Genomic DNA, 56,548 nt, shown 5'->3' with positions numbered 1-56,548 from the left:
AAACCAAAAAAATGATTATCGATATTTTAAAAACGGATCAAGGAAAGAATGCCATTCAGGATGTGCTGAAGGATGAGAAAATGAAGCAGGCCCTTATCCTTGATGAAACGGTTGTCAAGCAAACCATTCAGGATACTATGACCTCTGAGGAGGGGCAAAAATTCTGGGAAAAGCTGTTTAAAGACCCACAGTTCTCCGCATCCTTTGCAAAAAGTGTACAAAAAGAGCAAGGAGACCTCATGAAGGTTCTTCTAAAGGATCCTCAATACCAAGCTGGAGTTATTGAAATTTTGAAAAACCCAGAGGTAGAGAAACAAATGCTCGAGGTGATGAAGAGTAAGGAATACCGTCTTCATTTACAGCAAATGTTGAATGAAACTGCCGAGAACCCGCTCTTCCAAACAAAAATGATTGATGTTATTAGTAAAGCTATTGAGAAAGCAAATAAGAAGTCATAATAAAGAAAAAGCCGATCCGTCAAGTTGACAATCGACTTTTTCAACAATGTGAAACCTCTTCATAAGAAGAGGTTATTTCTGTTTAACTTCAATTGCCTCGATAACTGTTTCAGCAATCTCATTATAGATTTGCCCGATTTGATGCGCTTCATCATATACAGATGGTGCAAAATCAGCCTCATTCCAATCAGGCTGCTGAAGCGGAATTTGACCAAGTAAAATCGTTTGTAAATCCTCAGCAAGCTTTTTTCCTCCGCCTTGCCCAAAGACATATTCCTTCTCTCCAGTTACCTTGCTTTCAAAGTAAGACATATTCTCGATAACTCCAACTATTTCATGCTCTGTCCGCAATGCCATCGCACCAGCACGCGCAGCAACAAAAGCGGCTGTTGGATGCGGTGTTGTCACGATAATTTCTTTGCAAGAAGGAAGCATGGAATGGACATCTAAAGCAACATCCCCCGTTCCTGGCGGCAAATCTAGCACAAGGTAATCCAACTCACCCCATTCTACTTCCGAGAAGAAATGGTTTAACATTTTGCCAAGCATTGGCCCCCGCCAAATAACAGGTGCATTATCCTCTACAAAAAAGCCCATCGAGATGACCTTTACCCCAAATCGCTCAACTGGGACAATGCGCTCATCGCGCACAACTGGACGTTTTGTAATACCCATCATGTCCGGTACGCTAAATCCATAAATATCCGCGTCAACAATTCCCACTTTCTTTCCAAGGCGTGCTAGCGCAACTGCAAGGTTTACAGAAACAGTAGACTTACCGACACCGCCTTTGCCGCTTGCAACTGCGAGAAATACGGTTTTTGAATTTGGAGATAGCAATGTATCCGGTGCGTTTTCCTCTGCTACACCGAACTTAGCCAGCTCCTCATCAGTAAGCTCAGTAAAACGAAGACCTACTGTAGCTGCCCCTAAATCCTTTACAATTTTTACAATGGCACCCTGCAACTGCATCTGCTCTGGAGTGCCTATTTGAGCAATTGCAATTTTCAAGCTTACATGTGCTTTCTCTGACTTTAAACTGATTTCTTGAATGGCGCCTGTCTCTTCAAATGTTTTATGTAGAAATGGGTCTTGCAATCCGTTCAGTGCTTGTATGATTTGCTCTTTTGTTATCATATTTGTCCACCGCCTGTAAGAAATAGTGCGTTTTCATTTTTAGTATATCACACTTTCATTTTTAACAAGTAAAGAAAACTCACCGACTGGCGAGCCCTGCTCTTGGGCGAAGACAGAGGCGTAGTTGCACTTATACTTTATTCCTAAAATTTCTCACTACGTCGAATTGGCTGCCAGCTAGAAATCTATACTTTCTTAAAGTGTAAAGAAAACTCGCCGACTGGCGGGCCCTGCCCTTAGACGAAGATAGAGGTGTAGTTGCACTTACACTATACTTCTAAGGTATGAAAAAAACCTCCTGCTTTTAGTCAGGAGGATTTCCTTTCTCAGTAAAATACCGCAGTACACCCCTGTACACAGCAGCTGCGATCTTTTTTTGATATGCTTCAGATTTCAAAAGCTGTCTCTCGTCCACATTAGACAAGAATCCCGCTTCTACAAGCACACCTGGTACCTTAGCATGCTTAAGAAGATATACATGATTAATAATTTTAGCTAATCGATTTGTATTTTCTAAGCTATTTCGAAGCTCTGCCTGAACAAATTTGGCAGCTCGTTCATTTTCTATTAGCGAACGGCTATAAAAAGTTTGTGCACCTCGCGAGCTGGGGATCGGAATGGCATTTAAATGAATACTAACAAAGAAGTCCGCATCGGAATTATTGACAATTTCAACCCGCCTGCGTAAATCCTCGACTTTCCTTCTGCTATATCCCTTTGTATCCTCATCAGCCAAATCTTCATCCTCGGTGCGCGTCATAATCACAAGGGCTCCTTGCTCCTGTAAGTAATCTTGCACTTTTTTCGCAATCTTAAGCGTAACTTCTTTTTCTATAATCTCATCGCCGCCGACTGCTCCGCCATCAGGTCCTCCATGTCCCGCATCCAACACTATAATTTTCCCTGAAAGAGGTAAATTCCATGCTTTCCATGACTTTGTAATCTGGAATTCATACCGTACGAGAAAAAAAAGTACAATGGCTGCTAAAGCGAAGGAAATCAATTTAATTTTCCTCATAATTCCCCCTCCTGCTAGTCCTCTACTTACTTATATGGGACAAGGAGAGAGAATATGAGTAGTTAACGTAAACGAAGACGATATCTTCGTTCTCCTTTTTCGTAGCCTTCCTTCCACCAGGAAGAGATGAAACTTTCACATACTTCGTGCAGCTTTTGCCGGTATTCCTTCGGCAGCTCAGCCAACGGAACTGTCGACAAAAAGTGAAACAGCATTTCCGCTAGGCTTTTTTCCTCAAATATAGATCGTTTTCTCACCTGCGGTAACGGTTCTCCGTAATAGCCAAACTTGCTGTAACGGGCACCGAGCAGATAGGACTCAACTGCCAGCTCAATACAATACTCTTCACAATGTCGTGTAAACTGAGATGTCTTTGTATACTCATAAAAATATTGCTTTATATCGCTTCGAAGAGAGGCTAGCGAGATCTCACGCAGCAGCCTCCGTTCATATTTCAATTGCTTTTCACGTCGTTTATCTTTTAGGGTAGTAATGACATTCAAGCTTATGCACCTCCCTATTCCGTAGTCTAAACGTACAGAAAAGGAACATGCCCATTAAAATATTCCAACTAGGGAAGAGAATAAGAAACGCAGACAAGGTACTTCTGTTTGTCTGCAAAAGGTGTCTCACATCAAGCTGCCCCCCGCTTAAACGTTCCTTACAAGTAAATAGATAAAGTAAGGTGCTCCCAAAATGGAGACGACGATGCCGACGGGTAGTTCCATTGGAGCCATGATAACGCGTCCTAATGTGTCTGTGGATAAAAGCGCCAATGACAGCGGTCAATGGTAATACTTTTATATGTCGTGCTCCAACTAATCGTCTAGAAATATGTGGTCAAGCATTTTTTCTCCAATAAAAAAGACCCCCAACCAAAATGGTTGAGAGCCTTCCAAACGCCAAAAATTAACGTTTTGAGAACTGAGGTGCACGACGAGCGCCTTTAAGACCGTATTTCTTACGCTCTTTCATACGCGCATCACGAGTTAATAGACCCGCACGTTTTAAAGTTAAGCGGTATTCAGGATCCGCTTTTAGTAATGCTCTTGCGATACCGTGACGGATTGCACCAGCTTGACCAGTGTAGCCGCCGCCGCCAACGTTAACAAGAACATCGTAGCTGCCTAAAGTTTCAGTTGCAACTAGAGGTTGCTTTACAACTTCACGCAATGCAGCGAATGGAATATAGTTTTCAAATTCACGACCGTTGATAATAACGCGTCCTTCGCCAGGAACGAGACGGACACGCGCTACTGAACTCTTACGACGTCCAGTACCATAGTATTGTACCTGTGCCAAAGTAAACCCTCCTTTTAATAATTATCCGCGAAGTTCGTAAACTTCTGGTTTTTGTGCTTGATGTGGATGCTCAGCACCAGCATATACGTTTAATTTCTTAACCATTTGACGGCCAAGACGGTTTTTAGGAAGCATACCTTTAACCGCAAGCTCGATCATTTGTACAGGGTAGTTTGTACGCATTTCTAGAGCTGTTCTTTGTTTTAATCCGCCTGGATGCATGCTGTGACGATAGTAAATCTTATCGTTCAATTTGTTACCTGTTAAATGAATTTTTTCAGCGTTGATTACGATTACGTGATCGCCAGTATCAACATTTGGTGTGTAAGTTGGTTTGTTTTTCCCGCGCAAAATAGAAGCTACTTCGCTTGCAAGACGACCTAAAGTTTTACCTTCAGCATCAACAACATACCATTTACGCTCAACTTCGTTAGCCTTTGCCATGAAAGTCGTACGCATGTGTTTCCCTCCTGTTCAATCTCAATAATGAAATTCTTGTTTGTTTATTCTAACACGATGAAGTTCCGGGGCTTTATCGTGGTTTTAGAAACAATACCATATGTTATATTATCGTTTTGGCAAACTAATGTCAAGAAAATGTTACACCAGGATTAGTTGTTATAGCCTTTATATTTTCCGCCAATTTATTCCTGAGAAAAATTTTCTAGTAATTAACCTGCCATAAATATAGCCCATGACCAGGTGCTGTCTTCCCGGCAGAGCGTCTATCCATCTGCTTTAGGATGCTCGGAATCTCATCTGCATGCAGCTTTCCTTGTCCTACATCAAGCAATGTGCCGACCATAATACGTACCATATTATACAAAAAGCCGTTACCTATAAAGCGAAATATAATTTCCTCGCCTTGCTGCTGTACATCAATCTCATAGATTGTCCGCACCTTATCCTCTATCTCCGTTTTAGCTGAGCAAAAGGAGGTAAAGTCATGTGTCCCCTTTAAATGCTGAATAGCCGCCTCTATCGCCTCTATATTCAAGCTGTACGGATAGAAATGCGCATAATGTCTAAGAAATACATTTTTCCCTCTTCCCAGCATAACTCGATAGCGGTATTCCTTGCTCACCACATCATAACGAGCATGAAACTTTGGGGACACAGCTTCCGCATGGTGTACTGCAATATCTTCGGGCAATTGTGTATTTAACGCAGCAATCCAGCGCTCCTGAGCGATCTCAAGAGGAGTATCAAAATGAATAACCTGTCCTTGTGCATGAACGCCTGCGTCCGTCCTTCCTGATGCATAAATACGAACCTCCTCGCCTTTATGCATCCTCTTCAACACGGCCTCTATCTCCTGCTGCACTGTACGCTTTCCTGGTTGAATTTGGTAGCCAAAAAAGCCCGTACCATCATAGGAAATAATACACTTCATTCTTTTCATAACCACTCTCCATTATGAACGAATCCAAACTAAAATAAACGCTGTTAAAAGTAGGCTTCCAAATGCTGCACTGTCTCGGACATGCCAAAGAAGCTGACGGAATTTTGTTCTGCCCCCGCCTCCCTGGTATCCTCTCGCTTCCATCGCAATTGCCAAATCCTCAGCCCTTTTAAATGCGCTAATAAATAAAGGAACAAGCAATGCTACCATAGCGCGCAGCCGCTCCTTAATGGGTCCTCCTGCGAAATCTACACCTCTTGATGCCTGCGCCTTCATAATTTTCTCCGTCTCTTCCAGCAACGTTGGGATGAAGCGTAAAGAGATGGACATCATAAGCGCGATTTCATGAGCGGGCAGACCGATCCTTTTAAATGGTGAAAGCAATGACTCTAGTCCATCTGTAATCTCAATAGGTGTTGTCGTTAATGTTAATAGTGTTGTCAGCAGGATAATTACAAGAAAACGAATCGACATATAAGTTCCTTGCTGTAATCCCTTTTGATGGACAGATATGGGACCAAACTCAAACAAAAGGGCCCCTTCCTTCGTTGTGAATACATGGAGAAGAAAGGTGAATAGAAAAATCCACAGCATTGGTTTTAGCCCCCTCAAGATGTAACGAAAAGGGACTCCTGAAAAAACTACAGGCAATACAGAATATAACAGCAATAAACCATAGGAAGCAGAGTTATTAGCAAGAAACACAAGAAACACATAGAAAAACACGATAGAGAGCTTCGCACGCGGATCGAGACGGTGAATAAGGGAATTCCCTGGTATATACTTTCCAATCATCAATTGCTGCATTACCGCTTCTCTCCCTTCCGTATCAATTGCAGCAGCTCATAAGTTAGCTTCTCTGCTGTCAGCGTAGACTCGGGTAGAAGCACACCACATGTTTCTTCAAGCAGCTTTTTGTATTGAAGCGACAACGGAAGAGAGACACCGATTCCTTCTAGTTCGCTCGCATGCGAAAATACTTCTGTCGGCTCCCCCTGCAAAAATACAGTCCCTTTATGCATCACAATGACCTGATCAGCATAACGAGCGGCATCATCCATATTATGTGTCACCAGAATGACCGTGAGGCCTTTTGCCTTATGAAGTCCATAAAACATATCCATCAATTCTCGTTGTCCTCTTGGATCGAGTCCAGCTGTCGGTTCATCCAGCACAAGTACTTCAGGTTCCATTGCTAAGACACCAGCAATCGCCACTCGCCGCATTTGGCCTCCGCTTAATTCAAATGGTGATTTCCCTAAAAATTCCTCAGAAAGTCCAACCAATTGAATCACATCTCTTGCTTTTCTCTTTGCTTGTTCTTCTGTTGCACCAAAATTTACTGGTCCAAAACAAATATCTTTCTCTACTGTTTCTTCAAAAAGTTGATGTTCTGGAAATTGAAACACAACACCTACCTTTTTGCGAAGCGGTTTAAGCTTTTTCTCTTTTTTATGGGATGAAATGACTTGTTCCCCAACTCGAACTTCCCCGTTAGTTGGCTGCAGCAAACCATTCAAATGCTGAATAAATGTAGATTTTCCTGAACCCGTATGTCCGATAACAGCATAATAATGCCCACTCTTTAAGCAAATATCAACATCGTAAATTGCAAGTCGTTCAAACGGAGTGTTTCGTTGGTAACGATGCTCTACTTTTTGAAATATAATGTCCAAAGCTCATTCACCAAACTTTCCATTGTAAGATGCATGGATTGTAGCGGAACAGCGCTTTTTTGCAGAGCTTCTGTTAAATTCACAGAAAATGGAGTATCTAAACCGATCTTCCGCAACTCATCACCATATTGAAATACCTGTTCCGGCTTCCCTTCTCGTAAAATACTTCCCTCATGGAGAACAATCACTCTATCCGATTGTGCAGCCTCCTCTAGGTCATGTGTAATTGAAAGGACAGTAGCCCCTTTTGTTCGCACAAGTTCCCGTACCGTTTCTAATACTTCTCTTCTCCCTTTTGGATCCAACATCGAGGTAGCCTCATCCAAAATAAGAATAGATGGCTCAAGGGCTAAAATACTAGCAATGGCAACACGTTGTTTTTGACCTCCCGATAAGGAATGTGGCTCTTGATTCTCATATTCCTTCATGCCAACAAGCTGGAGTACATACTCAAGACGTTTAGCCATCTCATCCCGAGTCATCCCAATATTCTCAAGACCAAATACAATGTCATCCTTAACGGTTGTACCAACAAATTGATTATCAGGACTTTGGAATACCATGCCAATTCTCTTTCTCACATCCCAAATTGTCTCCTCTGACAATACAATTCCACCATCTACTATAATAGTTCCTTCACTTGGCAAGAGCAGCCCGTTTAACAACTTTGCCAAAGTCGATTTTCCGGAACCATTCTGACCGATAATACTAACCCATTCCCCTTTTTGGATAGAAAAAGAAATATCATGCAAAGTATACGAATGGGCATGAGGATATTGAAACTTTAACATATCGACACGAAGTTTCTCCATAACTGCACACCCCCAGACAACATTTCCTAAGAAATAATCCATTTCGACATTCAGAAGATACAAAAAAAGGGCCGTGATCAGTTGATCCTGCCCTTTTACTGTTATTATACTAACTCGATGATTACCATTGGAGCACCGTCACCACGGCGTGGTCCGATCTTAGCGATACGAGTGTATCCACCTTGACGCTCTGTGTAACGTGGTGCGATATCAACGAATAGCTTTTGAAGTGCATCTTGGTTTGTTTCAGCATTAGCTACTTCGTTACGGATGTATGATGCTGCTTGACGGCGAGCATGAAGATCTCCGCGTTTTCCTAAAGTAATCATTTTTTCTACTACGGAACGAAGCTCTTTCGCACGTGTTTCAGTAGTTTGAATACGCTCGTTAATGATTAAATCAGTCGTTAAGTCACGTAACATCGCTTTACGCTGGGCACTTGTGCGGCCTAATTTTCTGTATCCCATTAGTAGTCCCTCCTTTGTTAGTAGTATCGTAACAAAACAAAGAAACCTTAGTCATCTTTGCGCAAGCCTAAGCCAAGTTCTTCGAGCTTATGCTTCACTTCTTCTAAGGATTTGCGTCCTAAGTTACGAACCTTCATCATGTCTTCTTCTGTCTTGTTAGCAAGCTCTTGTACCGTATTGATACCAGCACGCTTCAAGCAGTTATAAGAACGAACAGAAAGGTCAAGTTCTTCGATCGTCATCTCCAAAACTTTCTCTTTTTGATCTTCTTCTTTTTCTACCATAATCTCAGCATTTTGTGCTTCGTCTGTTAAACCGACAAAGATATTTAAATGCTCTGTTAAGATTTTGGCTCCTAACGAGATTGCTTCTTTTGGTCCGATGCTTCCATCCGTCCATACGTCAAGCGTAAGCTTGTCGTAGTTTGTTACTTGTCCGACACGTGTATTTTCTACTTGGTATGTCACACGTGAGACTGGAGTATAAATGGAGTCGATAGGAATAACGCCTATCGGCTGATCCTCTCTCTTGTTCGCATCGGCTGGTGTATACCCGCGGCCACGTCTAGCTGTAAGACGCATACGTAAGTGTGCATCCTTAGCAAGCGTTGCAACATGTAAATCTGGGTTTAAGATTTCCACGTCGCTGTCGTGGGTAATATCAGCAGCTGTGACAACACCCTCGCCCGTAATATCAATTTCGAGCGTTTTCTCTTCTTCAGAGTAAATTTTCAGGGCCAGCTTCTTTAAATTTAAGATAATCGTTGTGACATCTTCCACAACGCCCTCAATCGTAGAAAATTCGTGTAGTACACCATCAATTTGGATAGACGTTACAGCGGCACCAGGGAGTGAGGATAATAAAATACGACGTAAGGAATTACCCAAAGTAGTACCATATCCACGCTCAAGCGGTTCAATGACGAACTTGCCATACTTGGCATCTTCGTTAATTTCAACCGTTTCGATTTTTGGTTTTTCAATCTCGATCATTTATTAAACCCTCCTTCAAAACGTCGAAACCCCGGCTAGACAACTTAAAATTGTCTAACCGAAAGTCCCCCTTAGGCAGTTCCCGATTGTGCACAACAATAAGTGATATTTTTCTGTATAAATATTGTATCATATCCCATTATAGACAATGTTTGGGAAATTATACAGAACAATTACACACGGCGACGTTTTGGCGGACGGCATCCGTTATGAGGCACTGGAGTAACGTCTCTGATAGCTGTTACTTCTAATCCTGCAGCTTGAAGCGCACGGATAGCTGCTTCACGACCGGCACCAGGACCTTTAACAGTAACCTCTAAAGTTTTAAGACCATGCTCGATGGATGCTTTTGCAGCTGTTTCTGCAGCCATTTGCGCTGCAAATGGAGTAGATTTACGAGAGCCTCTGAAACCAAGTGCACCTGCACTAGACCAAGAAAGTGCATTACCATGAGAGTCTGTAATCGTTACGATTGTGTTGTTGAATGTAGAACGGATATGCGCGATACCAGTTTCAATATTCTTTCTCACACGACGTTTACGAGTATTTGTTTTGCGTGCTGCCATTGTTTGTTCAACCTCCTTTACTTATTATTTCTTCTTGTTCGCTACAGTACGACGAGGACCTTTACGCGTACGTGCGTTATTTTTTGTATTCTGACCACGAACTGGTAAACCGCGACGATGACGAAGACCACGGAAAGAACCGATTTCCATCAAACGTTTGATGTTTAAGGATACTTCACGACGAAGGTCACCTTCTACCTTTAGACGATCGATGACATCACGGATTTTCCCTAATTCTTCTTCAGTTAGATCACGAACTCGAGTATCTTCGGAAACACCAGCTTCCGCAAGAACTTTCTCAGCAGTCGGACGACCAATACCATATACGTAAGTTAAAGAAATAACAACGCGTTTGTCACGAGGAATATCTACACCTGCGATACGTGCCATTATGAAAACACCTCCCTTGATTAACCTTGTTTTTGCTTATGTTTCGGATTTTCACAGATCACCATTACTTTTCCTCTTCTGCGAATAACTTTACATTTTTCGCAAATCGGCTTAACGGATGGTCTTACTTTCATGTCTCGAACCTCCTTAACGATTACGGAGTGCTATATTATTTAAAACGATACGTAATACGACCACGATTTAAGTCATACGGAGATAATTCTATCGTAACTTTGTCTCCTGGTAAAATACGAATGAAGTTCATACGGATTTTACCAGAAACGTGAGCTAATACCACGTGTCCGTTCTCCAATTCTACTTTAAACATCGCGTTTGGCAAAGTTTCTACAACTGTGCCTTCTACTTCAATTACATCATCTTTAGCCATTTCATGTTCTCCCTTCTTCAAATCAGTAATCTTCTTAAACTGCTCTGAAATCTCGGAGAGTTTACTGCTTACAGGGTGGTTAGGATCTCATATCCTGTTTCTGTAACAGCAATAGTATGCTCAAAGTGAGCGCACCATTTACCATCAACAGTCACCACTGTCCAGTTATCAGAGAGTGTTTTTACATATCTTGTTCCTTCATTAATCATCGGTTCAATGCAAATAACCATACCCGGTTTCAACCTAGGACCTTTGTTAGGAGGACCGTAGTGGGGAATTTGCGGGTCTTCATGTAAGTCTTGCCCGATTCCATGACCGACATACTCTCTCACAACAGAAAAGCCATTGCTCTCCGTATATGTTTGAATCGCATGTGATACATTTGACAATCTTTCACTAGGCTTCACTTGCTCCAAACCGAGATATAATGATCTCTCTGTAACATCAAGCAGCTTTTGAACAGATTCTGAAATGCTTCCTACGGGATATGTCCATGCGGAATCTCCATGATATCCGTTATATTTCGCACCTATATCGATGCTGATCACATCGCCATCCTTGAGTCTGCGGTCGCTTGGAATTCCGTGCACCAACTCTTCATTTACAGAAGTACAAATGCTTCCCGGGAAACCATGATATCCTTTAAAGGAAGGGGATGCCCCATACTTGCGAATGGTTTGTTCCGCAATTGCGTCAAGCTCCTTTGTTGTGATATCCGGAACAATGTGCTTTTTCAACTCTTGGTGAGTCAGAGCTACAATTCTTCCTGCTTCGCGCATAATTTCAAGTTCGCGAGGTGTCTTACAAACGATCATTACGCCAAAACTCCGATAAGGGCTTCAATATCTTCAAATACCTTTCCGATTTCCTGCACGCCGTTGATATTTCGCAAGTAACCAAGTTCTTCATAGAAATTAAGCAAAGGCTGTGTTTGCTTAATATTAACCTCTAAACGGTTTGCTACAGTCTCTTCATTATCATCAGAGCGCTGATACAGCTCCCCGCCACATTTATCACAAACACCCTCTACTGCAGGTGGGTTAAAGACAAGATGATATGTTGAACCACAGTCTTTGCAAATACGTCTTCCAGTCAATCGTTTAAGCAATAAATCAGAATCTACATCAATATTGATGACATAATCGATTTTCTTGCCAAGATCTTTCACGATTTCTTCTAAAGCAGATGCTTGAGCCACTGTTCGAGGGAAACCATCTAGCAAGAAGCCATTGTCGCAATCTTCTTTGCTTAAACGCTCACGAACGATCCCGATTGTTACCTCATCTGGAACAAGCGCACCTTGATCCATGAAAGATTTTGCTTTTAAACCTAGTTCAGTTCCTTCTTTAATAGCAGCACGAAACATATCTCCTGTTGAAATGTGAGGGATATTATACTTGGCAATAATTCTTTCAGCCTGTGTACCTTTTCCGGCACCCGGAAGTCCCATCAAAATTAAATTCATCACGATTCCCCCCAGAATATAAACGAGCTGTTAGGGAAGAGTACCTTCCCGCGTTGCTCATTGCTTAATGAAGCCTTTATAATGGCGTTTTACTAATTGGCTTTCTAGCTGTTTCATCGTTTCTAAAGCCACTCCAATTACAATTAATAAACTTGTTCCCCCAATTTGTGCAGAACTAGGTAAATTTGCAAGCTTAATAAAGATAACTGGCAGAATGGCGATAGCTGCTAAGAATAGAGAACCAACAAAAGTTAAACGATAGAGAATTTTTGTTAGATATTGCTCTGTATTCTTACCTGGGCGGATACCAGGAACATATCCACCTTGCTTGTTCAGGTTCTCAGCCATTTGTTCAGGGTTAACTTGAACAAACGCATAGAAGTACGAGAAGGCAATGATTAATGCAACATATATAATCATTCCCACAGGATGAGAATAGTTAAAGTTTTGAATAATCCATTGCGACACATCGTGTTTCGGGAAAAACTGAGCAATCGTTGGCGGTGTAATCAAGAACGATACGGCAAAGATGACTGGAATTACACCTGCGCTATTTACCTTTAATGGTAAGTGCGTGTTTTGTGCACCAGCACTGCCGCTTCCCGTTGCACGTTTTGCGTACTGAATCGGGATCTTTCTTGTTGCCTGTTGAATATAGATGACTCCAACAATAACTGCCAATATAGCAATTACAATTAGTGCTACTTTCACAATACGAACGAATAAATCTTCTCCAGCGTCTTGGAACTGCTGTACATAAACCTGATTCATCACGTTTGGAATTGCTGCTACGATACCAGCAAAGATGAGGATTGAAATTCCGTTTCCAACGCCCTTCGCTGTAATTTGTTCGCCCACCCACATTAAAAAGGCTGTCCCTGCAGTAAGAACAGTAGCGATATACAAATATGTCGTCCAACCCGGATTCTCAATTAACTGTCCGTTCGCCAAATTGTTAAATCCGATAGACATACCGATTGCTTGAATAAAAGCTAGCACAATTGTGAAATAGCGGGTAAACTGAGCTAATTTACGACGGCCCATCTCACCTTGCTTTGCCCATTCCGTAAACTTAGGCACAACATCCATCTGCAAAAGCTGCACGATGATGGATGCTGTAATATACGGCATGATTCCCATCGCGAAGATGGAGAAGTTTTTCAACGCTCCGCCCCCGAAGGTATTAAGAATACCTAATACGTTGAGTTGATCTTGGGCCTTTAGAACTTCAGCGTTAACATTAGGTACCGGAATAAACGTACCAATTCGGAAGACGATTAGCATCGCCAAGGTAAAAAGGATTTTATGTCTTATCTCAGCAACGCGCATAAAGTTGGAGATTGTACGAAACATTAAATCACCTCAGTTTTTCCGCCAGCCGCTTCAATTGCTGCTACTGCAGCAGAAGAAAATTTAGTAGCTTTCACAGTAAGCTTTTTCTCAAGTGTACCGTTCGCAAGAACTTTTACACCGTTGTTCAGCTTGCTGATTACGCCAGTTTCAAGTAACAATTCCGCTGTTACTTCTGTACCATCTTCAAAGCGATTTAAAGCATCAAGGTTCACAATCGCGTATTCTTTACGTCCGATGTTTGTGAAGCCACGTTTTGGAAGACGACGGAATAGAGGAGTTTGACCACCTTCGAAGCCAAGACGAACACCGCCGCCAGAGCGGGCGTTTTGTCCTTTATGACCTTTACCAGCAGTTTTACCGTTACCAGAACCAGTACCGCGTCCTACACGGTTGCGAACTTTACGAGAACCTTCAGCAGGCTTTAATTCATGAAGTTTCATTCCTAGGCACCTCCTTATAGTATTGAATTACGATTTAAATTAAGCTTCTTTTACAGTTACAAGGTGAGAAACCTTGTTTACCATTCCAAGAATAGCAGCATTTTCTTCTTTAACTACAGTTTGATGTAGCTTTTTCAAGCCAAGCGCTTCAACAGTCGCGCGTTGATCTTGCGGGCGTCCGATCAAACTGCGAGTGAGGGTAATTTCTAATTTCTTTGCCATTGTCTATTCCCTCCTTATCTTAACCTAACAGCTCTTCGACAGTTTTGCCACGAAGTTTTGCTACGTCTTCAGCACGCTTCAATTGGTTCAATCCGTTCATAGTAGCACGTACTATATTAATAGGCGTGTTAGATCCTAAAGACTTAGAAAGGATGTCTTGTACGCCAGCTAATTCAAGAACCGCACGAACCGGTCCGCCAGCGATAACTCCTGTACCTGCTGAAGCTGGCTTCAAGAATACTTCGCCTGCTCCGAATTGTCCAAGTACTTCATGTGGAACTGTTGTACCAACAAGTGGTACATGAATTAGGTTTTTCTTAGCATCTTCAATAGCCTTGCGGATCGCTTCTGGTACCTCTTGTGCTTTACCAGTACCGAATCCAACATGACCGTTTTTATCTCCAACTACAACTAACGCAGCGAAACGGAAACGACGACCGCCTTTAACAACTTTCGCAACACGGTTAACCGTTACTACGCGCTCTTCAAGTTCTAATTTGCTTGAGTCAATGCGACGCATCTTTTTTCCCTCCTTTTACCATTAAAATTGTAAGCCAGCTTCACGAGCAGCTTCAGCTAAAGCTTTTACACGACCATGATATAGGTATCCGCCGCGATCGAATACTACCTCGCCAACACCCTTCTCAACCGCACGTTTTGCAACTAGCTCGCCAACCTTTTGAGCAGCTGCTACGTTACCAGTACCTTCAAGAGAAAACTCTTTATCAAGAGTAGATGCACTAGCTAATGTAACACCGTTCACGTCGTCGATAACTTGAGCATAAATGTGCTGATTAGAACGGAACACGTTTAAACGTGGACGCCCCGCAGTACCGGAAAGCTTTGTACGCACACGCGCATGTCTTTTCTTACGAACCACATTTTTATCAGGTTTAGTGATCATTGATGTCACTCCTTTCCTTTCATCTACCAGGATTACTTACCTGTTTTACCTTCTTTACGACGTACAACTTCGCCTTCGTAGCGAATACCTTTGCCTTTATAAGGCTCTGGTGCACGTACTGCACGAATGTTAGCAGCTAAAGCGCCAACGCGTTCTTTATCAATACCTTTAACAAGAATTTTCGTGTTTGCAGGTACTTCAACTTCGATTCCAGCTTCAGGAGTAATCTCCACTGGATGAGAATAACCAACATTTAATACAAGCTTGTTACCTTGCTTAGATGCACGGTAACCAACCCCGATTAACTCAAGTCCACGTTGGAATCCAGCTGTTACACCCTCAACCATGTTGCCCAGAAGAGCACGAGTTGTACCGTGAAGCGCACGGTGCTCCTTTTGATCGGAAGGACGTGTCACTGTTAGTACGTTTTCTTCGATATTGATTTTAATATCAGCATGGAAAGTACGAGTTAATTCACCTTTAGGGCCTTTTACAGTTACCGTATTGTTGTCAGCTACTGTAATTGTTACGCCTGCAGGAATTTCAAGAATCTTTTTACCAATACGAGACATTTCTGTTACACCTCCGTTCGTTCAGAAAATATTACCAAACGTATGCTAGTACTTCTCCGCCAGTTTGTTGTTGGCGAGCATCTTTATCAGTCATTACTCCCTTAGAAGTAGAAACGATTGCAATACCTAATCCGTTAAGTACACGTGGTACTTCATCAGCTTTTGCATATACACGTAAGCCAGGCTTACTGATGCGTTTTAGTCCAGTGATTACACGCTCGTTGTTTGGACCGTATTTTAAGAAAATGCGAAGGATACCTTGCTTGTTATCCTCGATCATTTCTACATCACGAACGAAACCTTCACGCTTTAAGATTTCCGCGATTTCTTTTTTCATGTTAGAAGCAGGAACTTCTAATTTCTCGTGACGTACCATATTCGCATTACGGATGCGAGTAAGCAAATCTGCAATTGGATCTGTCATCACCATTTGTTTTACCTCCTTCCCATTCTTGGGTATTACCAGCTAGCTTTTTTAACACCAGGAATTTGACCTTTATAGGCAAGTTCACGGAAACAAATACGGCAAAGTTTAAATTTGCGATATACAGAATGCGGACGACCGCAGCGTTCGCAACGTGTATACGCCTGTACTTTAAACTTCGGCTCGCGTTTTTGCTTTGCAATCATTGATTTCTTAGCCACGTTTTCGCCTCCTCTACTTAGCGTTGGCTTCCATTATTTTTGGAATGGCATACCGAATTGTGTTAAAAGCTCACGAGCTTCTTCATCTGTGTTAGCAGTTGTTACGATTACGATGTCCATACCACGAACCTTGCTTACTTTATCGTAATCAATCTCAGGGAAGATTAATTGTTCTTTAATTCCCAAAGTGTAGTTACCGCGACCATCGAAAGACTTCTTAGAGATACCGCGGAAGTCACGAACACGTGGAAGAGAAACAGATACAAGCTTATCAAAGAACTCATACATTTGTTCTCCACGTAATGTAACCTTTGCACCGATTGGCATACCTTCACGAAGACGGAAGCCTGCGATCGATTTCTTTGCACGAGTTACAACAGGTTTTTGACCTGCGATTTGTGTTAACTCTTCAACAGCATTGTCTAATGCTTTAGAGTTTTGTACAGCGTCACCAACACCCATGTTGATGATGATTTTTTCAAGCTTAGGCACTTGCATTACCGACTTATAGTTAAACTTGCTCACTAGAGCAGGTGTAATTTCTTTTTGGAACTTTTCTTTAAGGCGATTCAATTCAGGGACCTCCTTTCAAGAGAGATTATTTATCTAATAATTGACCTGATTTCTTTGCTACACGAACTTTTTTACCATCGACTACTTGATAACCTACACGAGTAGGCTCACCTGTTTTTGGATCTAATGGCAGAACATTAGATACATGAACTGGTGCTTCTTTCGTGATGATTCCACCTTGTGGATTCAATTGAGACGGCTTAGAGTGCTTCTTAACAACGTTAACACCCTCAACAATAACACGGTTTTCCTTAGGGAAAGCGGCAAGGATTACACCTTGTTTTCCTTTATCTTTACCAGTGATTACTTGTACTTTGTCACCTTTTTTAACATGCATCTTTTTTGTGCACCTCCTTAGAAAGGCAATACTTCGAAATTATAGAACTTCTGGAGCCAAGGAAACGATTTTCATGAAGTTGCTTTCGCGCAATTCACGAGCAACCGGTCCAAAGATACGAGTACCGCGTGGGCTCTTATCTTCTTTAATGATAACTGCTGCATTTTCATCGAAACGGATGTAAGAACCGTCTTTACGACGAGCACCGCTCTTTGTACGCACAACTACCGCCTTAACAACATCACCTTTTTTAACAACGCCACCTGGTGTTGCTTGTTTTACAGTAGCGACGATAATGTCACCGATGTTAGCGTACTTACGGCCAGAACCACCTAATACTTTAATTGTTAACAATTCACGAGCACCAGAGTTGTCAGCAACTTTCAAACGAGTTTCTTGTTGAATCATGCTATGGAACCTCCCTTCGGATTTATCATTGATCCGATTCGTCTATTAAATAATAACAGCTTCTTCAACCACTTCAACTAAACGGAAGCGTTTAGTAGCAGAAAGCGGGCGAGTTTCCATGATCTTTACTACATCGCCAACTTTTGCTTGGTTTAATTCATCATGTGCTTTGTATTTTTTAGAATACTTAACACGTTTTCCGTACAAAGTATGTGTTTTGTAAGTTTCGACTAAAACTGTGATAGTTTTATCCATTTTGTCGGAAACAACACGTCCAGTGTAAACTTTACGTTGGTTGCGTTCGCTCACAGTGCAAACCTCCCCTCAATTATTATCCGTTAATTCCGATCTCTCTTTCACGAACTACAGTTTTCATGCGAGCAATTGCTTTACGTACTTCGCGAATGCGAGCAGTGTTCTCTAATTGTCCTGTAGCTAATTGAAAGCGAAGGTTGAACAACTCTTCCTTCAAGGCTTTCACTTTTTGTTCGATTTCAGCAGTGGTTAAGTCACGAATTTCATTAGTTTTCATTAGATTCACCACCATTTTCTTCACGTTTTACAAACTTACATTTAACTGGAAGTTTGTGAGCAGCAAGACGTAAAGCTTCACGTGCGATCTCTTCAGATACACCCGCAATTTCAAACATAACCTTTCCAGGTTTAACAACTGCTACCCAACCCTCTGGAGCACCTTTACCGGAACCCATGCGGACTTCTAGAGGCTTTGCAGTGTATGGCTTAGAAGGGAAAATCTTAATCCAGACTTTACCGCCACGTTTCATATAACGAGTCATCGCACGACGCGCAGCTTCGATTTGACGGTTTGTAATCCAAGAAGCTTCAGTAGATTGTAAACCGAATTCACCGAAATGAACTTCTTTACCACCTTTAGCTTCTCCACGCATTTTACCACGGTGTTCACGACGATATTTTACGCGTTTAGGCATTAACATATTATTTTCCTCCTTCCTCAGAAGCTTTCTTTTTCGTAGGAAGGACTTCTCCACGATAAATCCATACTTTTACGCCAAGCTTGCCGTATGTTGTATCAGCTTCTGCTGTTGCATAGTCGATGTCAGCACGAAGAGTATGAAGTGGAACAGTTCCTTCAGAGTAAGATTCTGAACGAGCGATATCAGCGCCGCCAAGACGTCCAGAAACTTGAGTTTTGATACCTTTTGCACCTGCACGCATCGCACGTTGAAGTGTTTGTTTTTGTGCACGACGGAAAGATACACGGTTTTCTAATTGACGAGCAATATTTTCAGCAACCAATTTCGCATCAAGATCTGCTTTTTTGATTTCTAAAATATTGATGTGGACACGTTTGCCAGTTAATTGGTTAAGAGCTTTACGAAGTGCTTCCACTTCTGTACCACCTTTACCAATTACCATACCAGGCTTTGCAGTGTGTACTGTAATGTTCACACGGTTTGCAGCGCGCTCAATTTCAACTTTAGAAACAGCAGCATCTTTCAAACGAACGTTGATGTATTCACGGACTTTAATATCTTCGTGTAATAACTCAGCGAAATCTTTATCAGCGTACCATTTAGATTCCCAGTCACGGATAATACCAACCCGAAGACCTATCGGACTAACCTTTTGACCCATCGATTATCCCTCCTTCTTTTCAGATACCACGATTGTAATATGGCTTGTGCGTTTGTTAATCGCGCTTGCACGTCCCATTGCACGTGGACGGAAACGTTTCAATGTTGGACCTTCATCAGCGAATGCTGTGCTAACAACTAAGTTGTTGATGTCCATTTCATAGTTATGCTCTGCGTTTGCGATCGCAGATTTCAAAACCTTCTCTACAACTGGAGAAGCAGCTTTCGGAGTGTGGCGAAGAATTGCGATTGCTTCACCCACTTGCTTTCCTCGAACTAAATCTAATACTAGACGTACTTTACGAGGAGCAATACGAACTGTTCTAGCTACTGCTTTAGCTTGCATTGAAGTGCCTCCTCTCATTATCTTCTAGTTTTCTTATCTGCCTCATGGCCTTTGTACGTACGACTTGGCGCAAATTCGCCTAATTTATGACCAACCATATCCTCAGTAACGTAAACAGGAACATGCTTACGACCATCATACACAGCGATTGTGTGACCGATGAATTGAGGGAAGATTGTAGAACGACGAGACCAAGTTTTGATAACTTGCTTAGAGCCAGTTTCAGTAGCTTGCTCGACCTTTTTCATTAAATGATCATCGACAAATGGTCCCTTTTTTAAGCTGCGAGCCATTTTTGTACCTCCCTTCGTAATTGACGTACGGTTCTATAGAACCGTACTACAATTACGTTATTTTTTACGACGACGAACGATGAATTTATCAGAAGCTTTGTTTTTCTTACGAGTCTTCGCTCCAAGAGTCGGTTTGCCCCATGGAGACATTGGAGACTTACGTCCGATAGGTGAACGACCTTCACCACCACCGTGTGGGTGATCTACAGGGTTCATTACGGAACCACGAACTGTAGGACGTTTGCCTAACCAACGAGAACGACCAGCTTTACCGATTTTAATAAGTTCATGATGTTCGTTACCAACTTGACCGATTGTAGCACGGCAAGCTGCTAAGATCAGACGTACTTCACCAGAAGTTAAACGTACAAGTACGTATTTGCCTTCTTTACCAAGTACTTGAGCAGAAGAACCCGCAGAACGAACTAATTGTCCGCCTTTACCAGGCTTAAGCTCGATATTGTGAATTACAGTACCTACTGGAATGTTTACAAGCGGTAGTGCGTTACCTGGTTTAATGTCAGCTTCTGGGCCAGACATAATTTGAGTTCCTACTTCTAAGTTTTTAGGAGCAAGGATGTAACGTTTTTCACCGTCAACATAGTTGATTAATGCAATATTCGCAGAGCGGTTTGGATCGTATTCGATTGTAGCAACGCGTCCTGGAATTCCATCTTTATCGCGTTTAAAATCGATGATACGGTATTGACGCTTATGTCCGCCACCTTGATGACGTACAGTGATTTTACCTTGGTTGTTACGGCCGGCTTTCTTGCTTAAAGGTGCAAGTAAGGACTTTTCCGGTTTGTCAGTTGTGATTTCAGCGAAATCGTTAGCTGTCATATTACGGCGACCGTTTGATGTTGGTTTGTACTTTTTAATAGCCATCTCAATTTCCCTCCTTCTCTGTTAGGATTAAACGCCTTCGAAAATTTCGATTTCTTTGCTATCAGCAGTTAATTTCACGATAGCTTTTCTACGACGGTTTGTATAACCCGCATGGCGACCTACGCGCTTATACTTCGGCTTATAGTTCATGATGTTTACTTTGTCAACTTGAACGCCGAAAATTGCTTCAATAGCATCTTTAACTTCCGTTTTGTTCGCTCTCACGTCAACATCGAAAGTGTATTTCTTTTCAGCCATCGCTTCCATAGAACGTTCAGTGATAACCGGGCGCTTAATGATATCACGAGGATCTCTCATTATGCAAGCACCTCCTCTACTTTTTCCACTGCCGCTTTAGTTAATACAAGCTTCTCATGACCAAGAACGTCTAATACGTTCACGCCATTTGCAGTGACAACTGTTAACCCTTGGATATTACGAGCAGATAACTCAACCGCTTCGTTTACATCGGCAGTAACGACAAGAGCTTTCTTCTCAATTGCTAATCCTTTAAGGACTGCAACCATATCCTTTGTTTTTGGTGCATTTAATACTAAATCTTCAAGAACGATTACGTTGTTCTCCAATACTTTAGTAGACAATGCAGATTTGATCGCCAAACGACGAACTTTTTTGTTTAATTTATAAGTGTAAGAACGTGGAGTCGGTCCGAATACGACACCGCCGCCGCGCCATTGTGGAGAACGGATGGAACCTTGACGAGCACGGCCAGTTCCTTTTTGACGCCATGGCTTACGTCCGCCACCGCGTACTTCCGAACGATTTTTTACTTTATGTGTACCTTGACGTAAAGATGCACGTTGCATAATTACTGCATCAAAAAGTACAGCTTCATTTGGCTCAATACCGAAAATAGCTTCTGCTAATTCGATTTCACCAACTTGAGATCCTGTTTGATTAAATAACGTTACTTTTGGCATTTGGTTTCCTCCTTTCCGCTAAAGAATTATTTGCTTGCCTTAACGGCATTACGAACAGCTACTAACGATTTTTTAGCGCCCGGAACGTTACCTTTAACGAGTAACAAGTTACGCTCTGCATCAACTCTCACGATTTGTAAGTTTTGCACAGTAACTTGATCTCCACCCATACGTCCAGCAAGCTTTTTGCCTTTGAATACGCGGTTCGGAGCAACTGGGCCCATTGAACCAGGACGACGGTGATAACGAGAACCGTGGGACATAGGTCCACGAGATTGTCCGTGACGTTTAATTACACCTTGGAATCCTTTTCCTTTAGAGATTCCTGTTACGTCAACTGTATCGCCTTCAGCGAAAATTTCTACTTTTACCTCTTGACCAACTTCGTACCCTGCTACGTCTGCATCGCGGAACTCGCGAATGAAGCGCTTAGGAGCAGTATTTGCTTTTGCAGCATGACCTTGCTCAGGTTTGTTAGCAAGCTTCGCACGCTTGTCTTCTAAACCTAATTGAACTGCATTGTAGCCGTCTGTTTCAGCTGTCTTCTTTTGAAGAACAACGTTTGGAGCAGCTTCGATAACAGTTACAGGAATTAGCTCACCGTTTTCTGCAAACACTTGAGTCATACCGATCTTTCTTCCTAAGATTCCTTTGGTCATGAGTCACACCTCCTACATGTTAAGAATATGTCATTTATAGTTTGATTTCGATATCTACGCCAGATGGTAAATCTAAACGCATAAGTGAATCTACTGTTTGTGGAGTAGGATTCACGATGTCGATTAAGCGCTTGTGTGTACGCATCTCGAATTGCTCACGAGAGTCTTTGTACTTGTGCACCGCACGAAGAATTGTATAGATTGTCTTTTCAGTCGGTAATGGAATTGGACCAGATACCGCTGCACCAGAACGTTTAGCTGTTTCTACAATCTTCTCTGCTGATTGATCCAAAATACGGTGATCATAAGCTTTCAAACGAATACGAATTTTCTCTTTTGCCATTATTTTCCCTCCTTCTTCGCCTATTTTAAAAAATAGACATTCTCCATGGAAATTTCCTCACACTCGCCATGGCAAAGCGGCCGGGTGTGTCAGCAACCTTCCACTTCATCGCAGTCAAAGACCAACATCGTCTATTATACATTATATCTACGGCCTATGCAACAGAAAAATATAATTTCGCTGTTTTTGCCGTACCTAAGTTATTATACACACGGCTTCGATGAATTTCAAGCTATGGACAAACAAGTTTACACTTGCAAATTCTGGTTTTGAGATAAAGTTTTAGGTAAGCAGCCACTCTTACTAACACAGCTGATACATAGAAGGATAATGAAACAACTTCTTAATGTTTAACAATTCTATATGAACTATATAATAGAAGATTTTTTCTAAATTCGATCAATAAAGGGAACTTGCTGATCGGCAAGCCGCTAGGCGGGGACAGAGGTGCAGGTGCACTTACACTGTATTTCTACAATTTCTCACGACGTCAGATGGTCTTCCAGCTAAAGATTTATCCTTTCTTAGAAATACAAAAAAGCTTGGAACCGAAGTTCCAAGCTTTTTTATTAAAAATTACTCCATGATAGTAGCAACTACGCCAGCGCCTACTGTACGGCCGCCTTCACGGATTGAGAATTTAGTACCTTCTTCAACCGCGATTGGAGCAATAAGTTCTACAGTCATTTCGATGTTGTCGCCAGGCATAACCATTTCAACGCCTTCTGGTAATTGGATGATTCCAGTTACGTCAGTTGTACGGAAATAGAATTGTGGGCGGTAGTTAGCGAAGAATGGAGTATGACGTCCACCTTCTTCTTTAGAAAGAACGTAAACTTCCGCTTTGAATTTTGTATGTTGTTTAACAGAACCTGGTTTAGCAAGAACTTGTCCACGTTGGATGTCGTCACGAGCTACCCCACGAAGAAGAGCTCCGATGTTGTCTCCAGCTTCAGCTTGATCAAGAAGCTTACGGAACATTTCAACGCCTGTTACAGTTGTGTTTTTCGTTTCTTCAGCAAGACCGATAACTTCTACTACTTCACCAACTTTAACTGTTCCACGCTCTACACGACCTGTAGCAACTGTACCACGACCAGTGATAGAGAATACATCCTCAACTGGCATTAAGAATGGTTTGTCAGTTTGACGCTCTGGTTGTGGGATGTAAGAATCAACTTCAGCCATAAGCTCGTTGATTTTTTCTTCCCACTCAGCATCTCCTTCAAGAGCTTTAAGAGCAGAACCTTTGATAACTGGGATGTCATCGCCAGGGAAATCATACTCAGTTAATAGATCGCGAACTTCCATTTCTACTAATTCAAGAAGCTCTTCATCGTCTACCATATCACATTTGTTTAAGAATACAACGATGTATGGTACACCTACTTGGCGAGAAAGAAGGATGTGCTCACGAGTTTGTGGCATTGGACCGTCAGTAGCAGATACTACTAGGATCGCGCCGTCCATTTGCGCAGCACCAGTGATCATGTTTTTAACATAGTCAGCATGGCCTGGGCAGTCAACGTGTGCATAGTGACGAGTTGCAGTTTCGTACTCAACGTGTGCAGTAGAGATTGTGATACCGCGCTCACGCTCTTCTGGAGCAGCGTCGATTTGGTCGTATGCACGAGCCTCAGCGCCACCTGCTTTTGCAAGTACAGTTGTGATAGCAGCAGTTAATGTAGTTTTACCATGGTCAACGTGGCCGATTGTACCAATGTTAACGTGTGGTTTAGAACGGTCAAATTTAGCTTTAGCCATTGGGGAAAATCCTCCTTAAAATTCTAATTATTATATAGGTTAGAAAGAGGAAAGACTAAATGTTTTTCCACTTTCTAGGCTTACATAAGTAGTTATACTTGAACAAGTGCCAAAAATCAATTATTGGCCTTTATTTTTTTTAATAATTTCTTCAGAGATTGTTTTTGGAACTTCTTCATAGTGGTCAAATACCATAGAGAATGTTCCGCGTCCTTGTGTGTTAGAACGCAAGGATGTTGCATAACCAAACATTTCAGAAAGTGGAACCATCGCACGAACTACTTGTGCGTTACCGCGAGCTTCCATACCTTCTACACGACCACGACGGGAAGTGATGTCACCCATGATGTCACCTAGGTACTCATCTGGGATTACAACTTCTACCTTCATAATCGGCTCAAGAATTGCAGGGTTACATTTAGAAGCAGCAGCTTTTAGAGCCATAGATGCAGCGATCTTAAATGCCATCTCAGAGGAGTCAACATCATGGTAAGATCCATCTACTAATGCAGCTTTAATGTCTACTAGAGGGTATCCTGCAAGTACACCGTTTTTCAATGAATCTTCAAGACCTGCTTGTACAGCTGGGATGTATTCACGTGGAACTACACCACCAACGATTTTGTTTGCAAACTCAAAGCCTTTACCTTCTTCGTTCGGTTCGAATTCGATCCAAACGTGTCCGAATTGTCCGCGACCACCAGATTGACGTGCGAATTTACCTTCAACACGTGCAGCAGCACGGAACGTTTCACGGTATGCTACCTGAGGAGCACCAACGTTTGCTTCTACTTTGAATTCGCGACGCATACGGTCAACGATGATATCAAGGTGAAGCTCACCCATACCAGAGATGATTGTTTGACCAGTCTCTTGGTCAGTATGAGCACGGAATGTCGGATCCTCTTCAGAAAGCTTCACTAACGCTGTACCCATTTTGTCTTGGTCAGCTTTAGACTTCGGCTCGATAGCTACAGAGATAACCGGCTCTGGGAATGTCATAGACTCAAGAATTACTTGGTTCTTGTCATCGCACAAAGTGTCGCCAGTTGTTGTATCTTTTAAACCTACAGCAGCTGCGATGTCACCAGAGTAACATACAGCAATCTCTTGACGAGAGTTTGCGTGCATTTGTAGGATACGTCCTAAGCGCTCACGCTTACCTTTTGTGGAGTTAACAACATAAGAACCAGCTTCTGCTTTACCAGAGTAAACACGGAAGAATGTTAACTTACCAACGTAAGGGTCAGTCATGATTTTGAACGCTAATGCAGAGAACGGACCGTTATCATCAGCAGGACGAGTTACTTCTTCATCAGTATCAGGAACGATACCTTTGATAGCAGGAACGTCAAGTGGAGATGGTAAATAGTCGATAACTGCATCTAGCATTAATTGAACGCCTTTGTTTTTGAAGGCAGAACCGCACACTACAGGGAAGAATTCTACGCTTAACGTAGCTTTACGGATAGCCGCTTTTAACTCTTCTACTGTAATTTCTTCACCTTCAAGATATTTCTCCATCAGTGCTTCATCGAAGTCCGCAAGAGCTTCAATCAAACCGCCACGAAGTTCTTCAGCTTGATCTTGGAATTCTTCAGGAATATCTACAACTTGGATATCTGTTCCTAAATCATTCGTGTACATATGCGCCTTCATTTCAATGATATCGATAATACCAGTGAATTGATCTTCTGCACCAATTGGAAATTGAATTGGATGTGCATTTGCTTGTAAACGCTCATGCAATGTTTTTACGGAGTATAAGAAATCCGCACCGATCTTGTCCATTTTGTTAACGAACACGATACGAGGTACACCGTAAGTTGTTGCTTGACGCCAAACTGTCTCTGTTTGAGGCTCTACACCAGATTGTGCATCCAGAACAGCTACTGCACCGTCAAGTACGCGTAAAGAACGCTCTACCTCTACAGTGAAGTCTACGTGTCCAGGAGTATCAATAATGTTTACGCGATTGCCTTTCCATTGAGCAGTTGTCGCAGCAGAAGTGATTGTGATACCACGCTCTTGTTCTTGCTCCATCCAGTCCATCGTTGCAGCACCTTCGTGTACTTCACCGATTTTGTGTACGCGGCCTGTGTAGAACAAGATACGCTCTGTCGTTGTTGTTTTACCAGCATCGATGTGAGCCATGATACCAATGTTGCGAGTGTTGTCTAAGGAGAACTCTCTTGACATGGGTGTTTTTCTCCTTCCTTTTAAAGGATTGGATTTTTTTAATTTCAAAAGCATAAAATCTCTTTAATTGTCACACAGGTAAGTATATCCACAAACATTCCAAATATGTAAAATGGACGTTCATTGAAGAGAGAGGAATTTCTTCCTCTCCCTACTTTCCATGAACGACAAACAAAGCGAATTCATGCAAACAATTATAAGTTTAATCCTACCAACGGTAGTGAGCAAATGCTTTGTTAGCTTCTGCCATTTTATGAGTATCTTCACGTTTCTTAACAGATGCACCAGCGTTGTTAGCAGCATCTAAGATTTCGTTAGCTAGACGCTCTTCCATCGTTTTCTCACCACGAAGACGAGAGTAGTTCACTAACCAGCGAAGACCTAAAGTAGTACGACGGTCAGGGCGAACTTCTACCGGTACTTGGTAGTTGGCACCACCCACACGACGAGCACGCACTTCAAGAACAGGCATGATGTTCTTAATAGCTTGTTCAAATACTTCCATAGGATCTTTTCCAGAACGATCACGTACGATGTCAAATGCGTTATAAAGAATAGTTTGAGATTTACCTCTCTTGCCATCGATCATCATTTTGTTAATAAGACGAGATACAAGCTTAGAGTTGTAAATCGGATCTGGTAAAACATCACGTTTTGCAACAGGACCTTTACGAGGCATATTGATTTCCTCCTTTCATTGAAAATTGTTTATTATTTCTTAGCAGCTTTTGGTCTTTTTGTACCATATTTGGAACGACCTTGCATACGGTTGTTAACACCAGCTGTGTCAAGCGCACCGCGCACGATATGGTAACGTACCCCTGGTAAGTCTTTTACACGGCCGCCGCGGATTAATACCACGCTATGCTCTTGTAAGTTATGACCGATACCTGGAATGTAAGCAGTAACCTCGATTCCGTTTGTTAAACGCACACGAGCGTATTTACGCAACGCGGAGTTCGGTTTCTTTGGAGTCATTGTACCAACACGTGTACATACACCACGCTTTTGTGGAGCAGACAAATCAGTTGCTTTTTTCTTCAAAGAGTTGAAACCTTTGTTTAACGCAGGAGATTTAGATTTCCATACTTTATCAGTACGACCTTTTCTAACTAATTGGTTAATTGTAGGCATGAGTTATCCTCCCTTCACTTCTTTTATAAGACCACACATCCAGGTGGTTCATTATTAGTTGAAAACAAAGTTTTTGCAAGGAGAAGCGGAACGCTCCCACCTCGCAAAAACAGTTTTAACTGACTATCATTAATTGTAAATCATTTGCCCCTCTATACTGTTTTCACAGCATACAAGCATTTTCGCAACGCACATTTTGTATCGTCCGTAACATCTCTTAGGAGCAACCTTGCTTATAGTAACATTTCTAACAAGAAGATGTCAATAACTCTACACATGTTTTTCATGAAATTTATAATGGAAAATTTTAACTTTCTACATAAATCTCATGATTTGTGGCACCAACCTCTTCAGGTGATGTTTTTATAAGATCTACTTTACGATATCTGTTCATACCTGTACCAGCTGGAACAAGTTTACCGATGATGACATTCTCTTTCAGACCAAGAAGCTCATCGCGTTTTCCTTTGATAGCTGCGTCAGTAAGAACACGTGTTGTTTCTTGGAAGGACGCTGCAGACAAGAAGGAATCTGTCTCAAGCGATGCCTTTGTAATACCGAGAAGAACAGAACGTGCTGTAGCAGGCTGTTTACCTTTAAGCAATACTTTTTCATTCGCATCTGTAAATTGGTGAATGTCAAGCAATGTTCCAGGCAACACATCAGTATCTCCAGCATCCATGACACGTACCTTGCGCAGCATTTGACGTACCATTACTTCTACGTGTTTGTCGCCGATTTCTACCCCTTGCATACGGTATACTTTCTGTACCTCACGCAATAGATACTCTTGTACTGCGTTCATATCTTTAACCTTTAGAAGCTCTTTCGGATCGATAGAGCCCTCTGTAAGCTCTTGACCTCGATTCAAACGTTGACCCTCTGTCACTTTTAAACGAGCGCCATAAGGGATTGTATACGTGCGGGCTTCTACATCCCCTTGTACAACAACTTCTTGACGATCTTTTACATCATTAATCGCCGCAACCGTGCCGTCGATTTCTGTAATAACCGCTTGACCTTTCGGATTACGCGCTTCGAATAGCTCCTGAATACGCGGTAAACCTTGCGTGATATCGTCCCCAGCAACACCGCCCGTATGGAACGTACGCATTGTCAGCTGTGTACCCGGCTCACCGATGGATTGAGCAGCGATAATACCTACCGCTTCCCCTACTTCTACATCTGTGCCTGTAGCCAAGTTTCGTCCGTAACACTTCTTACATACACCATGACGTGTATTACATGTAAATGCAGAACGAATATGCATTTGCTCAATACCAGCTTCGTCAATTAGGGTTGCAATATCTTCTGTGATAAGCTCATTTTCAGAAATAATTACTTCACCTGTAGCTGGGTGCTTCACTACTCTTCTTGCGAAACGACCTACAAGACGGTCGTATAGAGCCTCAATTACTTCATTACCTTCTTTAATCGCAGCTACTAATAAACCACGATCTGTACCACAATCATCTTCACGGACAATTACATCCTGCGCCACATCTACGAGACGGCGAGTTAGGTAACCAGAGTCCGCAGTTTTAAGAGCCGTATCGGCAAGACCTTTACGCGCACCATGCGTGGAAATAAAGTACTCTAATACTGTTAAACCTTCACGGAAACTTGATTTGATTGGGAGCTCAATGATACGTCCGGACGGGTTGGCCATCAATCCACGCATACCCGCAAGCTGCGTAAAGTTTGATGCGTTACCACGGGCACCCGAATCACTCATCATGAAGATTGGGTTGCGTCGATCCAAGGATTTCATCAGTTTTCCTTGAATTACATCCTTCGCATTACTCCAAATGGAGATAACACGGTCATAGCGCTCTTCTTCCGTAATCAAACCGCGACGGAATTGTTTTGTTACTGTATCTACCTTCAATTGCGCTTCTTGTAAAATTTCTTCCTTCTCGCCTAATACCACGATGTCCGCTACACCAACTGTAATACCTGCTTTTGTGGAGTGTCTGAAACCTAAATTCTTCATACGGTCTAACATACGAGAAGTTTCTGTAATCTGGAAACGTTTGAACACTTCCGCAATGACATTACCAAGAATTTTCTTATTAAATGGCGCAACCTCTTCGCGCTCAGCGAGAATTTCCTTTATATTAGCAGCCTTAGGTACAAAATAATTGGCAGGTGTTTCTTTTTCCAAGTTTTCTTTTGTAGGCTCATTAATGTAAGGGAAGGATTTCGGTAAAATTTCATTAAAAATCAATTTACCGACAGTTGTTAAAAGAAGCATGTTGTTTTGCTCTTCCGTGAATGTTTCATTCTGCAAAGAGCCAGCTGCAACAGCAACACGAGTATGCAAGTGAACATAACCGTTTGCGTAGGCAAGCAATGCTTCATTTGTATCCTTAAATGCCATACCTTCTCCGACCGCACCAATACGCTCCAGTGTTAGGTAATAGTTACCTAATACCATATCCTGAGACGGCGTAACAACTGGTTTTCCATCTTTCGGGTTCAAGATGTTTTGGGCAGCAAGCATTAGTAAACGAGCCTCAGCTTGCGCTTCGGAGGAAAGTGGAACGTGAACAGCCATTTGGTCTCCGTCAAAATCGGCGTTGTATGCTGTACATACAAGCGGATGAAGACGAATTGCACGACCTTCTACAAGAGTTGGCTCAAACGCTTGGATACCGAGACGGTGAAGAGTCGGGGCACGGTTTAATAGAACCGGATGCTCCCTAATCACAGACTCTAATACATCCCAAACCTCTGGCTGTACTCTCTCGATTTTACGCTTTGCACTCTTAATATTGTGTGCAAGACCCTTTTCCACCAATTCCTTCATAACGAATGGCTTGAACAATTCAAGAGCCATTTCCTTAGGTAATCCACATTGGTACATCTTTAAGTTTGGTCCTACAACGATAACAGAACGTCCGGAGTAGTCAACACGTTTACCAAGTAAGTTTTGACGGAAACGCCCTTGCTTACCTTTTAGCATATGTGAAAGAGATTTTAACGGACGGTTACCTGGTCCTGTTACAGGGCGACCACGACGACCGTTATCGATTAATGCATCAACCGCTTCCTGAAGCATACGCTTCTCGTTTTGCACGATAATACTTGGCGCACCAAGATCTAGAAGGCGTTTCAGACGGTTATTACGGTTAATAACACGGCGGTATAGGTCATTCAAATCAGACGTCGCAAAACGTCCTCCATCAAGCTGTACCATTGGGCGAAGCTCAGGAGGAATAACAGGAAGAACATCAAGAATCATCCAAGATGGTTCATTTCCTGAACCACGGAACGCCTCTAATACCTCAAGGCGCTTAATAGCACGTGTACGACGTTGTCCTTGTGCTGTTTTAAGCTCCTCCTTGAGAAAATCTACCTCTTTATCTAAGTCAATATCTTGTAAAAGCTTTTTAATTGCTTCCGCACCCATAGATGCTTGGAAGGTGCTTCCGTATCTTTCACGGTATGCACGATATTCCTTCTCAGATAACAATTGTTTTTTCTCAAGAGGAGTATCGCCGCTTTCCGTTACCACATAAGAAGCGAAATAAATAATTTCTTCCAAGGCGCGAGGAGACATGTCAAGTACAAGTCCCATGCGACTAGGAATTCCTTTAAAATACCAAATGTGAGAGACTGGGGCTGCCAATTCAATATGCCCCATGCGCTCACGGCGAACTTTAGCGCGTGTTACTTCCACACCGCATCGGTCACAGACAACACCTTTATAGCGAACTCGCTTGTACTTTCCGCAATGGCATTCCCAGTCCTTTGTAGGACCGAAAATGCGCTCGCAGAACAAACCATCTTTTTCCGGTTTTAATGTACGGTAGTTAATTGTTTCTGGCTTTTTGACTTCCCCGTGCGACCAAGAGCGAATTTTATCGGGTGAAGCAAGTCCAATCTTCATATATTCAAATTTATTTACATCTATCAAGGGGACTACCTCCCTTTCAATCTACAGGTTATATCGAATTATTCCTTCGTTGTCTCAACTTCGATATTCAATCTATCGGCAGACTGATGGTCATCATCATCATCCGTGTCACGCATTTCAATCTCTTTCTCGTCACTGGATAAAATCTTAACATCCATACCCAAGCTCTGCAGTTCCTTAATCAATACTTTAAATGATTCAGGTACACCCGGCTCCGGTACATTTTCTCCTTTAACGATCGCTTCGTACGTTTTCACACGTCCTACTACGTCATCAGATTTCACCGTTAAGATTTCTTGAAGTGTATAAGCAGCACCATAAGCCTCAAGTGCCCAAACCTCCATCTCACCGAAACGCTGTCCACCAAACTGCGCTTTACCTCCAAGAGGTTGCTGCGTAACGAGTGAGTATGGTCCTGTAGAACGAGCATGAAGTTTGTCGTCAACCATGTGCGCCAGCTTAATCATGTACATAACACCTACGGATACACGGTTATCAAATGCTTCACCCGTACGACCGTCGTACAGAACTGTTTTAGCGTCGCGAGACATACCTGCTTCTTCAATCGTTGCCCATACATCTTCTTCACGCGCTCCATCAAATACTGGAGTTGCTACATGAATTCCAAGATAACGAGCTGCCATACCAATATGAAGCTCTAATACCTGACCGATATTCATACGAGAAGGTACCCCTAATGGATTTAACATGATATCAACCGGCGTACCATCTGGGAGATACGGCATATCTTCCTCTGGTAAAATACGGGAGATAACCCCTTTGTTACCATGGCGTCCTGCCATTTTGTCACCTTCGGAAATTTTACGCTTCTGTACAATATATGCACGCACAAGTTGGTTTACACCTGGTGGAAGCTCATCTCCGTCTTCACGGTTAAAGACCTTCACATCAAGAATAATACCGCCGCCGCCATGAGGTACACGAAGAGATGTATCACGAACTTCACGTGCTTTCTCACCAAAAATTGCATGTAATAAACGTTCTTCAGCTGTTAATTCTGTTACACCCTTTGGAGTAACCTTACCAACCAGAAGATCTCCATCTTTTACTTCGGCACCAATACGAATAATTCCGCGCTCATCCAAATTACGAAGTGCATCTTCACCAACATTCGGAATATCGCGTGTAATCTCTTCAGGACCAAGCTTTGTATCACGAGCTTCTGACTCATATTCTTCAATATGGACAGATGTGTATACATCATCCTTCACAAGGCGTTCGCTCATAATGATGGCATCCTCATAGTTGTAACCATCCCATGTCATGAAGGCAACAAGCACGTTGCGTCCAAGAGCTAATTCACCCTTTTCCATAGATGGACCATCCGCAAGAATTTCGCCTCTTACAACTTCATCGCCCACACTTACAATCGGACGTTGGTTATAACAAGTTCCTTGGTTAGAACGAATAAACTTTAACATTCTGTAACGGTCTAAATCGCCTTTGACCTTCTGGCCATCTACATCAATGTAACGACGTACCCAAACCTCTTTCGCTTCCACTCGCTCTACAACGCCTGGATGCTTACAAATAACAGCTGCCCCGGAGTCTTTAGCAGATACGTATTCCATACCTGTTCCTACAGTCGGTGCTTCTGGATTTAAAAGAGGAACTGCTTGACGTTGCATGTTCGCTCCCATTAGAGCACGGTTAGAGTCGTCATTTTCCAAGAATGGAATACATGCTGTCGCAGCTGAAACAACCTGCTTCGGTGATACATCCATATAGTCAACACGATCACGTGTTACGACAATGTTCTCACCACGGAAACGAGCAATGATATCTTCATCAAGGAACTCACCATTATCTGATAAACGCATGTTTGCCTGTGCTACTACATAGTTATCCTCTTCATCTGCAGTCAGGTAATCCACACGACTTGTTACATGTCCCGTTTCTGGGTCAATTCGACGATATGGCGTTTCAATAAAACCAAATTCATTTACCTTCGCAAAGGAAGACAATGAGTTGATCAAACCAATGTTCGGACCCTCCGGTGTTTCGATTGGACACATGCGGCCATAGTGAGAATAGTGAACGTCACGCACTTCAAAGCCTGCACGCTCACGAGTCAAACCGCCCGGTCCTAATGCAGATAAACGACGTTTATGCGTTAATTCTGCTAACGGATTTGTTTGGTCCATGAACTGAGATAGCTGAGAGCTTCCAAAAAACTCTTTAATGGATGCGATAACTGGACGAATATTAATCAAGGCTTGTGGTGTAATTGCGTTCGTATCCTGAATAGACATTCTCTCACGAACAACACGCTCCATACGGGAAAGACCGATACGGAATTGGTTTTGAAGCAATTCACCAACAGAACGAAGACGACGGTTTCCTAAATGATCGATATCATCCGTGTCGCCTACCTTATAAAGCAAATTAAAGAAATAGCTAATAGATGCAATAATATCTGCAGGCGTGATATGTTTCACATTCCGGTCGATGTTCGCATTTCCGATTACATTAATCATCTGATCCGCGTCTGCATCTGGCGCATAGATTCTAATAGATTGCATCAGAACCTCGTCCTCCACCACGCCTCCAACCGGTCTGGAAGTTTTAAAGCCAATGTTTTTCTCTAAGTATGGGAGGATTTTATCTAGTGTGCGACGATCCAAGTTTGTACCTTCCGCAACTAGAATTTCGCCTGTTTCCGGATCTACCAATGTTTCTGCTACACGCTGGTTAAACAATCTATTCTTAATATGAAGTTTTTTGTTAATTTTATATCGCCCTACATTCGCTAAATCATAGCGTTTCGGATCAAAAAAGCGTGAAACAAGTAAGCTCTTTGCATTGTCTACAGTCGGAGGTTCGCCCGGACGAAGACGCTCATAAATCTCAAGCAAGGCTTTGTCTGTACTATCTGTGTTGTCTTTTTCTAACGTATTACGCAAGTATTCATTTTCGCCTAAAAGCTCAATGATTTCTTGGTCAGAACCAAAACCAAGTGCCCGTAATAACACTGTTACAGGAAGCTTGCGCGTACGATCGATACGTACATATACTACATCCTTCGCATCTGTTTCATACTCAAGCCAAGCGCCACGGTTCGGAATAACAGTCGCGGTAAAGCCACGTTTACCGTTTTTGTCTACCTTTCCGCTATAATACACACTTGGTGAACGAACAAGCTGGGAAACAATAACACGTTCCGCACCGTTAATGACAAACGTTCCCGTTTCTGTCATGAGTGGGAAATCCCCCATAAATACATCCTGTTCCTTCACTTCGCCAGTTTCTTTATTGATTAGACGTACCTTCACGCGCAGCGGTGCTGCGAACGTAACATCACGCTCTTTACATTCTTCTACAGAATACTTAGGCTCACCTAGGCTGTAGTCAATGAACTCAAGAGACAGATTTCCCGTGAAGTCTTCAATTGGTGAAATGTCCTGGAACATTTCTCGCAAACCTTCATCAAGAAACCACTGATAAGAAGAGGTTTGAATCTCAATAAGATTTGGTAACTCTAATACTTCACTAATACGGGCATAACTTCTTCGTTGGCGGTGGCGGCCGTATTGAACTAGTTGACCTGTCAACTGCTTCACCCCTCAAATCATGAGTATTATAAAATGCAATAAAATTGCATAATTTACAAGCTAAAAACAGCCGACGCCCGGAGGCGCAGCCGTGCCTTAAGGACATGCAGAACCTTTGCTAATTATGCAAAAAGAAAAATGGCTTCTCATAAGAAAACCACCATTCTGTTTCGCGCTCTACTGATTTTACTATCTTTCCCAATGCATGAAGAATTATACATTCCAAACATTGCAAGAAATGATATATTTGGCATTTTACAATCTTAACACAACCAAAAATAACCGTCAACGTTTTTTTGATTTTATGATATAATATCCTTTTTCTTTCTTTACCACTTCTACAGTGGGATAGATCTCTTCCATCTTAGCTAAGGCAGAAGGTGCGCCTTGTTTTTTCTGAATCACAACCCACAGCTCACCGCCAGGAACTAAGTGCTCATTTGCCCGTTCTAAAATCTCATGAACTACTTTTTTACCAGCTCGAATCGGTGGATTTGATAAAATTGCAGCATATTGCCCGCTCACATTTTCATACACATTGCTCTGAAACACAGAAACATTCGTAACCCTGTTCAGCACAGCGTTTTCCCTTGCTAATTCCAACGCCCGTTCATTTATATCCACCATATCAACGCGACGATTGACAAACTCCTTAGCAAGTGACAACCCGATTGGACCATATCCGCAACCAACATCCAAAAAAGCACCCTGTTCCTCTGGTTGTTCGAATGCATGAATCAAAAGACGCGAACCGAAGTCCACCTCGTTTTTTGAAAAAACACCTTGATCCGACAGAAACGTAAACGTTTGTCCTCTTAACTCAAATTCCCATCGCTTTCGATCGCTTTTGCTTACAGGATTGTTTGAAAAGTAGTGATCTGCCATACCCACAGCCCTCTTTCCTCACGGTTATTGTTTCGGTTAAAAAAAAAGCCCGCATAAGAGCGAGCTTTTTTTTGCAGTACAAGTGAAATTACTTAACTTCAACAACTGCTCCAACTTCTTCAAGTTTAGCTTTGATTTCTTCAGCTTCTTCTTTAGAAGCGCCTTCTTTAACTGCTTTTGGAGTGTTGTCAACAAGTTCTTTCGCTTCTTTCAAGCCAAGGCCTGTAAGTTCACGAACAACTTTGATAACTTTGATTTTTTGAGCGCCTGCGCTAGCAAGTACTACGTCGAATTCTGTTTGCTCAGCCACTTCAGCAGCACCGCCGCCTACTACAGCTACTGGAGCAGCAGCAGTTACGCCGAATTCTTCTTCGATTGCTTTTACTAGATCGTTAAGTTCTAAAACAGTCATAGATTTAACTGCTTCAATGATTTGTTCTTTAGTCATTTGAGTGTTCCTCCTTGTTTTCCTTTTATTAATAACTCAGACCGAATAATCGGGAATTAAGCGCCTTGTTCTTCTTTTTGCTCAGCCACAGCTTTTGCAGCAAGTGCAAGGTTGCGGATTGGAGCTTGAAGAACGCTAAGCAACATAGAAAGTAAGCCTTCGCGGGAAGGAAGTTCTGCAATTGCTTTCACATCTTCAACGCTTACTAATTTACCTTCAATGACACCAGCTTTGATTTCTAAAGCTTCATGCTTTTTCGCGAAATCGTTCAACACTTTAGCAGGGGCAACAACATCTTCGTTGCTGAACGCGATCGCGTTTGGACCTGTTAAGTGAGCGTTCAATTCCGCTACCTCTGCTTGTTCAGCTGCACGACGAGTTAAAGAGTTTTTGTAAACTTTGAACTCGATGCCTGCTTCACGCAATTGTTTACGAAGTTCAGTTGCTTCACCTACTGTTAAACCACGGTAGTCAACTACAATTGTAGATTTGCTCGCACGTAATTTATCAGCAATTTCAGTTACGACTTGTTGTTTAGCTTCAATTGCTTTGCTCATCGTTACACCTCCTATAAGACTGGATTGTACCGACACCGAATGTGCATTAGAAAGCCTCCATATCAAAACTAGACATGGAGGCATAATAGTCACAGAATAATCCGTTCTTATCATAACACCTCGGTAGGAAATTAAGCCTGTAAGGGCACCTACTGTCTACGGTACAGTTATTAAATTCACAACATCATTTATTATATAAAAACTTTATAAAAAAGTCAAATTCCATTTATTAGGCAAATGTAGAAACATCTACGCGTACGCCAGGTCCCATTGTAGAAGCAACTGTTACGTTCTTCATGTAAGTTCCTTTTGCAGCAGAAGGTTTTGCTTTTAGCATTGCTTCATAAACTGTTTGCAGGTTTTCAGCAAGCTTTTCGTTGTCGAAAGATACTTTACCGATTGGCGTGTGGATGTTACCCGCTTTGTCAACACGGTATTCTACTTTACCTGCTTTGATTTCGTTTACTGCTTTTGTTACATCAAATGTAACTGTACCAGTTTTAGGGTTTGGCATTAAACCTTTTGGTCCTAATACACGACCTAATTTACCAACTTCACCCATCATATCTGGAGTTGCTACAACTACGTCGAAGTCAAACCAGCCTTGTTGGATTTTGTTGATGTAATCTGCATCACCTACGAAATCAGCACCAGCAGCTTCTGCTTCTTTTGCTTTTTCGCCGCGAGCAAATACTAATACGCGCTGTACTTTACCAGTACCATGCGGAAGAACAACCGCACCGCGGATTTGTTGATCAGCTTTCTTAGGATCTACGCCTAAACGGAAAGCCACTTCAAGACTTGCATCAAATTTAGCTGTATTTGTTTTCTTCGCTAACTCGATCGCTTCGGCAACAGAGTAAGTAGCTGCACGGTCTACAAGCTTTGCAGCTTCTAGATACTTTTTACCTCTTTTTGGCATTTGAATTTCCTCCTTGATTGTGGTTTTAGCGGAATAACCTCCCACGTGTGTGCTCCTGTAATAGGTTTCAGCCTCTGCTGCGGGGACACCAACCCTGTATTTAAAATGCTACGATTTGTTACGTTAATAAAGGTTGCGAATGTATAAGACCCGCAACCTTTTCACAAGAAACTAAAGCGAATTAGTCTTCGATAACAATACCCATGCTGCGTGCAGTACCTTCAACCATGCGCATTGCAGCTTCTACGCTAGCAGCGTTTAGGTCAGGCATCTTTTGTTCTGCGATTTCGCGAACTTTATCACGCTTCACTGTTGCCACTTTATTACGGTTTGGAACACCAGAACCAGACTGGATACCAGCTACTACTTTAAGAAGAACAGCAGCAGGCGGAGTCTTTGTAATGAAAGTGAAGGAACGGTCTTCAAATACCGTAATTTCAACCGGGATAATTAGACCAGCTTGGTCAGCTGTACGAGCGTTGAACTCTTTACAGAAGCCCATGATGTTAACGCCCGCTTGTCCTAGTGCTGGACCAACTGGCGGCGCTGGATTCGCTTTACCTGCAGGAATTTGCAATTTCACAACTTTGATTACCTTTTTAGCCACGAGACACACCTCCTTAAGTCCGTGATGTGGTCAATGGGCTGTCGCCCTCCCACTCTATTCTTATCTGCTATAGAGATAAAAAACTTATTAAGCAATGCCTTTACCCATGAAAGACACTGACCTTAAAGATAGTATCACCTTTTGCAGTTCTTTTCAAGTTTTTAATTTACAATTTTTCAACTTGGACAAAATCAAGTTCTACAGGTGTTTCACGACCAAACATATCTACAAGAACTTTAACCTTTTGCTTCTCTATATCAATCTCTTCAATTGTGCCTGTATAGTTTGCAAAAGGACCTTCCTTCAAGCGGACTGTTTCATTTAACTCAAAATCAAAATCCACCTTTTCATTCTCAACGCCCATGCGTTTAAGGATAACAACAACCTCTTCCTCCAATAGAGGAGTCGGCTTAGAGCCAGAACCGGCAGAACCGACAAAACCTGTAACACCTGGTGTATTGCGAACAACATACCAAGAATCATCTGTCATTACTAGTTCTACAAGCACATAACCTGGAAACACCTTTCGCTTCGTAAGCTTCTCTTTTCCATTCTTCATTTCTACTTCTGTTTCTTCCGGTACAACTACTCTGAAAATCTTATCCTGCATGCCCATTGATTCAACACGCTTTTCCAAGTTTGTTTTCACCTTGTTTTCATATCCAGAATATGTATGTACAACATACCAACGTTTTTCCATATCGTGTAGGACGTTCGTCCTTCCCTCCCCGACCCTGCTTTTTTAGGCAAATGAAAAAACCCGTTCACCGGGTTTTAACACAGTTCGTATAGTTATCATTATATCATGTAAAAGTGCATCTTATTCAAGAACTAAACGAATTAAAGAAGAAATCCCCATATCCACAACTGCAAAGAAAATACCAAAAAGCACTACCGTTGCAATAACAGTTAATGTGGAACGGAACAACTCCTGTCTTTTCGGCCAGCTTACTTTTTTCATTTCGCGTGTTACGTCGCCAAAAAAATTCGTCAAACGCATGTTTATGGAACCTCCATCATGTATAGCCGTTATTATTTTGTTTCCCTATGCACTGTATGTGTATTGCAGGCTTTGCAAAATTTCTTTACTTCTAGACGCTCGGAGGCGTTCTCATTTTTCATGGTAGAGTAGTTTCTGCTGCTGCATTCTGAACATGCAAGTACAAGTTTTTTTCCCATTATACTACACCAGCCTTGAACGCTATGTCCTTAAAACTTTACCATATATTAAAAGAAGCTGTCAATGATACACCTCACATGACTATAAAAGTGAATGAGACAGGCATTACACCTGTCTCATAAACTCATAATCAATTAAAAGCTGTATTTTCTCTCATTTCCACATATCGTTCTAATTTTCGTTTTACACGTTGCAGGGCATTATCAATCGATTTTACATGACGATTCAACTGTTCTGAAATCTCTTGATAGGAACGCCCGTCCAAATAAAGAGAAAGAACCTTTCTTTCCAAATCACTTAGGAGTTCGGAGATTTTCAACTCGATATCTACATACTCCTCTTGATTGATAATTAACTCCTCTGGATCTGTTACCTTTGTTTCCGAAATCACATCTAATAGAGTACGATCAGACTCCTCATCATAAATAGGCTTGTCCAGCGACACATATGAATTTAAAGGAATGTGCTTTTGTCTTGTTGCTGTTTTAATAGCCGTTATGATTTGTCGAGTAATACAAAGCTCTGCAAAAGCTTTAAAAGATGAGAGCTTGTCCTCCTTGTAATCACGGATCGCTTTGAATAGACCAATCATTCCTTCTTGAATAATATCCTCGCGATCTGCTCCCACAAGAAAATATGACCGTGATTTGGCACGAACGAAATTCTTATACTTGTTAATCAAGTATTCTAACGCCTCAGTATCACCGCCACGGACAAGCTCTACTACTCCTTCATCTTCTAATTCTCGAAATTGTACGTTGTGTTCACTTAAGAAGTCTGATTCCACTCTTATCACCCCGACGATGCTTAGTTAGAAATATTATACAGTAAGCGCTTTATGAGCGTCAATGCCTCAAAGCTCTCCCCGCCTTAATTTTTCCAATTTTTCTGTAATTTCCTTATTATATCGGGATTGAAATGCTCCTTTTTGTTCTTTTTGCTCCTGAATTCTACGGCGTACCTGCCCCTCCATTAGCTCTACTTCAATCTCCAGCTCACGTGCAGACTTGCGCAGGGCTCCTTGCGCAAAAATAACCCATTGTTCCGTATAGTCCGATGTAGCTACTGAAATGCTCGTATCAATTTCCCTAAGTTCAATGGCAAGTTGCTCAATTTTTTCATCAGCTGTTTGGTTTTTGCGGGTAAAGATCACTTCCACCTTCGCCTGGTTCGTTTTCTTCTCAATTCCTTGTACGTAATACGCATCAAAAACGATAATGACCTTTATCCCTGTAAACCCTTGATAGTCTGCCATTTTATCGATAAGTACATCACGGGCCGACTGCAAATCCGTATCCTTTAACTTACGAAGTTCTTTCCAGGCACCGATAATGTTATAGCCGTCGACAATCAAGATCTCTTTCATCTCTACTCACCAAGCGGATGACGCTTACGATATACCTCGTACATAAGAAGTCCAGCAGCAACGGAAGCATTAAGAGATGTGACCTTTCCAGCCATTGGCAATCGCACAAGAAAATCGCATTGCTCCCTGACGAGCCTGCTCATCCCCTTTCCTTCGCTGCCGATTACAAGACCTAATGGCATTGTGCCATCTAGTCTACGGTAATCGTCCGTTCCCTTTGCATCGGTACCGGCAATCCATATACCGCGTTCCTTTAATTCTTCAATGGTTCTCGTCAAATTTGTTACACGCACCACTGGAATATACTCAATGGCTCCAGTAGATGCTTTTGCGACCGCTGCAGTTAAACCAACTGCTCTACGCTTCGGAATAATAATTCCATGCGCCCCAACAGCATCTGCCGTTCTCATAATGGAACCAAGATTGTGGGGATCCTCAATCTCATCCAAAATTAGGAAAAATGGGGTTTCCTGCTGTTTCTCCGCCCTACGGAATAAATCATCCAGCTCTGCATACTTATAGGCTGCTACATGCGCAATAACCCCTTGATGATTTCCCTCCGCCAATTGGTCAAGCTTTTTGTTCGGCGCTTGCTGAACGATGACTCCTTGCTCCTTTGCCAGCTGTAAAACAGTGTGAATTTGCCCTTTATTCGCTCCCTCAGCTACCCAAATTTTATTAATATCGCGTCCTGACTTCAATGCTTCAATGACGGGGTTTCTGCCAATAATATATTCATGATCCATTCTTTTTTTCTCCTTCCTGCTCTTCTAAAGCTAAAATAGCGGCCGACAAAAGCTCTTGCAGCCGCTCTTCATTACCTGATAAATAATGAAAGCCGATTACTGCTTCAAATGCCGTACTATATCGATATGTTTGTACATCTGTATTTTTCGGGACTGAGCCTGATTTTGCGTTTCGCCCCCTCATAAGGATGGCTTCCTCTTCTTCTGTTAAAACTTTTCCGTCAAGCCACGCGTATACAACCTTGGCTTGCGCCTTTGCGCATACATAGCTTGTACTCAAACGATGCAGCTGATTAGGGCGGACAGATCCTTTTAAAAGAAGGTGATGCCGAACATACTGTTCATACACCGCATCACCCATATACGCTAAAGCAAGACTGTTTAATTGCTTTACATCGATCATGCTTATCCTCTTTTCCATCTTACACCCTGCGGCGTATCTTCCAAGATAATATTGCGGGCCTTTAAATCATCACGGATTTGATCAGCTAGTGCAAAGTTACGCTCTTTTCGGGCATTATTCCGTTGCTCGATAAGCGTTTCAATCTCCTCATCAAGAAGCTCTTGTTGTTGGTTAAGACTCAATCCCAGCACTTCAAATAACTCCTCATATTCCGTCAAAAATGTCTCGATCACGGCTTTTGAAGTATGCTGTTCAAGTAAATATTGGTTCGCATAATTAGCTAAATTATAGAGCTCTGTTACCGCATTCGCCGTATTAAAATCATCATCCATAGCCTGTTCAAATGCTTCTCGGAATGCTTTAACCTCTGAAATCCAAGATTCATCGTTTTCTGTCAAATTTGTACTGCTGTCCATCCGATGCTTTAAGTTAGCATAGGCAGTTTGAATGCGTTCCAAACCGTTTTGCGTGCTTTGCAGCAATTCTTCATTAAAGTTAATAGGATTACGGTAATGCACAGAAAGCATAAAGAATCGAATTAACTGCGGATTATATTGCTTAATAATGTCATGCACCAAAATAAAGTTTCCAAGAGACTTCGACATTTTTTCATTATTAATATTAATATATCCATTATGGAGCCAATAACGTGAAAATGGCTTGCCTGTTAATGCCTCCGATTGTGCAATTTCATTTTCATGGTGAGGGAATGCCAAATCCTGTCCGCCAGCATGAATATCAATCGTATCCCCTAAGTATTTTCTAGCCATCGCTGAGCACTCGATATGCCAGCCTGGGCGACCTTTCCCCCATGGACTATCCCAGGAGATTTCTCCTTCCTTTGCCGCCTTCCATAATGCAAAGTCCAGCGGGTCCTGTTTCTTTTCACCAACTTCAATGCGCGCGCCGTGACGCAAATCTGTAATGGATTGGTGGGACAGCTTGCCGTACCCTGCAAATTCCTTTGTTCTGTAGTATACATCCCCTGCAGATTCATAAGCGTATCCTTTTTTGATCAACTCTTCAATAAATGAAATGATCAAATCCATACTCTCTGTCACACGCGGATGTACATCAGCATGGCGGCATCCTAAAGCCGTTACATCTTCAAAGTATGCTGCAATAAATCGATCAGCAATTGTTGGTACATCCTCACCAAGCTCTTTTGCTGCGCGAATGAGTTTGTCATCAACATCAGTAAAATTGGACACATACTGCACTTCATAGCCCTTATATTCTAAATAACGGCACACTGTATCAAATACGATAGCAGGCCGTGCGTTTCCGATGTGAATGTAATTGTATACAGTCGGACCACATACATACATTTTTACCTTGTTTGCCTCAAGCGGAACAAATTCTTCTTTCTTGCGAGTAAGGGTATTATAAAGATAAATAGTCATTTGAATTCTTTCCTTCCTTAGATAATGTAAGCTGTTCCTTCAATTGCCGTATCTCTTCCTCCATCGCCTTAAATTTGTCAGCAATGGGGTCTGGCAAGTCACAATGGTTCAAGTCGCGATTCACTTTTATCCCATCGCGGATAACCACACGGCCCGGTATCCCAACAACAGTAGAATTAGGCGGAACTTCCTTCAAAACAACAGAGCCTGCACCAACTTTAGAGTTTTTCCCTACCGTAATGGAGCCAAGAACCTTTGCGCCAGTTGCAATTAACACGTTATCCTCAATAGTGGGGTGGCGCTTGCCTTTTTCCTTTCCTGTTCCGCCTAGCGTTACACCTTGATACAAGGTCACATTGTCACCAATTTCACAAGTTTCGCCGATAACGACGCCCATACCATGATCAATAAAAAGACGGCGGCCAATCGTAGCACCCGGATGAATCTCAATCCCAGTAAAAAAGCGGCTAACTTGCGAAATCATACGTGCCATAAAGAAAAATCGTTTCTTATATAATACATGAGCAATCCGGTGAGCCCAAATGGCGTGTAATCCAGCATATGTGCATATGACTTCCAAATAGCTTCGTGCTGCTGGGTCTTGTTCAAAAATGACTTCAATATCCTCCCGAAGCTTTTGAAACATTCGTTTCCCTCCTTTTCAGCCAATTTCTAACGCAATATAAGTAACAGTACCAATAAAGAAAACTTGCCGATTGGTGAGCCCTGCCCTTGGGCGAAGCGAAGACAGAGGCATAGTTGCACTTATACTTTGTTCCTAAAATTTCTAACTACGTCGAATTGCCCTCCAGCTAGAAATTTATACTTTCTTAAGGTGTAAAGAAAACTTGCCGATTGGCGAGCCTATAGGCGATGACAGAGGCGATGACAGAGGCGTAGTTACACTTTATTCCTAAAATTCCCGACTGGAAATTTGTATCTTTTTAAAGTACAAAAAAAGACGCCTCTGTACAAACGACAGAGACGCCTTTTCAGCGCGGTTCCACTCTGTTTAGGCCGAATCGACCTCCACTCATGCTTTCCATAACGGCTCTTCACCGCTTCTGCCTACTTTTATTTCAACAGAAGGCTCAAAGGCGCACTTCAAAAACCTATTCTTAAATCGCTCACAGCCATTGGCGATTCTCTCTGAAAAGAATATGGTTTTTTACTTTTCCTTCTCTTCGCTGTTTATATTGGTGTATTAAGTATTTTTTATTATATTGCATCTCACATAAAAATGTTAACCAATAACTTTTTGAATTCGTGCAGAAACCTTTTGTTTACCAAGAAGAGAGATTGCTTTTGGTAAATCCGGACCATGTGTTTGACCTGTTGTAGCAACACGGATCGGCATAAATAGCTTCTTCCCTTTTTGACCTGTTTGCTTTTGAACAGCCTTGATCGCCGCCTGCACAGCCTCTGGTGTAAAATCTTCAATTGCCTCTACTTGAGATAAAAATACTTGCATTACTTCTGGCACTTGTTCTTCGTTTAAAACAGCTTGTGCCTCTTCATCATAGCTAATGTCATCCTTGAAAAATAACTCTGATAACTCAACAATCTCTGCACCATAGCTCAGCTGGTCATGATACAATGCAACAAGTCCGCGAACCCAATCTGTTTGTACTTCAGCTTCACTAATCCGGCCTGCTTTGATAAGATGTGGTGTACAAAGCTCTACCACACGATCGAGCTCTTGTTTTTTCATGTACTGGTTGTTCATCCATTTCAGCTTTTGCGTATCAAATACAGCCGGCGATTTAGATAAACGAGCCGGATCAAACATTTCAATAAATTGTTCCTTCGTAAAAATTTCCTCTTCTCCGACTGGAGACCATCCAAGTAAACAAATAAAATTAAACATCGCCTCTGGCAAATAGCCCAGATCAGCATATTGCTGAATAAATTGAATCACAGATTCATCACGTTTGCTTAATTTCTTTCGATTCTCATTTACAATAAGCGTCATGTGACCAAATTGAGGAGCTTCCCAGCCAAATACCTCATAAATCATCAACTGCTTCGGCGTATTAGAAATATGCTCTTCTCCGCGAAGCACATGCGTAATTTCCATAAGATGATCATCGATAACAACAGCATAATTGTAGGTAGGGATACCATCCTTCTTCACAATAACAAAGTCGCCCATCTCATTTGCATCAAAGGAAATCGTTCCTTTTACCATATCAGTAAATGTATAGGACTTCTCCTTCGGTACTGCAAAACGAATGCTTGGAATTCGTCCCTCAGCTTTAAATGCCTCTCTTTGCTCCTGTGTTAGGTGGCGACATTTCCCTGAATAATGAGGCGTTTCACCGCGCTCCTGCTGCGCTTCCCGTTCTGCCTCAAGTTCTTCTTCTGTACAATAGCAATGATACGCTACTTCCCGCTGCATTAATTCATTTGTATATTTTTGATAAATATCCAAACGCTCTGTTTGGCGATACGGACCGTATGCACCTTCTTTATCAATGCTCTCATCCCATTCGATGCCAAGCCATTTTAAGTTTTGCAGCTGACTTTCTTCTCCGCCTGCAATATTTCTCTTTAAATCAGTATCCTCAATACGGATAATAAAATCTCCGCCTTGGTTTTTCGCAAATAAATAGTTAAACAACGCTGTTCTTGTATTTCCGATATGTAAATGTCCTGTTGGACTCGGAGCATATCGTAATCTGACTCGTTTTGACATGTATGACACCTTCCGTTTTAAATTGTGTACGATACAAAGTGTATAAGGTTACACTCTTTTTTTCAACAGGACAACCGCTTGAGAAGCAACTCCTTCTTCTCGACCTGTAAAACCAAGCTTTTCTGTTGTCGTTGCTTTTACATTTATATTTTCAATTGATGTTTCCAATAGCTCGCTAATCCGTACACGCATCGCCTCAATATGAGGTGCCATTTTAGGCTTTTGAGCAATAATTGTACAATCTAAATTGCATAGCTCATACCCTTTCTCAATGACAATCTCCCAAACACGCTGTAGTAGAACTGCCGAATCCGCATCCTTAAAGGCAGAATCTGTATCTGGAAAATGCTTGCCGATATCTCCTGCTGCAATTGCACCTAAACAAGCATCCGCAATCGTATGTAATAACACATCTGCATCAGAATGACCGAGCAATCCTTTCTCGTAAGGTATTGTAATTCCTCCAATAATAAGAGGCCGTCCTTCTGCAAAGGCATGTACATCAAACCCTTGTCCGATTCGAAACATGTAAAATCTCTCCTATCCTCTTGCTAAAAAACTTTCCGCTACTACTAAATCATCTGGAGTCGTCACTTTTATATTAAAATAACTTCCTGATACAACTCCGACAGCTTTTCCAAGCCGCTCCACAAGACTGGCATCATCAGTTCCTAAATATCCAATCTTACGAGCTTCCTCATGAGCCTCAGACAAGGTGGAAAGATGAAACCCCTGTGGTGTTTGAACAGCCCATAGTTTAGAACGTTCTACCGTCTCTACAACACTTCCGTCTTCCACTCTTTTAATCGTATCCTTTACCGGAACAGCACAAATGGAGGCGCCCTTCCGCACCGCCTCCGATAGTACACTTTGAATAATTTCTATTGTAATAAAGGGTCTTGCACCATCATGCACAAGAATATACGACGCTTTACCTGCTTGCAGCAGTCCATTGTAGACACTATCCTGCCGTTCCTGACCACCTATGGCAAATACAATTTGTTTCTTTATATCATATTGTTTAATAAAGCGCTCAAAAACAGGTTGTTCATCTGCGTTAACAGCAAGAATAATTTGTTCACATGCTTCATCTTTCTCAAATACGCGCAATGTATGAATAATAAGCGGTACGGAAGCGATGGGGAGAAACAGTTTATTTAGTCCCGCCCCCATCCGCTTTCCTTGTCCCGCTGCTGGAATAATTAAAGTATACCTCATAACAACCCTCTGCTTATAATGCTTTCTCTAATAGCTTACGTTTTGCAAAAATCATTCGTCCCGCAGAAGTTTGCAAAACACTTGTAACAAGAACATCAATTTGAGAACCGATAGATTCTCTTCCATCTTCCACAACAATCATTGTACCGTCGTCTAAATAAGCTACACCTTGATTATGCTCTTTTCCATCCTTCACAACATATACCCGTAATTCCTCTCCTGGAAGCACTACAGGCTTAATCGCATTCGCTAGGTCATTTATATTTAATACCTTCACACCTTGCAACTCGGATACCTTATTCAGGTTAAAATCATTTGTGATAACCGTTCCGTTCATCACCTTAGCAAGCTTCACGAGCTTGCTGTCAACCTCCTGTATATCCTCAAAATCACCCTCATAAATTTCTACTGGTATGAGCAGCTCTTTTTGAATCCTATTTAAAATATCCAGGCCACGTCTCCCGCGATTACGCTTTAGCGTATCAGAAGAATCAGCGATGTGCTGCAGCTCAGCTAAGACAAATTGTGGTATGAGAATTACACCTTCTAAAAAACCTGTCTGACAAATATCTGCAATACGTCCATCAATAATAACGCTTGTATCAAGAATCTTAAAGTTTCTTTGCTGTAATTCAACCTCAACTTCTTCTCCATCTCCACTATTGCCTTTGCGCTTCACTACGCGCTGTGGTAAGGAGAAAAGCGCTACAAGTTCATTTCTCTTTTTCAACCCTACCTGAAAGCCTAAATATCCAAATAAAAGCGTAACAAAGATTTGGAGCACTGTGCTAATAATTTGCACCGTAATAGTTTTGATAGGAATAAGAATTAAATAAGCAAATATAAGTCCGGTAATAAGTCCTACACTTCCAAATAATACATCTGTCACCGGCGCTTTAACTAAAGTTTCCTCTACATATTTAATCAAATGAACAATATAATCGACAAGCCAGAATGTTGTAACAAACAAGACGATTGCACCAATAATCGCACGAATATAAGATTCCTCTAGCACAGGGATGGATCCAATATTAAGCATTTTAGCTACTGTAGGAATCAAAAATATCCCTAAGGCACCCCCAACTACCAAAAAGAATAGCTGTACAATCCGTTTTAACATTCAACCACCTCCTACTCATTATTGACAGTATGATTTTTTCAAAAACATGAAATAGAAAATAAGCTATATTCTCTCTGCCTTTCATTTCCTTTCCAAATATATCATACCACAATTTAAAAAAGTTCATATGTTATCGTACTTTCATATGAATATTACATTATTAGTTGTGCCGGCTCATATACAGATGCTCTTGAATCCGTTTCAGACCTTCTCGTATTTTCTTTGCCCGTACTTCCCCAATTCCTTCTACCTCATCAAGATCAGCGAGAGAAGCTCGGCAAATACCTTGCAAATTCTTGAATTTGTTGGTTAAATTCTCAATCACAAGCGGCGGCAAACGTGAAATTTTCCCTAGAATTCGATAACCGCGCGGCATCATGCTTTCTTCAAGACTAACTTGGCCAGAGTGACCGAGCAGCCTCAGCAAATCATTATCTTCAAGTAATCCTGTATTAGATAGGTCCTGCAGCTTTTTCAAAATGTGGTAATGGTCTTGTGTTTTTTCATAATGGTAATCCTTAATAAGAAGAGCTGCCTCTTCCTCTAAATCAGATAATAGTTCTGCTAGTTGCAGTCGTATGAGTCGCCCTTCTGTTCCAAGCTCATGAATATAGCTATAGATTTCATTTTTAATACGAAGCACCATCTCTACAATATGTAACACATGTAACACCTCTCCGAGTGTTACAGCCTCTTCAAACTCTAATACACCTAAATTAGTAATTCCTTCGCTCCAGACAGTTTTATATTTCTCTAGAGTCTGAATGGCTTGATTGGCCTTAGTTAAGATTACGCCGATATCTCTCAATGTATAACGTAAGTTTCCTTGGTACAGAGTGATTACATTCCTCCTTTGCGAAATCGCAACCACAAGGTTTCCTGTCTGCTTTGCAACTCGTTCTGCTGTCCGATGACGCATCCCGGTCTCAATGGATTCTATGGAAGCGTCTGGTGTAAGCTGGGCATTCGCAAATAAAATCTTGCTGCCCACTTCATTTAGAATAAGAGCTCCATCCATTTTAGCAAGTTCATATAAGCTTGCCGGTGAGAACGAACAGTTAATATGAAAGCCACCATCAACAATCCCTTTAATTTGTTCATTATACCCTAGTACAATGAGACCGCCTGTTTGGGCACGGAGAACATTATCTATTCCTTCGCGTATAGGAGTGCCCGGAGCTACAAGTTGCAGAATATTGATGATGCTTTTCGATCGCTGCTTATTTTCCTCCATCTTTATCCTCCTAACGTATATCTAAGGGCCTCTCCTATATTGGATACTCCAACAACTTCAATTCCCTCTGGAGTGCTCCAACCTCCTAAATTTTTATTTGGAATAATCGCTCGTTTAAAACCAAGCTTCGCTGCCTCTTGCACCCTTTGTTCAATCCGTGATACCCTGCGCACCTCACCTGTCAAGCCAACTTCTCCAATTACTACATCTGTAGGAGCTGAAGATTTATCACGAAAACTAGAAGCAATACTTAAGGCAACTGCCAAATCAATTGCGGGTTCATCTAGTTTGAGGCCACCTGCCACCTTCAAATATGCATCCTGATTCTGGAGCAGCATGCCTGCTCGCTTTTCAAGAACGGCCATAATAAGTGAAACACGATTATGGTCAATCCCTGTTGCCATACGACGAGGGTTGCCAAAGCTTGTAGGAGAAATGAGTGCCTGAATTTCTACAAGAACAGGGCGGGTTCCTTCCATAGAGGCCACCACTGTTGAGCCGGCTACTCCTACAGGGCGCTCCTCCAGAAAAATCTCTGAAGGGTTCAACACTTCCTGCAGCCCAAGCTCCTTCATCTCAAAAATTCCCATCTCATTTGTAGAGCCAAATCGATTTTTAACAGCCCTTAAAATGCGATATGTATGATGACGCTCGCCTTCGAAATATAAAACAGCATCTACCATATGCTCTAGTAAACGCGGACCTGCAATAGCCCCCTCTTTTGTTACATGCCCAACGATAAAAATCGGAATTCCTTTCGTTTTGGCCAACCGCATAAGCTCTGCTGTACATTCCCTTACCTGTGCCACACTCCCTGGTGCTGACGTAACCTCGGGCAAATGGATTGTCTGAATCGAATCAATAACTACAAAGGCTGGATTTAATTCTTCTATGTATCGAGAAATACGCTGTAAATCTGTTTCCGAAAGTACCAACAATTGGTCGCTGCTCACATCTAAACGATCTGCGCGAAGGCGAATTTGCTTTGGAGACTCCTCTCCTGATATATACAATACACTATAAGAACTATTTGCCAATTGAGATGATACTTGAAGCAGCAAGGTGGACTTTCCAATCCCTGGGTCTCCTCCAATCAATACAAGGGAGCCGCCAACAATCCCGCCTCCAAGTACACGATTAAACTCTTGAAAACGTGTTTCAATACGGGATTCCAGCTTTGTTTCCACCTGCGTAATAGGACGCGGCTGGGAGAACTCTGTCTGAGCACCTGTTGCAAATGTAAGGCGTCGGCTCGATATAGTCTCTTCTATTTCTTCCACCATTGTATTCCAGGAACTACATCCTGGGCATTTCCCCATATATTTCGGTGACTGATAGCCGCACTCTTGACATACAAATTTTGTTTTTTTCTTCGCCATTCAATTTCCCTCTTCACTTCTATACATAAAATATACTATCATTTTCTCCGAATTTTCTATATTTAAAAAACAAAAATAGTAAGAAAATGGACATCACTAGACTTTATCATCAATTACTTACTAATATATCTTAATTAACATCTTTCCTTAAGCAACATTTTTCCTAAAGGCTATATTTTCCTTATATAGTAAGAAAAGGAGCTACTACTTAGCCCCTTTTCCATTCCTACCACTATTTTACCTTCTCTGCGCTGCGAATGACAAATGATTCTCCTTCTGCATCAAGCACAACCTTTTGTCCTTTCTCAATTGTGCCCTTGAGAAGTTCCTCAGACAATCTATCTTCTACATGCTTTTGGATAGCTCTGCGTAACGGACGCGCACCATACTCTGGATCAAATCCCTTATCAGCAATCTGTTCGATGGCGGTATCTGTTAACTCCAGATCAATTTCTTGTTCAATCAGACGCTTTTTCAGTTGGTTCACCATAAGTGTTACAATCTCTTTAATGTGCTTTTTCTCTAGCGGATGGAAGACAATAATTTCATCAATTCGGTTTAAGAACTCTGGACGGAATGATTTCTTCAATTCCTCCATAACTCTGCCCTTCATATCCTTATATTGTGCATTTTCATCTTGAACATTAAACCCAAGATGCTTCCCGCGTTTTAAAGCATCCGCACCAACATTGGATGTCATAATTACGATTGTGTTGCGGAAATCCACCGTACGTCCTTTGGAGTCTGTCAAACGCCCATCCTCTAACACCTGTAATAAGATATTAAACACATCCGGATGTGCCTTTTCTACTTCATCTAATAAAATAACAGAATACGGCTTGCGTCGAACTTTCTCTGTAAGCTGGCCGCCTTCCTCATATCCCACATAACCTGGAGGAGAACCAACAAGACGAGAAGTAGAATGTTTCTCCATATACTCAGACATATCAACGCGAATCATTGCATCTTCGTCACCAAACATGGATTCTGCTAAAGCACGGGCAAGCTCTGTTTTACCAACACCAGTCGGTCCAAGGAAAATGAAGGAGCCAATTGGACGCTTCGGATCTTTTAAACCTGCTCTTGCACGGCGAACTGCTTTTGCAACTGCAACGACTGCTTCTTCTTGGCCAATTAAACGATCATGAAGAATGTTTTCCAGGTTCAAGAGTTTATCAGTTTCTGTCTGAGCCAGCTTAGAAACAGGAATACGTGTCCATGTAGATACGACGCTCGCAATATCCTCTACAGTCACTTCTGAGTTCTCCTTACCTTGCTGTTCTTTCCACTGACGTTTTGTATCTTCTAGCTGCTCACGCAGACGCTGCTCCGTATCACGCAAGGATGCTGCCTTCTCAAATTCCTGACTTTGTACCGCGGCATCTTTCTCTTTTCTTACTTCCTCAAGCTTTTGTTCAAGCTCTTTTAGGTTTGGAGGAGCAGTGTAAGAGCGTAAACGAACCTTAGATGCAGCTTCATCAATTAAATCGATTGCTTTATCTGGCAAGAAACGATCTGTAATGTAACGATCTGAAAACTTCACAGCTGCATCGATTGCATCGTCTGTAATTGATACACGGTGATGTGCTTCATAACGATCACGCAAGCCTTTTAAGATTTGAATGGATTCTTCAGCACTTGGCTCATCTACTTGAATCGGCTGGAAGCGACGCTCTAACGCAGCATCCTTCTCAATATATTTACGATACTCATCAAGTGTTGTTGCACCAATGCATTGTAGTTCTCCACGGGCTAAGGATGGTTTTAAAATGTTAGATGCATCAATAGCACCTTCTGCCCCTCCTGCACCGATCAAGGTATGCAATTCATCAATAAATAAAATGATATTTGCAGCCTGACGAATCTCATCCATTACCTTTTTCAGACGATCTTCAAACTCACCGCGATACTTCGTTCCAGCAACTACAGTCCCCATATCAAGCGTCATAACACGCTTATCACGAAGCGTTTCCGGCACTTCGTTGTTTATAATTTGTTGGGCCAATCCTTCTGCAATTGCAGTTTTACCAACGCCTGGTTCACCAATTAGAACAGGATTATTTTTCGTTCTACGGCTTAATACCTCAATTACACGCTGAATTTCCTTACTGCGGCCGATAACTGGATCTAAACGTCCTTCACGAGCAATCGCAGTTAAATCACGAGCTAGACTATCAAGCGTCGGAGTATTTGCATTAGCTGCTGCCCCTCCTTGATGACCAGAGGATGATTCGTTGCTGCCAAGAAGCTGAAGCACTTGCTGTCTTGCTTTATTTAAGCTAACCCCAAGATTATTGAGAACTCTTGCAGCTACCCCTTCTCCTTCGCGAATCAAACCTAACAAAATATGTTCTGTACCTACGTAGGAATGTCCAAGCTTACGTGCCTCATCCATAGAAAGTTCTATTACCTTTTTAGCGCGCGGCGTGTAATGAACCGTTTGAGCTACTTCTGTTCCTCTGCCGATTAAAGCCTCTACTTCTTTTTGAATTTTCTCAGGACTTAGCCCTAATGCAAGTAACGCTTTTGCAGCAATGCCCTCTCCTTCTCTTACAAGACCGAGAAGAATATGCTCAGTTCCAATATTATTATGACCGATACGAATTGCCTCTTCTTGAGATAATGCCAGCACTTTCTGTGCGCGCTCAGTAAATCTTCCAAACATCATACGAATCAGCCTCCTACTTATCTTTATTTTGCTCGAGTAACAGCCTTTCCCGAATAAGTGCAGCCCTGCGGAAATCCCGTTCCTCTGGATGAAGAGGACCGCCTGTATATTGCTGTAAGATACCAGGCTGCATTAAAACCATTAACTCTGTCAAAATATTGCGGGAAAGATTTTCAATGTATCCTAGATCAATTCCAAGACGAACATAGGAAAGGCAATTTGCCGCTTCTCCCGATTCAATCAAACGACTATGAGAGAGTATACCGTATGAACGATAAACTTTATCCTCAAGCTGAATACCCCATGTTTTAACAAGGTATTCTCGCGCACTGCGTTCCTGTTGGACAAGCTGCTGCACTACACTTTTTAAATCCTCAACAATGTCTTGTTCGGATTTACCCAATGTAATTTGGTTAGAGACTTGAAATATATTCCCTAACGCTTCACTTCCTTCTCCATAAATACCGCGGACAACTAAACCTAGCTGATTAATGGCGGGAACAATTCGATTCATTTGCTGCGTTAGGACTAACGCCGGCAAATGCATCATAACTGAAGCACGAAGTCCAGTCCCCACATTGGTAGGGCAGCTTGTCAAATATCCTCTCTTTTCATCGAATGCATACTCTACATGCTGCTCAAGATAATCGTCTACATGATTTGCAACATCTAATGCCTCTGATAACTGAAAACCAGGAAATAGACACTGTATGCGGACATGGTCTTCTTCATTAATCATAATGCTAATTTGTTCATTCTCTGACAATAGACAAGCACCAATTTGGGAGTTTTCAGCTAAATCCGGACTAATCAAATGCTTTTCTATGAGTACGCGACGCTCGATCGGTTGCATATCCTCCATCTTCAACATTTCGAGATTTCCAAAATGATTCAACATCTGCCCTGAGAAGGTGCTCTCAAACATATGGATGATTTGCAAAGCAACCTCATTTGAAATTAGGGTCGGAAATGTGTAACTTTTTAAGTTCCTAGCCAAACGAATACGGGTACTTAACACAATATCAGAATCTGGACCATCCTCCCTCATCCAAGGACTGATAGCCTCATTAATAATGCGATCGAGTGACATAGAACTAGTCCTCCCTTCTATGTTCACTTAATTGCTTTTCAATATTTCGGATTTTATCACGGACTGTAGCTGCATTCTCAAACTCTTCTTGGTGAATATACTGTTGTAATTTCACCTTTAACTCATCTAATTCCTTCCTTAAATGAAGATTTCCTCCCATACGTTTTGGAATTTTTCCTTGATGTACTGTATTTCCGCTATGAACACGGCGTAAAATTGGTTCCACATGAGGCAAAAAGGACTCATAGCACCCCGCACATCCAAAACGTCCAAGCTTTATGAATTTTTGATAAGTCATACCACATTGCCGGCATGAAAGAACTTCCTCTTTAGAAATAGCATCTGATTGTTTTTCTGTAGATGTTTGACTATGATTTAATAATCCTGACAAGAGTTTACTAAAGGAGAAAGTAGCTGCTGATGAAGAGAAGAATGATGAATATCCTTTTTCTTGAGCACATTGCTCACAAATATGAAACTCAGTTTTTTGACCATTTACAATTTTCGTAAAATGTAAAGCAGCTGGTCTTACATTACATTCTTGACATATCAAAGTGCATCCCCACCTTTAAATAGGAACTACTTATACTTTAAAGCTGTTAGCATTGCTTTTAGCATACGAGCACGAAGCTCATCACGATAAGGCAAATCTGTTAATAGGACGGATCGATCCAGAACACTTAACATTAATTTCGCTTCCCTGCTGGTAATGATCTCTTCTTCTGCAAGACGACCTACAATGCTCTCGGAATTTAACTGTGAAATGCTGTTCTTTACAAGTTGAAGCATTTGATGTATAACATCTACCTCGTCATGAAGTTTAACCTTCATAATGCGAATGTAGCCTCCTCCTCCTCTTTTGCTCTCTACGATAAAACCTCTCTCTATCGTAAAACGCGTATTAATTACATAATTAATTTGAGAAGGAACACATTCAAATTTATCAGCAACTTCACTCCTTTTAATTTCAATAATCTGATTTCCGCTTAAGTCAATAATTTGCTTCAAGTACTGTTCGATGATATCAGATATATTTCTCATTCACCCTCCACCTTTATTGACTTTGACTATCTTTGACTTTAATTATATATGTATTTCAGAATTTTGCAACCCTTTTGCATTGCATCACTATCCTTTCCAGATTGGCATATCATTAATCTCTTAAAAGAGAAGATTTTATATTTTCCTTAAAGAAAACTTGCCGATTGGTGGGCCACGCTCTTGGGCGAAGACAGAGGCGTAGTGCACTTATATACTATTTCCGACTACGTAGAGTTGGCTTCTGGCCAGAAATTTATACTTTCTTAAAGTGTAAACAAAAACCTCTACAAAATCTGATATATATGACAGTTTATTTCGGAAAAAACATTATGTTCATAGTACAGATGACTTTTTTTCAAAAATAAAAAGAACCGTATCCAGAGGA

At 41.8% G+C, this 56,548-nt stretch carries 70 protein-coding genes, 1 pseudogene and 2 other annotated features (1 of these 73 cut by a window edge); of the genes and pseudogenes, 1 reads left to right on the top strand and 70 read right to left on the bottom strand.

Going from position 1 to position 56,548, the window contains the following annotated elements; translation table 11 throughout:
* Window positions 1-458, top strand: partial view of a spore germination lipoprotein GerD gene (gene gerD, locus AAHB12_RS22290; RefSeq protein WP_342047145.1) — the 3' portion only. It extends 103 nt beyond the left edge of the window; only the last 458 of its 561 coding nucleotides appear in the window; its start codon lies off the left edge, out of view; the stop codon is at window positions 456-458.
* Between the two features lie 72 nt (window positions 459-530).
* Here gerD and AAHB12_RS22285 read toward each other — a convergent pair whose 3' ends face one another.
* The 70 genes and pseudogenes from AAHB12_RS22285 to AAHB12_RS21940 all read right to left on the bottom strand — a co-directional run bounded on the left by AAHB12_RS22285 (window position 531) and on the right by AAHB12_RS21940 (window position 56,163).
* Window positions 531-1,595: an Mrp/NBP35 family ATP-binding protein gene (locus AAHB12_RS22285; protein ID WP_342047143.1), complete on the bottom strand. Its 1,065-nt coding sequence runs from the start codon at window positions 1,593-1,595 to the stop codon at window positions 531-533.
* 304 nt (window positions 1,596-1,899) lie between these two features.
* Window positions 1,900-2,613 carry an N-acetylmuramoyl-L-alanine amidase CwlD gene (cwlD, locus tag AAHB12_RS22280; RefSeq protein WP_129730394.1) on the bottom strand — a complete coding sequence of 238 codons (714 nt, stop codon included), beginning with the start codon at window positions 2,611-2,613 and terminating at the stop codon, window positions 1,900-1,902.
* A gap of 62 nt (window positions 2,614-2,675) precedes the next feature.
* Window positions 2,676-3,116, bottom strand: a complete 441-nt coding sequence (locus tag AAHB12_RS22275) for a DUF2521 family protein (protein WP_129730392.1) — start codon at window positions 3,114-3,116, stop codon at window positions 2,676-2,678.
* A 147-nt stretch (window positions 3,117-3,263) separates the two neighbouring features.
* Window positions 3,264-3,453 (bottom strand): annotated as a pseudogene (locus AAHB12_RS22270) (iron chelate uptake ABC transporter family permease subunit); the annotation flags it as partial.
* Between the two features lie 69 nt (window positions 3,454-3,522).
* On the bottom strand, window positions 3,523-3,915 hold the full coding sequence (gene rpsI, locus AAHB12_RS22265; RefSeq protein ID WP_129730391.1) for a 30S ribosomal protein S9: 393 nt from the start codon (window positions 3,913-3,915) through the stop codon (window positions 3,523-3,525).
* Window positions 3,916-3,936: 21 nt separating this feature from the next.
* Entirely contained in the window at window positions 3,937-4,374 is a 438-nt protein-coding gene (gene rplM / locus AAHB12_RS22260; RefSeq protein WP_129730389.1) for a 50S ribosomal protein L13, read from the bottom strand.
* A 205-nt stretch (window positions 4,375-4,579) separates the two neighbouring features.
* The gene (truA, locus tag AAHB12_RS22255) at window positions 4,580-5,317 is read right to left on the bottom strand and encodes a tRNA pseudouridine(38-40) synthase TruA (protein ID WP_129730387.1); all 738 of its coding nucleotides are present in this window, start codon (window positions 5,315-5,317) and stop codon (window positions 4,580-4,582) included.
* A gap of 12 nt (window positions 5,318-5,329) precedes the next feature.
* Window positions 5,330-6,124 carry an energy-coupling factor transporter transmembrane component T family protein gene (locus AAHB12_RS22250; RefSeq protein WP_129730385.1) on the bottom strand — a complete coding sequence of 265 codons (795 nt, stop codon included), beginning with the start codon at window positions 6,122-6,124 and terminating at the stop codon, window positions 5,330-5,332.
* Entirely contained in the window at window positions 6,124-6,993 is an 870-nt protein-coding gene (locus AAHB12_RS22245) for an energy-coupling factor ABC transporter ATP-binding protein (protein ID WP_342047141.1), read from the bottom strand. Before AAHB12_RS22245 ends, AAHB12_RS22250 begins: the two co-directional genes overlap by 1 nt.
* Window positions 6,969-7,805: an energy-coupling factor ABC transporter ATP-binding protein gene (locus tag AAHB12_RS22240; protein ID WP_342047139.1), complete on the bottom strand. Its 837-nt coding sequence runs from the start codon at window positions 7,803-7,805 to the stop codon at window positions 6,969-6,971. The genes AAHB12_RS22245 and AAHB12_RS22240 overlap by 25 nt, the downstream gene beginning before the upstream one ends.
* A 104-nt stretch (window positions 7,806-7,909) precedes the next feature.
* On the bottom strand, window positions 7,910-8,272 hold the full coding sequence (gene rplQ, locus AAHB12_RS22235; RefSeq protein WP_129730379.1) for a 50S ribosomal protein L17: 363 nt from the start codon (window positions 8,270-8,272) through the stop codon (window positions 7,910-7,912).
* A gap of 47 nt (window positions 8,273-8,319) precedes the next feature.
* A complete protein-coding gene (locus tag AAHB12_RS22230) occupies window positions 8,320-9,264 on the bottom strand; it encodes a DNA-directed RNA polymerase subunit alpha (protein WP_129730377.1) in 945 nt (314 codons plus the stop codon).
* 173 nt (window positions 9,265-9,437) lie between these two features.
* Complete coding sequence (gene rpsK, locus AAHB12_RS22225; protein ID WP_129730375.1) at window positions 9,438-9,830, bottom strand: 30S ribosomal protein S11; 393 nt, start codon at window positions 9,828-9,830, stop codon at window positions 9,438-9,440.
* A gap of 24 nt (window positions 9,831-9,854) precedes the next feature.
* Complete coding sequence (gene rpsM, locus AAHB12_RS22220) at window positions 9,855-10,220, bottom strand: 30S ribosomal protein S13 (RefSeq protein WP_129730373.1); 366 nt, start codon at window positions 10,218-10,220, stop codon at window positions 9,855-9,857.
* Between the two features lie 20 nt (window positions 10,221-10,240).
* Window positions 10,241-10,354: a 50S ribosomal protein L36 gene (rpmJ, locus tag AAHB12_RS22215; protein ID WP_000868344.1), complete on the bottom strand. Its 114-nt coding sequence runs from the start codon at window positions 10,352-10,354 to the stop codon at window positions 10,241-10,243.
* A gap of 35 nt (window positions 10,355-10,389) precedes the next feature.
* Entirely contained in the window at window positions 10,390-10,608 is a 219-nt protein-coding gene (gene infA, locus AAHB12_RS22210; protein WP_129730371.1) for a translation initiation factor IF-1, read from the bottom strand.
* A gap of 68 nt (window positions 10,609-10,676) precedes the next feature.
* On the bottom strand, window positions 10,677-11,423 hold the full coding sequence (gene map / locus AAHB12_RS22205; protein ID WP_129730369.1) for a type I methionyl aminopeptidase: 747 nt from the start codon (window positions 11,421-11,423) through the stop codon (window positions 10,677-10,679).
* Window positions 11,423-12,073 carry an adenylate kinase gene (locus tag AAHB12_RS22200; protein WP_129730367.1) on the bottom strand — a complete coding sequence of 217 codons (651 nt, stop codon included), beginning with the start codon at window positions 12,071-12,073 and terminating at the stop codon, window positions 11,423-11,425. The genes map and AAHB12_RS22200 overlap by 1 nt, the downstream gene beginning before the upstream one ends.
* A gap of 57 nt (window positions 12,074-12,130) precedes the next feature.
* On the bottom strand, window positions 12,131-13,426 hold the full coding sequence (gene secY, locus AAHB12_RS22195; protein ID WP_342047135.1) for a preprotein translocase subunit SecY: 1,296 nt from the start codon (window positions 13,424-13,426) through the stop codon (window positions 12,131-12,133).
* Window positions 13,426-13,866 carry a 50S ribosomal protein L15 gene (gene rplO / locus AAHB12_RS22190; protein WP_129730363.1) on the bottom strand — a complete coding sequence of 147 codons (441 nt, stop codon included), beginning with the start codon at window positions 13,864-13,866 and terminating at the stop codon, window positions 13,426-13,428. The genes secY and rplO overlap by 1 nt, the downstream gene beginning before the upstream one ends.
* Window positions 13,867-13,905: 39 nt before the next feature.
* Complete coding sequence (rpmD, locus tag AAHB12_RS22185) at window positions 13,906-14,088, bottom strand: 50S ribosomal protein L30 (protein WP_129730361.1); 183 nt, start codon at window positions 14,086-14,088, stop codon at window positions 13,906-13,908.
* Window positions 14,089-14,107: 19 nt separating this feature from the next.
* Entirely contained in the window at window positions 14,108-14,608 is a 501-nt protein-coding gene (gene rpsE, locus AAHB12_RS22180) for a 30S ribosomal protein S5 (RefSeq protein WP_129730359.1), read from the bottom strand.
* Window positions 14,609-14,629: 21 nt separating this feature from the next.
* Window positions 14,630-14,992 carry a 50S ribosomal protein L18 gene (rplR, locus tag AAHB12_RS22175; protein WP_342047132.1) on the bottom strand — a complete coding sequence of 121 codons (363 nt, stop codon included), beginning with the start codon at window positions 14,990-14,992 and terminating at the stop codon, window positions 14,630-14,632.
* Between the two features lie 32 nt (window positions 14,993-15,024).
* On the bottom strand, window positions 15,025-15,564 hold the full coding sequence (gene rplF / locus AAHB12_RS22170) for a 50S ribosomal protein L6 (protein WP_129730355.1): 540 nt from the start codon (window positions 15,562-15,564) through the stop codon (window positions 15,025-15,027).
* A 31-nt stretch (window positions 15,565-15,595) separates the two neighbouring features.
* Window positions 15,596-15,994, bottom strand: a complete 399-nt coding sequence (rpsH, locus tag AAHB12_RS22165; RefSeq protein WP_129730352.1) for a 30S ribosomal protein S8 — start codon at window positions 15,992-15,994, stop codon at window positions 15,596-15,598.
* A 29-nt stretch (window positions 15,995-16,023) separates the two neighbouring features.
* A complete protein-coding gene (locus AAHB12_RS22160) occupies window positions 16,024-16,209 on the bottom strand; it encodes a type Z 30S ribosomal protein S14 (protein WP_129730350.1) in 186 nt (61 codons plus the stop codon).
* Between the two features lie 33 nt (window positions 16,210-16,242).
* A complete protein-coding gene (gene rplE / locus AAHB12_RS22155) occupies window positions 16,243-16,782 on the bottom strand; it encodes a 50S ribosomal protein L5 (protein WP_129730348.1) in 540 nt (179 codons plus the stop codon).
* A 25-nt stretch (window positions 16,783-16,807) separates the two neighbouring features.
* Window positions 16,808-17,119, bottom strand: a complete 312-nt coding sequence (gene rplX / locus AAHB12_RS22150) for a 50S ribosomal protein L24 (RefSeq protein ID WP_129730346.1) — start codon at window positions 17,117-17,119, stop codon at window positions 16,808-16,810.
* A gap of 39 nt (window positions 17,120-17,158) precedes the next feature.
* On the bottom strand, window positions 17,159-17,527 hold the full coding sequence (gene rplN / locus AAHB12_RS22145; protein ID WP_129730344.1) for a 50S ribosomal protein L14: 369 nt from the start codon (window positions 17,525-17,527) through the stop codon (window positions 17,159-17,161).
* Window positions 17,528-17,572: 45 nt separating this feature from the next.
* Window positions 17,573-17,836 carry a 30S ribosomal protein S17 gene (gene rpsQ / locus AAHB12_RS22140; protein WP_129730342.1) on the bottom strand — a complete coding sequence of 88 codons (264 nt, stop codon included), beginning with the start codon at window positions 17,834-17,836 and terminating at the stop codon, window positions 17,573-17,575.
* 22 nt (window positions 17,837-17,858) lie between these two features.
* Window positions 17,859-18,059 (bottom strand): 50S ribosomal protein L29, encoded by a 201-nt coding sequence (gene rpmC, locus AAHB12_RS22135; RefSeq protein WP_129730340.1) that lies wholly within the window; start codon window positions 18,057-18,059, stop codon window positions 17,859-17,861.
* Window positions 18,049-18,483, bottom strand: coding sequence for a 50S ribosomal protein L16 (gene rplP / locus AAHB12_RS22130; protein WP_129730338.1), 435 nt, complete (start codon window positions 18,481-18,483; stop codon window positions 18,049-18,051). Before rplP ends, rpmC begins: the two co-directional genes overlap by 11 nt.
* Window position 18,484: 1 nt before the next feature.
* Window positions 18,485-19,144 carry a 30S ribosomal protein S3 gene (gene rpsC, locus AAHB12_RS22125; RefSeq protein WP_129730336.1) on the bottom strand — a complete coding sequence of 220 codons (660 nt, stop codon included), beginning with the start codon at window positions 19,142-19,144 and terminating at the stop codon, window positions 18,485-18,487.
* Window positions 19,145-19,147: 3 nt separating this feature from the next.
* Entirely contained in the window at window positions 19,148-19,489 is a 342-nt protein-coding gene (gene rplV, locus AAHB12_RS22120; RefSeq protein WP_129730334.1) for a 50S ribosomal protein L22, read from the bottom strand.
* A 17-nt stretch (window positions 19,490-19,506) separates the two neighbouring features.
* On the bottom strand, window positions 19,507-19,782 hold the full coding sequence (gene rpsS, locus AAHB12_RS22115) for a 30S ribosomal protein S19 (RefSeq protein ID WP_129730332.1): 276 nt from the start codon (window positions 19,780-19,782) through the stop codon (window positions 19,507-19,509).
* A gap of 57 nt (window positions 19,783-19,839) precedes the next feature.
* Window positions 19,840-20,670, bottom strand: a complete 831-nt coding sequence (gene rplB, locus AAHB12_RS22110) for a 50S ribosomal protein L2 (RefSeq protein ID WP_129730330.1) — start codon at window positions 20,668-20,670, stop codon at window positions 19,840-19,842.
* Between the two features lie 27 nt (window positions 20,671-20,697).
* Window positions 20,698-20,988 (bottom strand): 50S ribosomal protein L23, encoded by a 291-nt coding sequence (gene rplW / locus AAHB12_RS22105; protein ID WP_342047125.1) that lies wholly within the window; start codon window positions 20,986-20,988, stop codon window positions 20,698-20,700.
* On the bottom strand, window positions 20,988-21,611 hold the full coding sequence (gene rplD, locus AAHB12_RS22100) for a 50S ribosomal protein L4 (RefSeq protein ID WP_342047122.1): 624 nt from the start codon (window positions 21,609-21,611) through the stop codon (window positions 20,988-20,990). Before rplD ends, rplW begins: the two co-directional genes overlap by 1 nt.
* Before the next feature lie 26 nt (window positions 21,612-21,637).
* Complete coding sequence (gene rplC, locus AAHB12_RS22095; RefSeq protein WP_129730323.1) at window positions 21,638-22,270, bottom strand: 50S ribosomal protein L3; 633 nt, start codon at window positions 22,268-22,270, stop codon at window positions 21,638-21,640.
* A 34-nt stretch (window positions 22,271-22,304) separates the two neighbouring features.
* Complete coding sequence (gene rpsJ, locus AAHB12_RS22090) at window positions 22,305-22,613, bottom strand: 30S ribosomal protein S10 (protein ID WP_129730321.1); 309 nt, start codon at window positions 22,611-22,613, stop codon at window positions 22,305-22,307.
* Between the two features lie 576 nt (window positions 22,614-23,189).
* Window positions 23,190-24,377 carry an elongation factor Tu gene (gene tuf, locus AAHB12_RS22085; protein WP_342047120.1) on the bottom strand — a complete coding sequence of 396 codons (1,188 nt, stop codon included), beginning with the start codon at window positions 24,375-24,377 and terminating at the stop codon, window positions 23,190-23,192.
* Between the two features lie 120 nt (window positions 24,378-24,497).
* Window positions 24,498-26,576: an elongation factor G gene (gene fusA / locus AAHB12_RS22080; protein ID WP_342047119.1), complete on the bottom strand. Its 2,079-nt coding sequence runs from the start codon at window positions 26,574-26,576 to the stop codon at window positions 24,498-24,500.
* A 208-nt stretch (window positions 26,577-26,784) separates the two neighbouring features.
* On the bottom strand, window positions 26,785-27,255 hold the full coding sequence (rpsG, locus tag AAHB12_RS22075; protein WP_129730315.1) for a 30S ribosomal protein S7: 471 nt from the start codon (window positions 27,253-27,255) through the stop codon (window positions 26,785-26,787).
* A 32-nt stretch (window positions 27,256-27,287) separates the two neighbouring features.
* Window positions 27,288-27,710, bottom strand: coding sequence for a 30S ribosomal protein S12 (rpsL, locus tag AAHB12_RS22070; RefSeq protein ID WP_129730313.1), 423 nt, complete (start codon window positions 27,708-27,710; stop codon window positions 27,288-27,290).
* A gap of 307 nt (window positions 27,711-28,017) precedes the next feature.
* Window positions 28,018-31,629, bottom strand: coding sequence for a DNA-directed RNA polymerase subunit beta' (rpoC, locus tag AAHB12_RS22065; protein ID WP_342047118.1), 3,612 nt, complete (start codon window positions 31,627-31,629; stop codon window positions 28,018-28,020).
* Between the two features lie 38 nt (window positions 31,630-31,667).
* The gene (gene rpoB, locus AAHB12_RS22060; RefSeq protein ID WP_129730309.1) at window positions 31,668-35,201 is read right to left on the bottom strand and encodes a DNA-directed RNA polymerase subunit beta; all 3,534 of its coding nucleotides are present in this window, start codon (window positions 35,199-35,201) and stop codon (window positions 31,668-31,670) included.
* Window positions 35,202-35,486: 285 nt separating this feature from the next.
* Window positions 35,487-36,086: a class I SAM-dependent methyltransferase gene (locus AAHB12_RS22055; RefSeq protein ID WP_342047117.1), complete on the bottom strand. Its 600-nt coding sequence runs from the start codon at window positions 36,084-36,086 to the stop codon at window positions 35,487-35,489.
* Window positions 36,087-36,174: 88 nt separating this feature from the next.
* Window positions 36,175-36,534: a 50S ribosomal protein L7/L12 gene (gene rplL, locus AAHB12_RS22050; RefSeq protein ID WP_342047116.1), complete on the bottom strand. Its 360-nt coding sequence runs from the start codon at window positions 36,532-36,534 to the stop codon at window positions 36,175-36,177.
* 56 nt (window positions 36,535-36,590) lie between these two features.
* A complete protein-coding gene (gene rplJ, locus AAHB12_RS22045; RefSeq protein ID WP_129730303.1) occupies window positions 36,591-37,091 on the bottom strand; it encodes a 50S ribosomal protein L10 in 501 nt (166 codons plus the stop codon).
* A gap of 39 nt (window positions 37,092-37,130) precedes the next feature.
* Window positions 37,131-37,271 (bottom strand) — a sequence feature (ribosomal protein L10 leader region).
* A gap of 49 nt (window positions 37,272-37,320) precedes the next feature.
* Entirely contained in the window at window positions 37,321-38,013 is a 693-nt protein-coding gene (gene rplA, locus AAHB12_RS22040; protein WP_342047115.1) for a 50S ribosomal protein L1, read from the bottom strand.
* 181 nt (window positions 38,014-38,194) lie between these two features.
* Entirely contained in the window at window positions 38,195-38,620 is a 426-nt protein-coding gene (rplK, locus tag AAHB12_RS22035; RefSeq protein ID WP_165350875.1) for a 50S ribosomal protein L11, read from the bottom strand.
* Between the two features lie 166 nt (window positions 38,621-38,786).
* Window positions 38,787-39,320 (bottom strand): transcription termination/antitermination protein NusG, encoded by a 534-nt coding sequence (gene nusG / locus AAHB12_RS22030; RefSeq protein ID WP_129730297.1) that lies wholly within the window; start codon window positions 39,318-39,320, stop codon window positions 38,787-38,789.
* Window positions 39,321-39,440: 120 nt separating this feature from the next.
* Window positions 39,441-39,620 carry a preprotein translocase subunit SecE gene (gene secE / locus AAHB12_RS22025; RefSeq protein WP_129730295.1) on the bottom strand — a complete coding sequence of 60 codons (180 nt, stop codon included), beginning with the start codon at window positions 39,618-39,620 and terminating at the stop codon, window positions 39,441-39,443.
* 32 nt (window positions 39,621-39,652) lie between these two features.
* On the bottom strand, window positions 39,653-39,799 hold the full coding sequence (rpmG, locus tag AAHB12_RS22020; protein ID WP_129730293.1) for a 50S ribosomal protein L33: 147 nt from the start codon (window positions 39,797-39,799) through the stop codon (window positions 39,653-39,655).
* 131 nt (window positions 39,800-39,930) lie between these two features.
* Window positions 39,931-40,587, bottom strand: a complete 657-nt coding sequence (locus AAHB12_RS22015; protein WP_129730291.1) for an RNA polymerase factor sigma-70 — start codon at window positions 40,585-40,587, stop codon at window positions 39,931-39,933.
* A gap of 66 nt (window positions 40,588-40,653) precedes the next feature.
* The gene (locus AAHB12_RS22010; RefSeq protein WP_129730289.1) at window positions 40,654-41,166 is read right to left on the bottom strand and encodes an NYN domain-containing protein; all 513 of its coding nucleotides are present in this window, start codon (window positions 41,164-41,166) and stop codon (window positions 40,654-40,656) included.
* A 2-nt stretch (window positions 41,167-41,168) separates the two neighbouring features.
* Complete coding sequence (gene rlmB / locus AAHB12_RS22005) at window positions 41,169-41,912, bottom strand: 23S rRNA (guanosine(2251)-2'-O)-methyltransferase RlmB (RefSeq protein WP_129730287.1); 744 nt, start codon at window positions 41,910-41,912, stop codon at window positions 41,169-41,171.
* A complete protein-coding gene (locus AAHB12_RS22000) occupies window positions 41,902-42,315 on the bottom strand; it encodes a Mini-ribonuclease 3 (RefSeq protein ID WP_129730285.1) in 414 nt (137 codons plus the stop codon). Before AAHB12_RS22000 ends, rlmB begins: the two co-directional genes overlap by 11 nt.
* Before the next feature lie 2 nt (window positions 42,316-42,317).
* The gene (gene cysS / locus AAHB12_RS21995) at window positions 42,318-43,718 is read right to left on the bottom strand and encodes a cysteine--tRNA ligase (RefSeq protein ID WP_342047108.1); all 1,401 of its coding nucleotides are present in this window, start codon (window positions 43,716-43,718) and stop codon (window positions 42,318-42,320) included.
* Entirely contained in the window at window positions 43,699-44,364 is a 666-nt protein-coding gene (gene epsC / locus AAHB12_RS21990; protein ID WP_129730281.1) for a serine O-acetyltransferase EpsC, read from the bottom strand. Before epsC ends, cysS begins: the two co-directional genes overlap by 20 nt.
* 331 nt (window positions 44,365-44,695) lie before the next feature.
* Window positions 44,696-44,912: a binding site (T-box leader), on the bottom strand.
* A 49-nt stretch (window positions 44,913-44,961) separates the two neighbouring features.
* Window positions 44,962-46,413 carry a glutamate--tRNA ligase gene (gltX, locus tag AAHB12_RS21985; RefSeq protein ID WP_129730279.1) on the bottom strand — a complete coding sequence of 484 codons (1,452 nt, stop codon included), beginning with the start codon at window positions 46,411-46,413 and terminating at the stop codon, window positions 44,962-44,964.
* Window positions 46,414-46,461: 48 nt separating this feature from the next.
* The gene (gene ispF / locus AAHB12_RS21980; RefSeq protein ID WP_129730277.1) at window positions 46,462-46,941 is read right to left on the bottom strand and encodes a 2-C-methyl-D-erythritol 2,4-cyclodiphosphate synthase; all 480 of its coding nucleotides are present in this window, start codon (window positions 46,939-46,941) and stop codon (window positions 46,462-46,464) included.
* Between the two features lie 12 nt (window positions 46,942-46,953).
* Window positions 46,954-47,631, bottom strand: coding sequence for a 2-C-methyl-D-erythritol 4-phosphate cytidylyltransferase (ispD, locus tag AAHB12_RS21975; protein ID WP_342047105.1), 678 nt, complete (start codon window positions 47,629-47,631; stop codon window positions 46,954-46,956).
* 13 nt (window positions 47,632-47,644) lie between these two features.
* On the bottom strand, window positions 47,645-48,751 hold the full coding sequence (locus AAHB12_RS21970) for a PIN/TRAM domain-containing protein (RefSeq protein WP_342047104.1): 1,107 nt from the start codon (window positions 48,749-48,751) through the stop codon (window positions 47,645-47,647).
* Between the two features lie 160 nt (window positions 48,752-48,911).
* Window positions 48,912-49,985, bottom strand: coding sequence for a DNA integrity scanning diadenylate cyclase DisA (disA, locus tag AAHB12_RS21965; protein ID WP_129730271.1), 1,074 nt, complete (start codon window positions 49,983-49,985; stop codon window positions 48,912-48,914).
* A gap of 2 nt (window positions 49,986-49,987) precedes the next feature.
* A complete protein-coding gene (gene radA / locus AAHB12_RS21960; protein WP_129730269.1) occupies window positions 49,988-51,364 on the bottom strand; it encodes a DNA repair protein RadA in 1,377 nt (458 codons plus the stop codon).
* 232 nt (window positions 51,365-51,596) lie between these two features.
* Entirely contained in the window at window positions 51,597-54,032 is a 2,436-nt protein-coding gene (clpC, locus tag AAHB12_RS21955; protein WP_342047102.1) for an ATP-dependent protease ATP-binding subunit ClpC, read from the bottom strand.
* Window positions 54,033-54,045: 13 nt separating this feature from the next.
* Window positions 54,046-55,122, bottom strand: a complete 1,077-nt coding sequence (locus AAHB12_RS21950) for a protein arginine kinase (protein ID WP_129730265.1) — start codon at window positions 55,120-55,122, stop codon at window positions 54,046-54,048.
* 4 nt (window positions 55,123-55,126) lie between these two features.
* Window positions 55,127-55,675 carry a UvrB/UvrC motif-containing protein gene (locus AAHB12_RS21945; protein ID WP_342047099.1) on the bottom strand — a complete coding sequence of 183 codons (549 nt, stop codon included), beginning with the start codon at window positions 55,673-55,675 and terminating at the stop codon, window positions 55,127-55,129.
* A gap of 26 nt (window positions 55,676-55,701) precedes the next feature.
* Window positions 55,702-56,163 (bottom strand): CtsR family transcriptional regulator, encoded by a 462-nt coding sequence (locus AAHB12_RS21940; RefSeq protein ID WP_342047097.1) that lies wholly within the window; start codon window positions 56,161-56,163, stop codon window positions 55,702-55,704.
* Window positions 56,164-56,548: the final 385 nt, after the last annotated feature.

The sequence above is a fragment of the Bacillus sp. OTU530 genome (genome assembly GCF_038440375.1).
The sequence above is the reverse complement of the archived record's forward strand: the minus strand, read 5'-3'. Positions and strand labels throughout refer to the sequence as shown.

Coding starts and splice junctions, on each gene's coding strand:
- AAHB12_RS22285 (WP_342047143.1), bottom strand. CDS start 1,595: ATGATAACAAAAGAGCAAATCATACAAGCACTGAACGGATTGCAAGAC.
- cwlD (WP_129730394.1), bottom strand. CDS start 2,613: ATGAGGAAAATTAAATTGATTTCCTTCGCTTTAGCAGCCATTGTACTT.
- rplM (WP_129730389.1), bottom strand. CDS start 4,374: ATGCGTACGACTTTCATGGCAAAGGCTAACGAAGTTGAGCGTAAATGG.
- truA (WP_129730387.1), bottom strand. CDS start 5,317: ATGAAAAGAATGAAGTGTATTATTTCCTATGATGGTACGGGCTTTTTT.
- AAHB12_RS22250 (WP_129730385.1), bottom strand. CDS start 6,124: ATGCAGCAATTGATGATTGGAAAGTATATACCAGGGAATTCCCTTATT.
- AAHB12_RS22240 (WP_342047139.1), bottom strand. CDS start 7,805: ATGGAGAAACTTCGTGTCGATATGTTAAAGTTTCAATATCCTCATGCC.
- rplQ (WP_129730379.1), bottom strand. CDS start 8,272: ATGGGATACAGAAAATTAGGCCGCACAAGTGCCCAGCGTAAAGCGATG.
- AAHB12_RS22230 (WP_129730377.1), bottom strand. CDS start 9,264: ATGATCGAGATTGAAAAACCAAAAATCGAAACGGTTGAAATTAACGAA.
- rpsK (WP_129730375.1), bottom strand. CDS start 9,830: ATGGCAGCACGCAAAACAAATACTCGTAAACGTCGTGTGAGAAAGAAT.
- rpsM (WP_129730373.1), bottom strand. CDS start 10,220: ATGGCACGTATCGCAGGTGTAGATATTCCTCGTGACAAACGCGTTGTT.
- rpmJ (WP_000868344.1), bottom strand. CDS start 10,354: ATGAAAGTAAGACCATCCGTTAAGCCGATTTGCGAAAAATGTAAAGTT.
- infA (WP_129730371.1), bottom strand. CDS start 10,608: ATGGCTAAAGATGATGTAATTGAAGTAGAAGGCACAGTTGTAGAAACT.
- map (WP_129730369.1), bottom strand. CDS start 11,423: ATGATCGTTTGTAAGACACCTCGCGAACTTGAAATTATGCGCGAAGCA.
- AAHB12_RS22200 (WP_129730367.1), bottom strand. CDS start 12,073: ATGAATTTAATTTTGATGGGACTTCCGGGTGCCGGAAAAGGTACACAG.
- secY (WP_342047135.1), bottom strand. CDS start 13,426: ATGTTTCGTACAATCTCCAACTTTATGCGCGTTGCTGAGATAAGACAT.
- rplO (WP_129730363.1), bottom strand. CDS start 13,866: ATGAAACTTCATGAATTAAAGCCTGCTGAAGGTTCTCGTAAAGTTCGC.
- rpmD (WP_129730361.1), bottom strand. CDS start 14,088: ATGGCAAAGAAATTAGAAATTACCCTCACTCGCAGTTTGATCGGACGC.
- rpsE (WP_129730359.1), bottom strand. CDS start 14,608: ATGCGTCGCATTGACTCAAGCAAATTAGAACTTGAAGAGCGCGTAGTA.
- rplR (WP_342047132.1), bottom strand. CDS start 14,992: ATGATCACTAAACCTGATAAAAATGTGGTTCGTAAGAAAAGACATGCG.
- rplF (WP_129730355.1), bottom strand. CDS start 15,564: ATGTCTCGTATTGGTAAAAAGATTCTTGAAATTCCTGCAGGCGTAACA.
- rpsH (WP_129730352.1), bottom strand. CDS start 15,994: ATGGTGATGACAGATCCAATTGCAGATTTGCTTACTCGCATCCGTAAT.
- rplX (WP_129730346.1), bottom strand. CDS start 17,119: ATGCATGTTAAAAAAGGTGACAAAGTACAAGTAATCACTGGTAAAGAT.
- rplN (WP_129730344.1), bottom strand. CDS start 17,527: ATGATTCAACAAGAAACTCGTTTGAAAGTTGCTGACAACTCTGGTGCT.
- rpmC (WP_129730340.1), bottom strand. CDS start 18,059: ATGAAAACTAATGAAATTCGTGACTTAACCACTGCTGAAATCGAACAA.
- rplP (WP_129730338.1), bottom strand. CDS start 18,483: ATGTTAATGCCTAAACGCGTAAAATATCGTCGTGAACACCGTGGTAAA.
- rpsC (WP_129730336.1), bottom strand. CDS start 19,144: ATGGGTCAAAAGGTTAGTCCGATAGGTCTTCGGGTTGGTATTATCCGT.
- rplV (WP_129730334.1), bottom strand. CDS start 19,489: ATGCAAGCTAAAGCAGTAGCTAGAACAGTTCGTATTGCTCCTCGTAAA.
- rpsS (WP_129730332.1), bottom strand. CDS start 19,782: ATGGCTCGCAGCTTAAAAAAGGGACCATTTGTCGATGATCATTTAATG.
- rplB (WP_129730330.1), bottom strand. CDS start 20,670: ATGGCTATTAAAAAGTACAAACCAACATCAAACGGTCGCCGTAATATG.
- rplW (WP_342047125.1), bottom strand. CDS start 20,988: ATGAGAGATCCTCGTGATATCATTAAGCGCCCGGTTATCACTGAACGT.
- rplD (WP_342047122.1), bottom strand. CDS start 21,611: ATGCCAAAAGTAACGTTATTTAATCAAACAGGATCTCAAGTTGGTGAA.
- rplC (WP_129730323.1), bottom strand. CDS start 22,270: ATGACCAAAGGAATCTTAGGAAGAAAGATCGGTATGACTCAAGTGTTT.
- rpsJ (WP_129730321.1), bottom strand. CDS start 22,613: ATGGCAAAAGAGAAAATTCGTATTCGTTTGAAAGCTTATGATCACCGT.
- tuf (WP_342047120.1), bottom strand. CDS start 24,377: ATGGCTAAAGCTAAATTTGACCGTTCTAAACCACACGTTAACATTGGT.
- fusA (WP_342047119.1), bottom strand. CDS start 26,576: ATGTCAAGAGAGTTCTCCTTAGACAACACTCGCAACATTGGTATCATG.
- rpsG (WP_129730315.1), bottom strand. CDS start 27,255: ATGCCTCGTAAAGGTCCTGTTGCAAAACGTGATGTTTTACCAGATCCG.
- rpsL (WP_129730313.1), bottom strand. CDS start 27,710: ATGCCTACAATTAACCAATTAGTTAGAAAAGGTCGTACTGATAAAGTA.
- AAHB12_RS22055 (WP_342047117.1), bottom strand. CDS start 36,086: ATGGCAGATCACTACTTTTCAAACAATCCTGTAAGCAAAAGCGATCGA.
- rplL (WP_342047116.1), bottom strand. CDS start 36,534: ATGACTAAAGAACAAATCATTGAAGCAGTTAAATCTATGACTGTTTTA.
- rplJ (WP_129730303.1), bottom strand. CDS start 37,091: ATGAGCAAAGCAATTGAAGCTAAACAACAAGTCGTAACTGAAATTGCT.
- rplA (WP_342047115.1), bottom strand. CDS start 38,013: ATGCCAAAAAGAGGTAAAAAGTATCTAGAAGCTGCAAAGCTTGTAGAC.
- nusG (WP_129730297.1), bottom strand. CDS start 39,320: ATGGAAAAACGTTGGTATGTTGTACATACATATTCTGGATATGAAAAC.
- secE (WP_129730295.1), bottom strand. CDS start 39,620: ATGCGTTTGACGAATTTTTTTGGCGACGTAACACGCGAAATGAAAAAA.
- rpmG (WP_129730293.1), bottom strand. CDS start 39,799: ATGGGAAAAAAACTTGTACTTGCATGTTCAGAATGCAGCAGCAGAAAC.
- AAHB12_RS22010 (WP_129730289.1), bottom strand. CDS start 41,166: ATGAAAGAGATCTTGATTGTCGACGGCTATAACATTATCGGTGCCTGG.
- rlmB (WP_129730287.1), bottom strand. CDS start 41,912: ATGGATCATGAATATATTATTGGCAGAAACCCCGTCATTGAAGCATTG.
- AAHB12_RS22000 (WP_129730285.1), bottom strand. CDS start 42,315: ATGATCGATGTAAAGCAATTAAACAGTCTTGCTTTAGCGTATATGGGT.
- cysS (WP_342047108.1), bottom strand. CDS start 43,718: ATGACTATTTATCTTTATAATACCCTTACTCGCAAGAAAGAAGAATTT.
- epsC (WP_129730281.1), bottom strand. CDS start 44,364: ATGTTTCAAAAGCTTCGGGAGGATATTGAAGTCATTTTTGAACAAGAC.
- gltX (WP_129730279.1), bottom strand. CDS start 46,413: ATGTCAAAACGAGTCAGATTACGATATGCTCCGAGTCCAACAGGACAT.
- ispF (WP_129730277.1), bottom strand. CDS start 46,941: ATGTTTCGAATCGGACAAGGGTTTGATGTACATGCCTTTGCAGAAGGA.
- ispD (WP_342047105.1), bottom strand. CDS start 47,631: ATGAGGTATACTTTAATTATTCCAGCAGCGGGACAAGGAAAGCGGATG.
- AAHB12_RS21970 (WP_342047104.1), bottom strand. CDS start 48,751: ATGTTAAAACGGATTGTACAGCTATTCTTTTTGGTAGTTGGGGGTGCC.
- disA (WP_129730271.1), bottom strand. CDS start 49,985: ATGGAGGAAAATAAGCAGCGATCGAAAAGCATCATCAATATTCTGCAA.
- radA (WP_129730269.1), bottom strand. CDS start 51,364: ATGGCGAAGAAAAAAACAAAATTTGTATGTCAAGAGTGCGGCTATCAG.
- clpC (WP_342047102.1), bottom strand. CDS start 54,032: ATGATGTTTGGAAGATTTACTGAGCGCGCACAGAAAGTGCTGGCATTA.
- AAHB12_RS21950 (WP_129730265.1), bottom strand. CDS start 55,122: ATGTCACTCGATCGCATTATTAATGAGGCTATCAGTCCTTGGATGAGG.
- AAHB12_RS21940 (WP_342047097.1), bottom strand. CDS start 56,163: ATGAGAAATATATCTGATATCATCGAACAGTACTTGAAGCAAATTATT.